The 56,403-nt window shown below is 59.7% G+C and carries 54 protein-coding genes and 1 riboswitch (2 of these 55 running past the window's edge); of the genes, 21 read left to right on the forward strand and 33 right to left on the reverse strand.

Annotated elements, in window-relative coordinates:
• On the reverse strand, positions 1-640 hold the 5' portion of the coding sequence (locus tag ACYVI2_RS24775; protein WP_415819768.1) for a 3-deoxy-D-arabino-heptulosonate 7-phosphate synthase. The gene continues 764 nt to the left of window position 1, outside the view; 640 of the gene's 1,404 nt are visible here — the first part of the coding sequence; its start codon is at positions 638-640; its stop codon lies beyond the left edge, outside the window.
• Positions 640-1,215: a GNAT family N-acetyltransferase gene (locus tag ACYVI2_RS24780; RefSeq protein WP_460490367.1), complete on the reverse strand. Its 576-nt coding sequence runs from the start codon at positions 1,213-1,215 to the stop codon at positions 640-642. The genes ACYVI2_RS24775 and ACYVI2_RS24780 overlap by 1 nt, the downstream gene beginning before the upstream one ends.
• 197 nt (positions 1,216-1,412) lie before the next feature.
• Here ACYVI2_RS24780 and ACYVI2_RS24785 point away from each other — a divergent pair, with 197 nt between their 5' ends.
• The 3 genes from ACYVI2_RS24785 to ACYVI2_RS24795 are packed head-to-tail and all read left to right on the forward strand — an operon-like array spanning position 1,413 to position 4,187.
• Positions 1,413-2,387: a TRAP transporter substrate-binding protein gene (locus tag ACYVI2_RS24785; protein ID WP_415819770.1), complete on the forward strand. Its 975-nt coding sequence runs from the start codon at positions 1,413-1,415 to the stop codon at positions 2,385-2,387.
• Between the two features lie 5 nt (positions 2,388-2,392).
• Positions 2,393-2,893: a TRAP transporter small permease gene (locus ACYVI2_RS24790; protein WP_415819771.1), complete on the forward strand. Its 501-nt coding sequence runs from the start codon at positions 2,393-2,395 to the stop codon at positions 2,891-2,893.
• Complete coding sequence (locus ACYVI2_RS24795; protein ID WP_415819772.1) at positions 2,886-4,187, forward strand: TRAP transporter large permease; 1,302 nt, start codon at positions 2,886-2,888, stop codon at positions 4,185-4,187. Before ACYVI2_RS24790 ends, ACYVI2_RS24795 begins: the two co-directional genes overlap by 8 nt.
• Here ACYVI2_RS24795 and ACYVI2_RS24800 read toward each other — a convergent pair.
• Both ACYVI2_RS24800 and ACYVI2_RS24805 read right to left on the reverse strand, forming a co-directional pair.
• Positions 4,156-6,495: an ATP-dependent DNA helicase gene (locus ACYVI2_RS24800; protein WP_415819773.1), complete on the reverse strand. Its 2,340-nt coding sequence runs from the start codon at positions 6,493-6,495 to the stop codon at positions 4,156-4,158. The two genes, ACYVI2_RS24795 and ACYVI2_RS24800, sit on opposite strands and share 32 nt — an antisense overlap.
• Before the next feature lie 67 nt (positions 6,496-6,562).
• Complete coding sequence (locus ACYVI2_RS24805) at positions 6,563-8,203, reverse strand: VRR-NUC domain-containing protein (protein WP_415819774.1); 1,641 nt, start codon at positions 8,201-8,203, stop codon at positions 6,563-6,565.
• Between the two features lie 127 nt (positions 8,204-8,330).
• Between ACYVI2_RS24805 and ACYVI2_RS24810 the strand changes: the two genes are divergently transcribed.
• The 6 genes from ACYVI2_RS24810 to ACYVI2_RS24835 all read left to right on the forward strand — a co-directional run bounded on the left by ACYVI2_RS24810 (position 8,331) and on the right by ACYVI2_RS24835 (position 13,743).
• Complete coding sequence (locus ACYVI2_RS24810; protein ID WP_415819775.1) at positions 8,331-8,723, forward strand: phage holin family protein; 393 nt, start codon at positions 8,331-8,333, stop codon at positions 8,721-8,723.
• Entirely contained in the window at positions 8,698-9,147 is a 450-nt protein-coding gene (locus ACYVI2_RS24815; RefSeq protein WP_415819776.1) for a hypothetical protein, read from the forward strand. Before ACYVI2_RS24810 ends, ACYVI2_RS24815 begins: the two co-directional genes overlap by 26 nt.
• Positions 9,148-9,270: 123 nt before the next feature.
• Positions 9,271-10,329, forward strand: a complete 1,059-nt coding sequence (locus ACYVI2_RS24820; RefSeq protein WP_415819777.1) for a porin — start codon at positions 9,271-9,273, stop codon at positions 10,327-10,329.
• Between the two features lie 268 nt (positions 10,330-10,597).
• Complete coding sequence (locus ACYVI2_RS24825; RefSeq protein ID WP_415819778.1) at positions 10,598-11,299, forward strand: GntR family transcriptional regulator; 702 nt, start codon at positions 10,598-10,600, stop codon at positions 11,297-11,299.
• A 42-nt stretch (positions 11,300-11,341) separates the two neighbouring features.
• Positions 11,342-12,325 (forward strand): Bug family tripartite tricarboxylate transporter substrate binding protein, encoded by a 984-nt coding sequence (locus ACYVI2_RS24830; protein ID WP_415819779.1) that lies wholly within the window; start codon positions 11,342-11,344, stop codon positions 12,323-12,325.
• A gap of 50 nt (positions 12,326-12,375) precedes the next feature.
• Positions 12,376-13,743, forward strand: coding sequence for an MmgE/PrpD family protein (locus ACYVI2_RS24835; RefSeq protein ID WP_415819780.1), 1,368 nt, complete (start codon positions 12,376-12,378; stop codon positions 13,741-13,743).
• Between the two features lie 84 nt (positions 13,744-13,827).
• Here ACYVI2_RS24835 and ACYVI2_RS24840 read toward each other — a convergent pair whose 3' ends face one another.
• The 6 genes from ACYVI2_RS24840 to ACYVI2_RS24865 all read right to left on the reverse strand — a co-directional run bounded on the left by ACYVI2_RS24840 (position 13,828) and on the right by ACYVI2_RS24865 (position 20,029).
• Positions 13,828-14,622, reverse strand: a complete 795-nt coding sequence (locus ACYVI2_RS24840; protein ID WP_415819781.1) for a putative hydro-lyase — start codon at positions 14,620-14,622, stop codon at positions 13,828-13,830.
• Positions 14,623-14,709: 87 nt separating this feature from the next.
• Positions 14,710-16,068 (reverse strand): amidase, encoded by a 1,359-nt coding sequence (locus ACYVI2_RS24845; RefSeq protein ID WP_415819816.1) that lies wholly within the window; start codon positions 16,066-16,068, stop codon positions 14,710-14,712.
• 56 nt (positions 16,069-16,124) lie between these two features.
• A complete protein-coding gene (locus ACYVI2_RS24850; RefSeq protein WP_415819782.1) occupies positions 16,125-16,814 on the reverse strand; it encodes a DUF2848 domain-containing protein in 690 nt (229 codons plus the stop codon).
• A gap of 90 nt (positions 16,815-16,904) precedes the next feature.
• Positions 16,905-18,188 carry a TRAP transporter large permease gene (locus ACYVI2_RS24855; protein WP_415819783.1) on the reverse strand — a complete coding sequence of 428 codons (1,284 nt, stop codon included), beginning with the start codon at positions 18,186-18,188 and terminating at the stop codon, positions 16,905-16,907.
• On the reverse strand, positions 18,185-18,805 hold the full coding sequence (locus ACYVI2_RS24860; protein ID WP_415819784.1) for a TRAP transporter small permease subunit: 621 nt from the start codon (positions 18,803-18,805) through the stop codon (positions 18,185-18,187). The genes ACYVI2_RS24855 and ACYVI2_RS24860 overlap by 4 nt, the downstream gene beginning before the upstream one ends.
• A gap of 177 nt (positions 18,806-18,982) precedes the next feature.
• Positions 18,983-20,029 carry a TRAP transporter substrate-binding protein gene (locus ACYVI2_RS24865; RefSeq protein WP_415819785.1) on the reverse strand — a complete coding sequence of 349 codons (1,047 nt, stop codon included), beginning with the start codon at positions 20,027-20,029 and terminating at the stop codon, positions 18,983-18,985.
• A 137-nt stretch (positions 20,030-20,166) separates the two neighbouring features.
• Here ACYVI2_RS24865 and ACYVI2_RS24870 point away from each other — a divergent pair, with 137 nt between their 5' ends.
• Complete coding sequence (locus ACYVI2_RS24870; protein ID WP_415819786.1) at positions 20,167-21,420, forward strand: RNA-guided endonuclease TnpB family protein; 1,254 nt, start codon at positions 20,167-20,169, stop codon at positions 21,418-21,420.
• Positions 21,421-21,779: 359 nt separating this feature from the next.
• Here ACYVI2_RS24870 and ACYVI2_RS24875 read toward each other — a convergent pair whose 3' ends face one another.
• Entirely contained in the window at positions 21,780-22,703 is a 924-nt protein-coding gene (locus ACYVI2_RS24875; protein ID WP_415819787.1) for a LysR family transcriptional regulator, read from the reverse strand.
• Positions 22,704-22,822: 119 nt separating this feature from the next.
• On the opposite strand from ACYVI2_RS24875, the gene ACYVI2_RS24880 reads away from it, so the two are divergent.
• Positions 22,823-23,794 (forward strand): DMT family transporter, encoded by a 972-nt coding sequence (locus ACYVI2_RS24880; RefSeq protein WP_415819788.1) that lies wholly within the window; start codon positions 22,823-22,825, stop codon positions 23,792-23,794.
• 16 nt (positions 23,795-23,810) lie between these two features.
• Here ACYVI2_RS24880 and ACYVI2_RS24885 read toward each other — a convergent pair whose 3' ends face one another.
• Entirely contained in the window at positions 23,811-24,485 is a 675-nt protein-coding gene (locus ACYVI2_RS24885; protein ID WP_415819789.1) for an ABC transporter ATP-binding protein, read from the reverse strand.
• Between ACYVI2_RS24885 and ACYVI2_RS24890 the strand changes: the two genes are divergently transcribed.
• The gene (locus ACYVI2_RS24890; protein ID WP_415819790.1) at positions 24,484-25,143 is read left to right on the forward strand and encodes an arylesterase; all 660 of its coding nucleotides are present in this window, start codon (positions 24,484-24,486) and stop codon (positions 25,141-25,143) included. The genes ACYVI2_RS24885 and ACYVI2_RS24890 overlap by 2 nt on opposite strands.
• 2 nt (positions 25,144-25,145) lie before the next feature.
• Here the strand turns inward: ACYVI2_RS24890 and ACYVI2_RS24895 are convergent, their stop codons facing one another.
• The 3 genes from ACYVI2_RS24895 to ACYVI2_RS24905 all read right to left on the reverse strand — a co-directional run bounded on the left by ACYVI2_RS24895 (position 25,146) and on the right by ACYVI2_RS24905 (position 28,896).
• The gene (locus ACYVI2_RS24895; RefSeq protein WP_415819791.1) at positions 25,146-27,119 is read right to left on the reverse strand and encodes a SurA N-terminal domain-containing protein; all 1,974 of its coding nucleotides are present in this window, start codon (positions 27,117-27,119) and stop codon (positions 25,146-25,148) included.
• A gap of 416 nt (positions 27,120-27,535) precedes the next feature.
• Entirely contained in the window at positions 27,536-28,624 is a 1,089-nt protein-coding gene (gene dmeF / locus ACYVI2_RS24900) for a CDF family Co(II)/Ni(II) efflux transporter DmeF (RefSeq protein ID WP_415819792.1), read from the reverse strand.
• A complete protein-coding gene (locus ACYVI2_RS24905) occupies positions 28,621-28,896 on the reverse strand; it encodes a metal/formaldehyde-sensitive transcriptional repressor (protein WP_415819793.1) in 276 nt (91 codons plus the stop codon). Before ACYVI2_RS24905 ends, dmeF begins: the two co-directional genes overlap by 4 nt.
• 47 nt (positions 28,897-28,943) lie before the next feature.
• Positions 28,944-29,117, forward strand: a riboswitch (yybP-ykoY riboswitch).
• 9 nt (positions 29,118-29,126) lie between these two features.
• Between ACYVI2_RS24905 and mntP the strand changes: the two genes are divergently transcribed.
• A complete protein-coding gene (gene mntP / locus ACYVI2_RS24910; protein WP_415819794.1) occupies positions 29,127-29,699 on the forward strand; it encodes a manganese efflux pump MntP in 573 nt (190 codons plus the stop codon).
• Between the two features lie 164 nt (positions 29,700-29,863).
• On the opposite strand, the gene ACYVI2_RS24915 is transcribed toward mntP, so the two are convergent.
• From ACYVI2_RS24915 to ACYVI2_RS24955, 9 genes are all read right to left on the reverse strand, one after another.
• Entirely contained in the window at positions 29,864-30,820 is a 957-nt protein-coding gene (locus tag ACYVI2_RS24915; RefSeq protein WP_415819795.1) for a Hint domain-containing protein, read from the reverse strand.
• 208 nt (positions 30,821-31,028) lie between these two features.
• Positions 31,029-31,508, reverse strand: a complete 480-nt coding sequence (locus ACYVI2_RS24920) for a VOC family protein (RefSeq protein WP_415819796.1) — start codon at positions 31,506-31,508, stop codon at positions 31,029-31,031.
• A 266-nt stretch (positions 31,509-31,774) separates the two neighbouring features.
• Complete coding sequence (locus tag ACYVI2_RS24925; protein ID WP_415819797.1) at positions 31,775-33,082, reverse strand: ABC transporter substrate-binding protein; 1,308 nt, start codon at positions 33,080-33,082, stop codon at positions 31,775-31,777.
• A 159-nt stretch (positions 33,083-33,241) separates the two neighbouring features.
• Positions 33,242-34,366, reverse strand: a complete 1,125-nt coding sequence (locus ACYVI2_RS24930) for a zinc-dependent alcohol dehydrogenase family protein (RefSeq protein ID WP_415819798.1) — start codon at positions 34,364-34,366, stop codon at positions 33,242-33,244.
• Positions 34,367-34,601: 235 nt separating this feature from the next.
• Positions 34,602-35,354, reverse strand: coding sequence for an SDR family oxidoreductase (locus tag ACYVI2_RS24935; protein ID WP_415819799.1), 753 nt, complete (start codon positions 35,352-35,354; stop codon positions 34,602-34,604).
• 127 nt (positions 35,355-35,481) lie between these two features.
• Entirely contained in the window at positions 35,482-36,138 is a 657-nt protein-coding gene (locus tag ACYVI2_RS24940) for an ABC transporter ATP-binding protein (RefSeq protein ID WP_415819800.1), read from the reverse strand.
• Positions 36,139-36,141: 3 nt separating this feature from the next.
• Positions 36,142-36,882, reverse strand: coding sequence for an ABC transporter ATP-binding protein (locus ACYVI2_RS24945; RefSeq protein ID WP_415819801.1), 741 nt, complete (start codon positions 36,880-36,882; stop codon positions 36,142-36,144).
• 2 nt (positions 36,883-36,884) lie between these two features.
• Complete coding sequence (locus ACYVI2_RS24950) at positions 36,885-37,829, reverse strand: branched-chain amino acid ABC transporter permease (protein ID WP_415819802.1); 945 nt, start codon at positions 37,827-37,829, stop codon at positions 36,885-36,887.
• On the reverse strand, positions 37,829-38,734 hold the full coding sequence (locus ACYVI2_RS24955; protein ID WP_415819803.1) for a branched-chain amino acid ABC transporter permease: 906 nt from the start codon (positions 38,732-38,734) through the stop codon (positions 37,829-37,831). The genes ACYVI2_RS24950 and ACYVI2_RS24955 overlap by 1 nt, the downstream gene beginning before the upstream one ends.
• A gap of 254 nt (positions 38,735-38,988) precedes the next feature.
• Between ACYVI2_RS24955 and ugpQ the strand changes: the two genes are divergently transcribed.
• The gene (gene ugpQ / locus ACYVI2_RS24960) at positions 38,989-39,735 is read left to right on the forward strand and encodes a glycerophosphodiester phosphodiesterase (RefSeq protein WP_415819804.1); all 747 of its coding nucleotides are present in this window, start codon (positions 38,989-38,991) and stop codon (positions 39,733-39,735) included.
• A gap of 15 nt (positions 39,736-39,750) precedes the next feature.
• A complete protein-coding gene (locus ACYVI2_RS24965; protein ID WP_415819805.1) occupies positions 39,751-40,608 on the forward strand; it encodes a 23S rRNA (adenine(2030)-N(6))-methyltransferase RlmJ in 858 nt (285 codons plus the stop codon).
• Between the two features lie 420 nt (positions 40,609-41,028).
• Here the strand turns inward: ACYVI2_RS24965 and ACYVI2_RS24970 are convergent, their stop codons facing one another.
• The 7 genes from ACYVI2_RS24970 to ACYVI2_RS25000 form a co-directional block, all read right to left on the reverse strand.
• Positions 41,029-41,493, reverse strand: a complete 465-nt coding sequence (locus ACYVI2_RS24970; protein WP_415819807.1) for a disulfide bond formation protein B — start codon at positions 41,491-41,493, stop codon at positions 41,029-41,031.
• An 87-nt stretch (positions 41,494-41,580) separates the two neighbouring features.
• On the reverse strand, positions 41,581-43,104 hold the full coding sequence (purF, locus tag ACYVI2_RS24975; RefSeq protein ID WP_415819808.1) for an amidophosphoribosyltransferase: 1,524 nt from the start codon (positions 43,102-43,104) through the stop codon (positions 41,581-41,583).
• A 23-nt stretch (positions 43,105-43,127) separates the two neighbouring features.
• Positions 43,128-43,616 carry a CvpA family protein gene (locus tag ACYVI2_RS24980; RefSeq protein WP_094820789.1) on the reverse strand — a complete coding sequence of 163 codons (489 nt, stop codon included), beginning with the start codon at positions 43,614-43,616 and terminating at the stop codon, positions 43,128-43,130.
• Complete coding sequence (locus tag ACYVI2_RS24985) at positions 43,613-44,437, reverse strand: SPOR domain-containing protein (RefSeq protein WP_415819809.1); 825 nt, start codon at positions 44,435-44,437, stop codon at positions 43,613-43,615. The genes ACYVI2_RS24980 and ACYVI2_RS24985 overlap by 4 nt, the downstream gene beginning before the upstream one ends.
• 53 nt (positions 44,438-44,490) lie before the next feature.
• On the reverse strand, positions 44,491-45,798 hold the full coding sequence (gene folC, locus ACYVI2_RS24990) for a bifunctional tetrahydrofolate synthase/dihydrofolate synthase (protein WP_415819810.1): 1,308 nt from the start codon (positions 45,796-45,798) through the stop codon (positions 44,491-44,493).
• A 176-nt stretch (positions 45,799-45,974) separates the two neighbouring features.
• Entirely contained in the window at positions 45,975-46,955 is a 981-nt protein-coding gene (locus ACYVI2_RS24995) for a Bug family tripartite tricarboxylate transporter substrate binding protein (protein WP_415819811.1), read from the reverse strand.
• A gap of 34 nt (positions 46,956-46,989) precedes the next feature.
• Complete coding sequence (locus ACYVI2_RS25000; RefSeq protein ID WP_415819812.1) at positions 46,990-47,829, reverse strand: alpha/beta hydrolase; 840 nt, start codon at positions 47,827-47,829, stop codon at positions 46,990-46,992.
• 69 nt (positions 47,830-47,898) lie between these two features.
• On the opposite strand from ACYVI2_RS25000, the gene ACYVI2_RS25005 reads away from it, so the two are divergent.
• Positions 47,899-48,789, forward strand: coding sequence for a LysR family transcriptional regulator (locus tag ACYVI2_RS25005; protein ID WP_415819813.1), 891 nt, complete (start codon positions 47,899-47,901; stop codon positions 48,787-48,789).
• Positions 48,790-48,875: 86 nt separating this feature from the next.
• Here ACYVI2_RS25005 and argC read toward each other — a convergent pair whose 3' ends face one another.
• On the reverse strand, positions 48,876-49,841 hold the full coding sequence (argC, locus tag ACYVI2_RS25010) for an N-acetyl-gamma-glutamyl-phosphate reductase (protein WP_415819814.1): 966 nt from the start codon (positions 49,839-49,841) through the stop codon (positions 48,876-48,878).
• A 110-nt stretch (positions 49,842-49,951) separates the two neighbouring features.
• On the opposite strand from argC, the gene ACYVI2_RS25015 reads away from it, so the two are divergent.
• From ACYVI2_RS25015 to ACYVI2_RS25035, 5 genes are all read left to right on the forward strand, one after another.
• The gene (locus tag ACYVI2_RS25015; RefSeq protein WP_415819815.1) at positions 49,952-50,836 is read left to right on the forward strand and encodes a LysR family transcriptional regulator; all 885 of its coding nucleotides are present in this window, start codon (positions 49,952-49,954) and stop codon (positions 50,834-50,836) included.
• Positions 50,837-51,381: 545 nt separating this feature from the next.
• Positions 51,382-51,801 (forward strand): cupin domain-containing protein, encoded by a 420-nt coding sequence (locus ACYVI2_RS25020; RefSeq protein ID WP_415822080.1) that lies wholly within the window; start codon positions 51,382-51,384, stop codon positions 51,799-51,801.
• Positions 51,802-51,884: 83 nt separating this feature from the next.
• Positions 51,885-52,856: a Bug family tripartite tricarboxylate transporter substrate binding protein gene (locus ACYVI2_RS25025; RefSeq protein ID WP_415822079.1), complete on the forward strand. Its 972-nt coding sequence runs from the start codon at positions 51,885-51,887 to the stop codon at positions 52,854-52,856.
• Between the two features lie 108 nt (positions 52,857-52,964).
• A complete protein-coding gene (locus ACYVI2_RS25030; RefSeq protein WP_415822078.1) occupies positions 52,965-54,239 on the forward strand; it encodes a CaiB/BaiF CoA transferase family protein in 1,275 nt (424 codons plus the stop codon).
• A 97-nt stretch (positions 54,240-54,336) separates the two neighbouring features.
• Positions 54,337-55,503, forward strand: a complete 1,167-nt coding sequence (locus ACYVI2_RS25035) for an acyl-CoA dehydrogenase family protein (protein ID WP_415822077.1) — start codon at positions 54,337-54,339, stop codon at positions 55,501-55,503.
• Positions 55,504-56,014: 511 nt separating this feature from the next.
• Here ACYVI2_RS25035 and ACYVI2_RS25040 read toward each other — a convergent pair.
• On the reverse strand, positions 56,015-56,403 hold the 3' portion of the coding sequence (locus tag ACYVI2_RS25040) for an IclR family transcriptional regulator (protein ID WP_460490368.1). 346 nt of this gene lie beyond the right edge of the window; 389 of the gene's 735 nt are visible here — the last part of the coding sequence; the start codon falls outside the window, past its right edge — the gene reads right to left on this strand; the stop codon is at positions 56,015-56,017.

Here is a 56,403-nt window from a genome sequence, read left to right on the forward strand (position 1 = left end):
GGTCCCATAGCGACCGGTAACGCTGCACCTGCTGGTCGGATACCAGCACCGCCAGGCGTTGTAACCGTCCTAGCGCCGGGCTGCCAAACAACCGGTCCGTGCCGCGCGCGACCGCCGAATCGGCTTCGGCCTGTGCCAGAGGCAGGACTTGTTCCGCACAGGCAGACAGCGCGTTCCAGTCCTCTGCGACCGCAAAGGCCTGTAACTGCGTTAGCGCCGCATGCAGCGCCCCTGAGGGCATGCGCTGCAGTTTTGCCGGATGAGCGATGGTATTGACCGCGGCATGGACTTCGCGGCGATCCTGATTGGCATGGGCAGCCAGCGAAGCATACTCACGCACGGCGGCGATTTGATAGCGCAAGACCATGGCCTGAAAAGCGGTGTCCCCCCGCGCTGGCTGCATCGCCTCCCGAATCAAACAATCGAGGGCATCGAAGAACCTGTATTTCAGGGCATCGTCCGGCGTTTCGCCGGCCTCTAGCGAGATTCGAATCTGCTCCAGCACGATTGCGAGCGTCGCCGATGGACTGTCATCTTGCGTGCGAGATGATGCCGTCGGCATCGCGGGCAGCCGATACCGGCGCCTCACCGTGCGCAGTGTGTCTTGCAGCAATAAGGGCGCAGGCTGCACGGGTTGCATTACGCTTGATGTTGAAACGGCGCTGGCGCAGGCACGGCATCCACGAGTCTCAAGAACATATGTTTGTCCGCGTAGAACTTGCCATCGATACACAGCGAATCGGGCTCTTCACCACATAGCTGAAAGCCCAGGCTTAAGTAGAGCTGAAACGCCACCGTATTGGACGCTGTCACGTTCAATGTGATCTGTCGAATTCCCGCCAATTCGCGGGTGTGGGCGATAGCCGCCGCCAGCAGCGCCCTGGCCGCCCCCTTTCCCCGCAAATCGGGGTGCACATATACGCCCCATATCGTGGCCTTGTGCGTGGCCTTTTTACCCCGATGCCGGAATACGCCCGCGCTGCCCTTGAGCTCGCCGGCGACAAACGCTCCGATGATCAAGGCGTCGTCAGTCGGGCCGACGCGGGCAGACCAATCCGCCTCTGACAGAACGGACTCGTCCTCGAGGCTGCTCATGAACGACTCGGGAGAGTCTGCGAGCATTTGCGCGCGCAGCACCCGAAACGCCGCGACGTCTGCATGATTCAGCAATCGGTATTCCGGCCTATGGGCCGGGGATCTCTGTTGGGCTGACATGAAAAGCTCGGACCTCCAAAATGTAAATTTTGACACAGCGCGACCCTAGGACTTTCCCCTATGTAGGGGTTTCCTGGGGCAATCGGCGTTCCTGGCCCCGTAGAATTGCAACGCTTATGGCACCGCAATGCTTGCTCGCAGTGTTTCTGTGATATGCCGGGCACATCGCCCTCTCTATGCGAAGAAGGATCACTCGAATGAAAAAGACCCTCCCCCTATTGGCCGGCAGTTTTGTGCTGGCTTTCAGCGCCGGCGCTATGGCTCAAACCAAGTGGGACCTGCCCAGCGCCTATCCTGCGAGCAATTTCCACGTCGAAAACCTGAATAACTTTGCCAAAGACGTCGAATCGCTGTCGGGCGGACAGCTCAAGATCACGATACACAATAATGCGTCGCTCTATAAAGCGCCCGAGATCAAGCGCGCGGTACAAGGCAACCAGGCACAGATCGGCGAGATCCTGCTGACCAACTACGCGAACGAAGATCCGATCTATGCCCTGGACGGCCTGCCCTTTCTGGCCACGGGCTACGACGCCTCATTCAAGCTTTATCAGACACAAAAACCGTATCTGGAAAAGAAGCTTGCCTCGCAAGGCATGACGCTGCTGTTTACCGTCGCCTGGCCTCCTCAAGGCATTTTTGCCAACCGCGACCTGAAAACCGTGGACGACCTGAAGGGACTGAAATGGCGCGCCTATAGCCCTGTCACCGCCAAAATCGCGGAGCTGGCTGGCGCCCAGCCCGTCACGGTCCAGGCTGCCGAGCTGTCTCAAGCCATGGCCACGGGCGTGATTGATTCGTACATGTCGTCGGCCTCGACTGGCTATGACACCAAGACCTACGAGTACATCAAGAAATGGTATGACACGCAGGCCTGGCTGCCCAAGAACGCGATCATTGTGAACAAGAAAGCCTTTGACGCGCTCGATCCGGCGACCCAGGAAGCCCTGAAAAAAGCGGGCGCCCAAGCGGAAGAGCGCGGCTGGAAGCTCGCCCAGGAGAAAGGCGAATGGTACAAGCAGGAGCTCACGAAAAACGGCATGGCCATCATTCAACCCACGCCTGAACTGAAGGCCGGTTTGAACAAGATCGGCGAGGTCATGATCAACGAATGGACCGAGCGCGCCGGCGATGACGGCAAGGCCATCATCGAAGCCTATCGCAAGATGTAATCCGCATGCGCCGCTTACTCGATACTCTGTACGGCGCGGCCGGCCTCCTGGCCGGCCTGTGCATGATAGGTGTGCTGATTTCAGTACTGATTTCCATCATTGGACGCCAGATCGATTGGCATGTCGCAGGGATGGATGCCTACGCCGGCTACTTCATGGCTGGTGCAGGCTTTCTGGCTCTGGCCAGTACATTCAAACACGGCGAACACATCCGCGTCACGCTGTTGCTGAATTCGCTGGCCGCGCGTGGCAGCAGGCGCCTGGATATTTTTGCGCTGTGTGCGGGTACCCTGCTCGCGGCGGCTTTTGCGTTTTTCAGTATCAAACTGATGCTGGACTCGCACACCTATAACGATGTTTCCACGTCTAACGACGCCACGCCATTGTGGATCCCCCAGATCAGCATGGCTGCCGGGACCGTGTTGTTCCTGGTGTCGCTGGTCGACGAATTGATCCGCCGCTTGCACGGTCTGCCTGCTCCTACGTCACACCAAACCCATGAATGAAGTCCTGGTCATTACCTTATTGGTCGTCTCGATTTTCGCTCTGCTGGGTTGCGGTGTCTGGGTTGGCTTGACGCTGGCGGGCACGGCGTGGATAGGCATGGAGATCTTCTCCAGCCGGCCTGCCGGAGACGCGATGGCGGTCACGATCTGGGGCGCCGCGTCAAGCTGGACGCTGACGGCGCTGCCACTGTTTTTGTGGATGGGCGAGATTCTGTTTCGCACGCGGTTATCAGAAGATCTGTTCAAGGGGCTCGCGCCCTGGTTGAATCGCCTGCCTGGCCGTCTGCTGCACACCAACGTGATTGGCTGCGCGATCTTTGCCGCGGTGTCGGGATCGTCGGCTGCGACCTGCGCGACGGTCGGCAAGATGACGATCCCTGAGTTGAAACGGCGGGGCTATCCCGAGAGCAAGGTGTTAGGCACGCTATCCGGTGCAGGGACACTGGGGCTGCTGATTCCGCCGTCGATCATCATGATCGTGTACGGCGTGGCGGCGGATGTCTCGATCGCTCGCCTGTTCATCGCAGGCATTGTGCCGGGAATCATGCTGGCCGCGCTGTTCATGGGCTATATCGCCTGGTGGGCCATACGCAATCCGAAAGAGGTGCCTGCCTCGGACGAGCACATGACGTTGCGGCAAAAGCTCTATCAATCCCGCCACTTGATTCCGGTGTTGCTGCTGATCGCGGCGGTGCTGGGATCGATTTACACGGGCATTGCGACGGCGACCGAGGCAGCAGCCATTGGCGTCGTGGGTGCGCTGATCCTCTCAGCGTTGCAAGGCTCGCTGAACAAGGATAGCTTTTGGCAATCGTTGATGGGTGCAACCCGGCTGTATTGCATGATCGCATTGATCCTGGCCGGCGCACAGTTTCTGACGCTCTCCATGGGCTATATCGGACTGCCGCGTGCGCTGGCTGAATGGATCGGCGGGCTGGGACTATCGCAGTTCGGATTGATCATGGCGCTGATGGTCTTTTTCGTGGTGCTGGGTTGTTTTCTGGATGGCATTTCCATCGTCGTGCTCACGATGGGGGTGCTGTTGCCAACGGTGCAGGCGGCCGGGATCGATCTGATCTGGTTTGGCATTTTTGTCGTGTTTGTCGTCGAGATGGCGCAGATTACGCCGCCGGTCGGGTTCAATCTTTTCGTGCTGTCGGGAATGACAGGAAGAGAGTTGCCCTATATCGCCAAGGCGTCGTTGCCGATGTTCTTTTTGATGATTCTGGCGGTGCTGTTGTTGTATGTGGTGCCGGGGATTGCTACCTGGTTGCCACAGCATATGACGCTGTAATGTCGAGCTGACGATCGACACACGTTGATTCCTCTGGCGCGGGTAGTTGCCACCATCCAGGCAATAATGCCCGCACCTTGGCCCTGCGGTAGCGATCGTCGATGAGATAAACCGTACCCGTATCATGCTCACCACGGATCACGCGACCAGCGGCCTGTACGACCTTTTGCAGTCCGGGGTACAAGTAGGTGTAGTCGTATCCCTGGCCGCTGCCATAGAGCCTTTCCATGGCGGCTTTCATCTGCTCGTTGACCGGATTGACCTGCGGTAAACCCAGCGTCGCGATAAAAGCACCAATCAGGCGTTTCCCAGGCAAATCGACCGCTTCGGAAAACGCGCCTCCCAACACGGCAAAGCCGACGCCGGCCCCAGTCTCGGTGAACCGGGCCAGAAATGCCTGCCGGCTGGCTTCGTTCATGGCAGGCGTTTGTTTCCAGAGCGGGACGTGCGGATGGCTCTGGCTCAACAGATCGGCCACCTGCTCCAGGTATTCGAAACTGCTCAAAAAGCTCAAATAGTTGCCTGGGCGTTTGGCATATTGCGTCGCTATCAAGTCCACGATAGGACGCAGTGATTGTTTGCGGTCACGATAGCGGGTAGACACATTACCCGCGACATGCACGGCCAATTGTTCCGCCTGAAAAGGCGCGGCCACCTCGATCCAGGCCGTATTGTCAGGCAACCCCAGCGTATCCCGGTAATACTGTTGCGGATTGAGCGTGGCAGAAAACAATATCGTGGCGTGCGCTGCGGCGTAGCGCGACGCCAAATGCGGCGCGGGCACGACATTGCGAACGCAGAGCGTGGATGGACTCGTCGGGCCGTCCAGATCATCAAGCCGATCTCGCGTGACATCAAACAGCGCGTGCGGGCCGAACTGCTCTGCCAATCGGGCAAAGCTCAGCATCTCGAAATAGAACAGCAACAGGGGATCATCCTGGGCCAAGGGCGCCTGTCCTACGTGTTCCGTCATGGCAATGATGGCCTTCTGTAAGGAGGCGAGCACGCCAGCAGGCACGGCGTCATAGGCTTGATACGCGGCGGCCTGTTTACGGTTCAATGCGTTCCATGCCCGATTCAAGCCATCCAGCGGTTTGCGCAGCGCCTTTGGCGCTGCCTGGCGCGCCCGCTTGAGCGCAGGCTGCGACAGGCTGCTGCTATACATATGGCGCGCACGATCCACCAGATTGTGCGCTTCGTCCACCAGCACTGCCACACGCCATTGATGAGCCTGCGCGAGCGCATACAGAATGGCATTGCTATCGAAGTAGTAGTTGTAGTCGCCGATCACCACATCGCTCCAGCGTGCGAGCTCTTGCGACAGGTAGTACGGGCATACACCGTGTTCCTCAGCAACGGTGCGCACGGTTGCCCCATCCAGCCGAGTATGCTCCAACGCGGCGGCACGAGCCTCAGGCAAACGATCATAAAAGCCCCGGGCCAACGGGCAAGACTCGCCATGGCATGACTTGTCGGGATAGACGCAGACTTTATCGCGCGCCTGCAGGTCAAGCACTCGCAATCCGGGTTGCGCGGGCGACTCATTGAGACGGTCCAACGCCTGTTGCGCCAGCGCCTTGCCTGCATTCTTGGCCGCGAGGAAAAATACCTTGTCGATACGCGTATCGGGTGCGGCTTTGAGCAATGGAAACAATGTCCCTAGCGTCTTGCCGATACCTGTGGATGCCTGCGCCAATAAACAGCGTCCGTCACGGGCGCTGCGATATACCGATACCGCCAACTCCCGTTGTCCCGCGCGAAACCGGCCCAATGGAAAATCCAATTGCGCCAACGCGAGGTCGCGCGCCTGGCGATGGGCGAGCTCGGTGGCCGCCCATGCCTGAAAACGCGTACATTGCTCTTCGAAAAAAGCCTGGAGTTCCACCGCGTCGTAGTCGCGGGAAAATAGAGTTTCTTCTTCAGTGACCACATTGAAATACACGACAGCCACACGCAGGCGCGTCATGCCTCGTGCTTGGCAAAACAAGTGCCCATACACGCATGCCTGTGCCCAATGCAGCGCACGATGATTGTCGCGCACACTGCTCAGTTCGCCTCGATAGGTCTTGATCTCCTCAAGCTGATTCGAGCCCGGATCGTAGCCGTCGGCACGGCCACGCACCAACAGGTCCTGGTATTGGCCCGACAATGCAATTTCAGACTCGTAGGTGGCGGCGCGCCGATCCACTACCGTAGCGTGCCCCGCCACGCCTTCGGGGCCAGTCGGTGCAGGCGTGAAACGCAGATCCAGGTCCCCTGCTCTAGCGGTGAATTCACACAGCGCGCGCACTGCGACCGAATAACTCATGCCTGGGCCTCATGCCGGCTGGCAACGTCGATGAATGCGTACCACGGACGCGTCACGATCGAATCGTTCATGCCTCATCCTCGCGCCATTGCACATGGCACACGTGCGCCGCAATTCCATGCTCGGCGCAATATTGCAGCCAGCGAATCTGGTTATCCTGCAACTTGTCGCCTGGCCCCTTGATTTCGATCAGTTCATAACGCTTTTCGCCGGGCATAAACCGGATCAGGTCGGGCAAGCCCGTGCGGTTTTGCGTGATGTCTTGCAGCATCCGCATGAAAAATAATCTCAGATGATTCGCGGGCAGGCATTCCAACGCCAACCCCAGCAACGGCTCGGATAACGCTCCCCAGAACACAAAAGGCGATTGCAGGCCCGCTTTTTCGGTGTAGTGACGCCATATCGTGTCACGGTAAGCGCCCGATTCCAGCTGCGACAGCGCTGCGGCGAACAGATCAGCACGACGTGAAACAAAGTCCGGCGCCGACAAGTCCGCAGGACCACGCTGAAAGGGATGAAAGAACGCCCCTGGCAATGGCGCGAAAACGGCTGACCAACACAGCAAGCCAAATAATGCGTTGATCAAGGTGTTTTCGACGTAATACACCGGCGCAGCGTCGCAATGCAGATGATCGCGCGCGACAAACTCGACAGATTGCGGCTCGACAGGACGCGACAATGCCAGATCGCGCCGCACAGGAGCGGCAATAGCCGCCCGGGCCAGCGCAGGCAGCCCGGCATTGCGTCGCAAGCGCGGCAGCATTCTGGATAGAGCTTGGCTTTCCGCCTCGCTTTCCGGGGCCTGCCGGGCCTGCAGGGCCAGTGCTAACGCATCGTCATGGCGTCCCATGCGCTCAAGCATTCGAATACGACGATGACGAGCCCCCGGATAAGCACATTGCTCATACACGCGATAAGCCCTGTCCCAATGCAGGCCGCGTTCACAGACGTGACCGATGCGCAAAAGCACCTTGGCGCGGCGTTGCTCCAGCCAGGCGTTCGTACTGGCACAGGACTGTACGACGTCCAACAGATCATCTATCTCAGGGTTCGCGTCCAACGCCTCGCGGCATGCGTGCAGCGCCAGGTATCTGTCGATATCGGCGCGTATCTGGAATGCACGCGACGCGCGGTCGAACGCGACGGATTCGTAGCGAAACACCCCCAGATCGGCCAGCACGAACTCCGACCAGTCCTGCCGCAGATTGCCGAAAAACATCAGCCGCAGCCGGTCGCAATGATCTCCCAGCATAAAGCGCCAGGCCGGCTCCGGCGACGCCGGGCACCACTGGTCGTAGGAGCGGGCGTCATCGTGCTGCTCGCGCAACATGGCCAGCCATTCCGATTTACGCAGCCCCGCCATGACAGATGCCGGAAACAAACCACGCAACTCGGGCAAGGTGCAGATATCGAATAGCTCGTCCAATGTCATCTGCGCCCTGGCGTCGAGCCAACCCAACGACACCAACGGCGCAACCGCCGCAAGCAGATCGGGAATTTCTTCATACGCCAGGCGGCTGGCACGAAACCACGGCCCCCGTCTCATCGCCATACGCACAAACAGCGCGCGCGACATCTGCGGCAAGCGGTCGAAATCGTCGAGAAAGGCGCGCTCGCCGTCATCGAGCAAATCGGCATAACGATCGGCCACGACCTCCAGCGCACGCTGGAAGTTATGCAGATAGTAGTAACGGTGCGGGGGAAGCATCTGGCCAAAACTGGATATTTATCCAGTAATCATATCAAATCCCGGCCGGGTAGCGCCCCACGCCTGGGACGCTGCCGGGCCAGGTATGCAACTTGCAGCGCAACATGCTCCAAACCTAGGGGATGCCATGATTTCAGAACGATTGAAGCGGATACGCCATCTGGCCGAGTTTGTCATGGAACGCAGCGGCGATTATCTGGAACTGGCTGGCATTGAACTGTCGCTGTACCGCTCGGCGTTGGTCACCACATTGATCAGCAGCGTGGCGCTGCTGTTTTGCGGACTCGGTACACTAGCCTTTGTATCGGTAGCCACCATCGTGAGTTTCTGGGACACAGATCATCGGCTGCTCGTGGCGTGGTTGGTGGCTGGCGCATGGCTCCTTATTACGCTCATCGCGTTGACCATTGCCGCCCGTAACGCGCCAAAAAATTCGCTTTTTTCCGAACTCAGCCACCAAGTGCGCCTGGATGCCGCCGCCGCCCGGAGTCATTATGCCCAAGACGACCACACAAGCTGAAAAAGACGCCTTGCTGGCGAAAATGGAGCGCGATAGAGACGAGCTGGCCGACGCCTTTGCGCGCGCTGCCACTCAGACGAAAACATCCAACGGATGGGCCTCCACCACGGCGCTGGCCGCCGGGGCCGTCATCGGGTGGCCCCGATTTCTAAAAAAGCCGCTGCGCGCGATGGCTGCCGTAGCGCTGCGCGACCGCGTAACCAACGTCCTCAAGCGCCGCCATCAAAGGCGCGCCAGCCCGCCGGCTGCCAACCCAGAAGTCGACCGCCTGGCCCAATTAGCAGCAGATTTGCGCCAAGCGATAGAACGCATAGCGCCCGCGGAAGAAATCGAGCGAATACGGCGGGAACTGGACGATCAAGTGGCGCGCATCCGTGAGCTAAAGGCGCTGAAGCAAGCCCCCGGGCAAACCCTCCCTCGCTAAAGGACAGGCCAACCGATTTTCGGTATAGACTTGCGACCTGATTTCTCGGCCTCCTCGCAGCTATCCGCTGTGAGGCGGCCATATTTAATTCCGACTACGAGTCGGATCTCAGGGAGTGAGACAATGAAGAAAGCCGCTATGGCGCTGCTGGCGCTGAGTGGATTGGCCGCAGGCACCGCCGCCGCCGAATCGAGCGTGACCTTGTACGGGATTGCAGATGTCAGTATTCGATATCTGAATCGCAGCAACCAAGTCGACGGCAGCCACATCGGGCTGGCCAACGGCGCCATCTCCAATAGCCGTTGGGGCCTGCGCGGGGTCGAGGACCTCGGCGACGGGAATAAAGCGTTTTTCCGGTTGGAGAATGGCTTCAATATCCAGAACGGGAATGGCTCCGATCCAAACAAGACGTTTAGCCGCCTGGCCTATGTCGGCCTGGACGGCGGCTCACTCGGTGTCCTGACGCTGGGCCTGCAGAACACGCCCATGTTCAACCTGCTGGCCGATCATTTCGATCCCCTGACCGTCGGCAACTACGATCAAAACGCCTGGCTGCCCGCAGCCATGTCGCGCGTGCGCACGAGCAATATGTTCACCTATGCCAACACGCTAGGCGACCTGGCGCTGGTGCTCTCCTACGCCAACGGCGAGGACTACGACGATCACAAAGTCGGCTCGCAATACGGCGCATCGCTGCGCTATACCTTTGGTCAATTCGCAGTGGGCGGCGCCTACCAGCAGACCTATTCCGAAACCAGCTCGGACTATCGCCAACGCGTCTGGAACCTGAACGCGTCATACCAATTCGAATCCGCCAAGGTCTTTGCCGGCTACTTCAACGGCCGCGACGAAACCGGATTCGTCAATGCCGTCATGGGCGGCAACCCCGTCGCAGGTCTGGACCGCAAGGACAACGGCTATTTCGCCGGCCTCACCTGGCAAGCCACTCCCCGCTGGGCCCTGACCGGCGCCGCCTACTATGACCGCAGCGAAAACGTCGTCGTCTCAGGCGACAAAGGCAAGCGCTACGCCCTGGTCGGCGTCGCCGAGTACGCCCTCTCCAAGCGCTCACAAGTCTACGTAACCGTCGACTACAACAAAGTCAAAGACGCCGCCAGCGACGAAATCGCCGGCAGCGGCAGCCAGTTAGGCGCCGCCGTAGGATTCCGCCACATCTTCTGATGCCCTGCTCTCGGGGCCAGCCCCTGCTGCGAGTCCGGGCCGTGTGCGTGGGGGCCGCGCCGGCCTTTTGAGCGACGGGCAGTCCGCGCAGCGGACCTCGGCGCCTGGTCTTGCGCCGAGCCGTTGCGATTAGGCCGGTGCGGCCCCCACGCACACGGCCCGGACGCCTAAACAGAAACACCCCAAGCCAGCAAAAATACCCACACACCAGCCACCTATCCACATCTCATATTTTCGTATACGATTCTACAAAACTACGAGATACAACATGACCTGGCCCACCCCCAACCTCACTCCCGAAGCCTTCACCCACCTAAAAAACACCTCACTAGGCAAACTAGTGAGAGACCACCTGCTAACTCAAATCATGGCCGGCACCCTGCAACCCGGCCAGCCGTTACGCGAGCCCGATCTCGTAGAACAACTGCAAGTCTCCCGCGTCCCCGTCCGCGAAGCCCTGCGCGAACTCGAAAGCATGGGCCTGGTCGTCTCGCGCAAACATTCCGGCGTCTACATCCGCGAACTCACCACCCAGGAAGTCCACGACCTGTACCAATTCCGCGCCCTGATGGATAGCCACGCAGGCCGCATCGTCACGCAACTGCCCCAAGCACAACAAACAGAACTGATCGACAAACTCCTGGCCTGCACCACCGCCATGGACGACGCCGTCGAGACCGGCAACACGCAGGTCTACTACAACGCCAACCTGCAATTCCATTGGTTGTTCATCGAATACGCAGGCAACCAGGAAATCGCCAAAAGCTATCGCGAAGTCATCCAGAAACTGCACCTGGCCCGCGTCAAAAATCTGTCCTCGAAAGATCACCGCATCCAATCAAACACAGAACATAAACAGATCGTCCGCGCCCTGATCGATTCCCACGCCTCGATCGGCGGTGCGGCGCGCTGTGCCGAGCTGCTGTCCCATCACGTCATCAATGCGCACGAACGCCTATCCGATATGTAGCGACTGACCTTACCCCCAAAAAAACCAGAGGAGACAAACAGCATGGACCGTCGATCGTTCCTGTGCGGCTTGAGTGCTGCCAGCGTTGCGGGCTTTCCCCTTGCATCCCGGGCTGCCGCCGGTTTTCCGCAACGACCTATCACCTTTATCGTGCCTGTCGCAGCCGGCGGCGGCAGCGATTACATTGCGCGTGCAGTCACCAGCGAATGGGGTAAATCGCTGAGCAACAATGCCTCGTTTGTCGTAGAAAACGTCAGTGGTGGAGGTGGCGTCATCGCCTGTCAACGCGCAGCGCGGTCGGACCCGGATGGCTATACCCTGATGCAGGGCTATGTCGCCACCCTGGGCACCAGCCCGGCCACGCGCAACGTCCCCTACGATCCTATCAAAGACTTCACCGCGGTGGGCATGATAGGCGGAACACCCAATGTGCTGATCGTCGATGCCAAGCTGCCGATCCACACATTGAAAGCGTTCGCGCAATACGCAAAAGCCCATCCCAACGCCAACTATGGATCGGCCGGCGCCGGCTCATTGACGCACCTGCTGATGGAGCTGCTAAAACAGCGCCTCGATATCCCGATCCAGCATATTGCCTACAAAGGCATCGCGCCGGCATTTCAAGACATCATAGGCGGCCGCACACAAGCCATGTTCCCCGGCCTGGCAGCAGCTGTCCCGCATCTCACCGCAAAAACCGTCAGGCCACTGGCCGTCACCGGCAAGGCGCGCAGCCCGCGCTTTCCCGATGTGCCGACGTTTACCGAGCTGGGCCTGGACGGCTTTGACGACATCCTGCAGTGGTACGGCGTCTCGGGACCCGCAGGCATGGACAGCGCCATCGTCAACACACTCAACGAAAGCCTGAACAAAACACTGCAGTCCTCCGAGGTCGACAAACGCCTGGAAATCGAGGCCGTTGTTCCCATGCCCATGACGCCCAAAGAATTTGCCGCCTACGTACGCAAAGACCTGGAGCGGTGGAAACGCGTCGCCCAAGAACAAAACATCCGGCTCGACGGATAAGCCCGCAGCCACTTCCCCTATTCCCTTTATCGCAACGAAACACGAGACCTATGGCCATCAACACGAAAGTCGAAGCTGATCACAACGCGCCTCCTGTCACCCGCATCCTGGCCGAGTTTGTCGCCACGCATCCCTCGCGCGGCTGGAATGACGAGATCGAACACGAGGCACATCGCACCATCATGAACTGGCTGGGCTGCGCCATCGGCGCGGCTCGCCACGAGGCTGCGGACGCAGCGCTGGGCGCCGTCCAGTTCCTGCAGCCAGCGCCCCAGGCCGCGATCTTTGGCCGCCACGAACGGGTGGACATCAGCAACGCAGCACTGATCAATGGCATCACCTCGCATACCTTCGACTTTGACGACACGCACCTCAAGACCATCATCCATCCGGCGGGCCCGGTGTGCTCGGCGGTATTTGCCCTGGCGGAACACACGGGTGCGAGTGGCCGCCAGATCGTTGATGCCGTCGTACTCGGCATCGACGTGTCGTGCCGCGTCGGCAACACGATTTATCCTCAACACTACGATCGAGGCTGGCACATCACCGGCTCGACTGGGACGCTCGGCGCCGCCGCCGCATGCGCTCGTCTGCTGGGACTCGACGTGGAGCAGACCGCCATGGCTCTCGGCATCGCGGCCTCTCAGCCCGTGGGCCTGCGCGACCAGTTCGGCACCATGACCAAGCCTTTTCATCCCGGCGGCGCCGCCAAGGCCGGATTGATGTCGGCCCTGCTGGCGCGCGAAGGCTTTACCGCCAGCCCCCGCGCCATCGAAGCGCCACGCGGATTTGCCCAAGTCACCTCGACGAAATACGACTGGAATGAGATCACCGGAGAACTCGGCCAACGATTCGAAATCGCCTACAACACGTACAAGCCTTTCGCCTGCGGCATCGTCATTCACCCCAGCATTGATGCCAGCGTGCAGTTGCGCAAGCAAGGCGTCACGCCCGATAACCTGGAACAACTGAAACTGCGCGTGCATTCGCTGGTGCTGGAACTGACCGGCAAAAAAGAACCCGCCGATGGACTGCAAGGCAAGTTCAGCGTCTATCACGGCTGCGCGGTCGGCCTGCTCTTTGGCCGCGCCAGTGAAAGCGAATACGCCGACGATATCGTGACCCGGGAAGACGTCGTGGCCACGCGCAGAAAAGTCCAGGCCGTCGTTGACGACACCATTGATGAGGCTGCCGTTCACGCCACGGCGATTCTCAAGGATGGCCGGCAGATTCAAGTCACCGTTGAACATGCGATCGGCTCGCTGCAGCGACCGATGACGGATCAGGACCTGGAGGCGAAATTCAGCAACATGAGCAATCCGTTGCTGGGCGAAACCCGCACACGCGCCCTGCTGGATGCATGCTGGAAATTAGCGTCTGCCCCCTCGCTCAAAGCGTTGGTGGCACTGACACACTAGTGTGGATAGTTCCTGCGTTTCAGCGCCTTCGGTATCCGGCACCGAAGGCGCGAGGAAACAAGACGCCCGAAGACGGCGCGGCATTCACAGCACTGCCATCCGGCTGTTCAATAGATCGGTAATCAGCATGTGCCCGGGCGCGTGCGTAATACAGAACTCCGGCTGTACCGCAGCGACGACCGATTGAGGGGTAACGCCGCAGGCCCAGAATACAGGTACTTCGCCGGGGCGGATCTCAACCGCGTCGCCATAGTCCGGGCGGTTGATGTCGGCAATGCCGATTTCCGCGGGATCGCCGAAGTGCACAGGTGCGCCATGCACAGAGGGGAATCGCGAGGTTACCTGGATGGCACGGATCGCGTCGGCGGCCTTGAGTGGGCGCATGGAGACGACGAGCTGTCCATGAAAAGGACCCGCAGGCTGCGTCGGAATCGAGGTGCGATACATCGGCACGTTGCAGCCCTGTTCGATGTGGCGGACAGGCAGGCCGTTGTCCAGCATGGCTTCTTCGAACGAGAACGAGCAGCCGATCAAAAAAGACACCAGATCATCGCGCCATATGTCCCGGACATCGGTAGGCTCGTCGACCAACTGCCCATTGCGCCAGAGGCGATAGCGCGGCACATCGCTGCGGATGTCGATGTCATGACCCAGGTCAGGCAAAGCTGCGCTGCCGGGCTCTGACATCGCCAGCAAAGGACACGGCTTGGGATTACGTTGGCAGAATCGCAGAAAATCCGCAGCCAGGTTCGATGGCAAAATCGCCAGGTTAGCTTGCACATAGCCCGGCGCGATATTGGCGGTGGGACCAGTCAGCAGGCCGTCACGCGCATCGAGACGCGCACGATAGGCAGGATGGGTATCAGCAGTGTAGGTCATGGTTCCATGCGGTGCTCCCTCGGTTGCGAAGGAACCGCCACGTCTCTAAAAATGCCGGCACCCAGATGATGCGGAGCCGGCGTTGCGTTAGGCGCGCAACAGGTCTTCAATCGCCATCCCGATGGACAGGACACGAGCGTCGGCGCCATTGGATCCTGCGATCATGAGCCCGACGGGCGCGGTGTCCGCAGGCTGGCACGGCACGGATACCGCACAACCATCGAGAAAGTTGATCAAGGTAGGATTACGCAGAATCAGTCCATTCGTGGCGTAATAAACCTCGTCGCTGGCGGTGACCTCTGCAATGGTCGGCGCTGTGATGGGCACGGTCGGCATCATCAAGGCATCGTAGCCCGCAATGCGGTGATCAACCGCAGCAACCCAGGCCTCGCGCGCGTCCAGCAAGTCCAGGTAATCAGCCGCGGACATGCCCTCGCCGCGACGCATGCGGGAAACCACGCGCGGATCGTAGCGGTCGCCCGCGGTGGCAATCAAATCGCGATGCCAGGCCCAAGCCTCGGCGGCAGTAAAACCGCCTTTGGCGTTGATAGCTGCCAACTGGGCGAACTCCGGAATCTCGATTTCATCGACCAGCGCGCCAGCAGCGGATAGCCGGCTGATGGCCGCAGAAAAAGCGGCTGTGACGCTGGCGTCCATGCCGTCCAAGGCCAACGTCGTCGGCACCGCCAGGCGCAGGCCACGCACAGCGGCGGGCTGCCAGGATGGACTCACGCTGTCGATATCGTCGCCGGCGAGGATCGCATCCAAAGTCGCGCAACAGCGGACAGTGGGCGCCAATGGGCCAATGGAATCGAGATTGGCGGACAAAGGCAACACGCCGGCCATGGACACTCGCCACGCGCTGGGCTTAAAGCCCGCCAGGCCACACAAGGCCGCTGGGATGCGTACTGAGCCGCCAGTATCGGAGCCGATCGCGCCCAGCGCCATCCCATCGGCGACGGATACGCCGGCCCCCGACGACGAGCCGCCCGGGATACGGCCACTGGCGCGGTCCCAGGGATTACGCGGCGTACCGTAATGCGGATTGATGCCTAGGCCAGAGTAGGCGAATTCGACCATATTCGTGCGGCCGATGATGACTGCCCCCGCAGCCAACAGGCGTTGAACCACGACCGCGTTTTCCTCGGCAGCGGGCGCCCCTTGCAGGGCAACAGAGCCCGCCAGCGTGGTTTCGCCGGCAACGTCAAACAGGTCTTTGATCGAAATCGGCAACCCATCTATCGGCGAGCGCGACAGGCCCGCGGCACGCAGGGTATCAGAGGCCTGCGCCGCTGCGCGGGCCTGTTCAGCGTAGACCCGCGTAAATACTCGAGCGCCCTCGCCTGCCGGATCGGCAGCACGCGCCAATGCGGCTTCGGTCAACTCGACGGCGCTCAAACGGCCTTGTTGCAGGGCCGTAGCAGTGTCATGCAATGTGGAAAGCATAAAGTCCTCGTAGCCGCTGGGCGGCGCATCCCTGATGATCTCGTACCGGGTCACACTCAAGCGACTTCCGGCAATACCTCTACATCATACCGATGGCGCAATGACCGCTGGCGACGCGGGTCGAACAGTTCCATGATGAAGGTCGTCGAGGCACGGATCCCACCAATAGCCCCCACGGTGCCGCAGGTCATGCCGGTGCCATCCGGCAACCCTGAGCCACCGGTATAGCCGGCGATCAGTTCCTGGGGCGTGCGCAACGCATCCAGCGTGCCTTCTTGGTACAAGATCTCTGCACCGTTTTCGATGATGAGAGAACGAATCACAAGTTCATCCCAGTACTCGGCGACATCAGAAAGACGCCATGCCGTCGTGCCGACCGGTTTCGCGCAGACCTGCTTGGACAACGCCACACTATGCGACTCGAGTTTGCGGTCGGTATGGTCCGAGGCAATACTGACGTAGAGCTCTCCACCTACGGCAAAAACAAAAGTCTCGACTTCGCCTGACGAGGCGTCGCCGACCGCCTGAATGCGATCAGTCTGTGTCAATTGATTATCTGCGATGCGGTAGTACAGCGGCACACTGCTGGGACGCGGTACGCCGATCGCGGCGAGCTCTTCGATATGGTGTTCGATGGCCGCGCGATCGCGCCCTGCCCAACCCGCGACGACCAGATTGCGAATGTCGGCTTCGATTGCGTTGACAGTATTATCAGTAGCGGATTCGACTTGGAATACAGCTTTCATTTGTTGCTCCGAGAGACCTCGGCATCCATGCCAGGAGGAAAAAGGATGCAGCCGCGAGGCTGCGAATAAGTTCAATACATCGACAGGGCGTCAGCCGAATACGCGTGGCAACCACAGTGCCAGGTCCGGGATAAAGGCCAGCAGCGCCAACAGGACAAACATGGCCACTACGAACGGCAACGCGCCGACGATGACTGCCGTCATGTTTCCGCTCTTGCGCAGGCTCTGCACCACGAACAGATTCAGCCCCACGGGCGGCGTAATCAGTGCAGCCTCGACGAGCACGATAATGACAATGCCCAACCAGATCGGGTCATAGCCCAACGCGATCATGATGGGCGCCACGATGGGGATGGTGGTGATCATCATGGACAGCGTTTCCATGAAGCAGCCAAGGACCAGGTAGAACAGAATCACGATCAGCAGCATCCAACCAGGCGACAAGCCAAGCCCGGTGATGGATTGGGTCAATGCATCGGTGATCCCCGTCGCCGCCAGAATGAAATTCAAGAAGCTGGCCGCAATCACGATCAACATGATCATCGCGGTGGAACGCATCGTGCCTTCGATGGCATCACGCAACATGGCAAACGTCAGCCGGCCATAGCACGCGGCGAGAACCAACGCGCCGAGTACACCCAAGGCGGCGGCCTCGGTAGGCGTGGCCAGGCCCGCGTAAATCGAGCCAACCACCAGCAAAAAAATCCCCAACGGTGGCGCCAGATGTGTCAAGCTGACAATGCGCTGGCCCCATGTCGCGTGGATCTTGTGCCCGCCCCACGCCGGTTTGATCACGCAGGCGATCACGACAGTCAGCATGAACAATGCTGCCAAGCCCAGACCCGGAAGGATCCCCGCCAAATACAGCTTGGGCACGGACGAATTCGTCAACACGCCATAGATGACCAGATTGATAGAGGGCGGAATCAAGATCCCCAGCGTGCCGCCCGCGGCGAGACTGCCCAAGAACAGCGGCTCGTTATAGCCGTACTTCTTGATCTGCGGCAATGCAACCGTGCCCACCGTGGCAGCCGTGGCCACGCTGGACCCCGAGGTCGCGGAAAACAAGGTCGACGCGCCGATGTTGGCATGCATCAATCCCCCCGGCAACCACGACAGCCAAAGGCTCATCGCGCTATACATGCGCTCGGCAAATCCGGAACGCAACAGGATTTCGCCCAACATGATGAACAAGGGGATCGCGACGAGCAGGAATTCGTTATTCGTGCTCCAGGAGACTTCGCCCATGGCCCGCGTGAGCGGCAGCATCGAATACAGCGGGTCCAGGATCAGACCCAGCACGCCCAGCGCCGCACCGACCGGAATCGAAATGCCGATGAGCACCAACAGCAGTGTCAAAGCAGTCGTGATCATGCTGCATCCCCTTTCACCATACGCTCACCGGCGGCGGCTTCTTCCTCGGCTTCTTCTTGCGTGGAGCGCACGCCGCAGATGGCTTTGACCAAGGCGATGTCGCCCGTCACCAGCGCCAGCGAAGCACGCACCAGCATCAGGGCTACGGTGATGCACATCCACACCAGTCCGAGCCACCACAATCCCTGAGGAATCCAAAGCGGCGTCGCTAACGGCGTGTTCGCAGCGGAATGGCTAGTCCATGAGGTCTGCACAATCTCGAGGGCGTAATACGTCAGATACGCCATGAAAATGCCCAACGCAACCAATGCAATCCAGTCAAGCAAGGCCGATACGCGTACAGGAAAGAACTGATACAGCACGTCCACACGCACGTTGGCGCGTTGCAAGGTGGCAAACGCCAAGGCCCACGTCGTGCTGATCGCAAACGCATAGCTGGACAACTCGTCTGCGCCGCCCGTGGTAAAGCCAAAGAGCTTACGCGCCACAACGTCGAACGAGATCAACAGCACGCTGGCCAGAATGAGCGCGCCCCCAGCCCAGACGGCCGCGCGCGAAAAGGACTCTGCGCAGCGCAATAGCTTGCCCAGTGTTCGAAAATGTTCGGATGAGGTCATAAATATCTGCCTTCGTTGCCGCGCATCCATACACACATCACCTCACGTGAAGTGCACGGCGTGAACTGCGATGAGGACATGCATGGTCCGCACGCCCTCTGGACGATGCGTCACTATCGTTCGATGACATGACTACCCACCGCGCAACGCGCCCTGAGGGTAGTCATGTATCGGTCATTACTTCTTGGCCACGACGCCCAGCTCTTTGCCTATGGTCGCGTTGAAGTCCTCGACGCATTGCGCCGAGCAGCGTGCCGCCCATTTCGGCAGCACGGCTTCAGCCAGGACTTTCTTCAGCAGTTCGCGATCAGCGTCCGTGGGTTGAACCAGCACCATCTTGCCCTTGACGGGGTACGGGCATGCGGCAGCGCCTGTGTTGCAGTCATAGCCTTCTTGCGTCTGACGGGCAGCGGCGTCCCAGATGTCGTCCACCAGTTTGTCGATGTTGGTCTGCAGGAACGTCTGGACCTTGGGATCGAGCTTGTCCCAGGCTTTTTGGTTTACCGCATGAATCTGCTGATTCCAGTTGATGGGCAAAGCGTACAGGTGCGTGGACACCTCGTACCATTTCGCGGAATAGCCGGACAGCGAGCCGGTGATCGCGCAATCGACCACCTTGTTTTGCAGCGCGGGGACGACTTCGCCAAACGCCATGGTGACGCTGGAGCCGCCTAGCGCCTGCACAAATTCCGCCGTCGTGCGGCTGCTGGTGCGAACCTTTTTGCCCTTGATATCGGCCAGACTCTTGATGTCGGCATTGCAGAACAGCACTTGACCGGGATAGGTCGAGATGCCCAGCAGTTTGACGTTGGCGCCCTCGCCGTAGACCTTGGCGTAGACCGGCTCAAAGGCATTCGTCACCGCGCGTACGGTTTTGACATCAGGGGCCAAGCCGGCCAGATCGATGGCCTCGTTGATCGGATTGTCGCTGGCAAAGTAGGACAGCGTCGCAGTGCCGAACTCGATCACGCCCTGTGACATCAGGCGCAGCAGCTCAGGGCCTTTCAAGCCCATTTCGTTAAAGCCTTTGATATCCGCCGTCACCTGGCCTTTGGAAAGCTCGGGAATGGTCTTGGTCCAGAACGGCTTTTCATAGTCGTTATAAGCAGTCAGGTTGCTCAGGCCACCGACGACTTTCAAATGTGTCTTGGGCAAATCCTGAGCATGTGCGGCAGTGGCCAACAACGCTACGGCGATGGCGGCTGTAATCAGTGGCTTTTTCATCCATTGCTCCGAGAAACCTCGGCATTCATGCCGAGGAGGTAAGGGGCGCAGCCGCAAGGCTGCACGATTAGTCTGATTTGAATTGATAGCTGGGTAAATACCCAGTTTTTCGGTCTGGCGTGGTTAGTATCGCGGGCATGCAAACCAAACGTGCCTACCGATTCCGGTTCTATCCGACGCCCGAGCAAGCGATCACGCTGACTCGCACGTTTGGTTGTGTTCGTGTGGTCTACAACCACATGCTTAGTCTGCGTGCGACCGCCTGGGCCGATCGGCAAGAGCGCCTGGGATATCACGCGACGTCTGCTGCGCTGACGACGCTGAAAAAGCTGCCGAACTACGTCTGGCTGAACGAGGTCAGCAGTGTTCCGTTGCAGCAAACACTGCGCCATCTGCAAACGGCGTTTACCGGGTTCTTTGCCAAGCGAACGGGATATCCTCGCTTCAAACGCAAGGACGGCCCGCAATCGGCGGAATACACCGCCAGTGCCTTTAAATGGGATGGCCGCTCGCTCAAGCTCGCGAAGATGGCTGAGGCACTTCCCATCCGTTGGTCCCGTCAGATTCCTAAAGCCGCCAAGGTCACTACCGTCACGGTCAGCAAAGACGCAGCGGGCCGATACTTTGTCAGTCTGCTGTGCGACGACGTTGTGGCGCAGAAAGCGCCTACGTCGAGCTGTGTCGGGATTGATCTGGGCCTGTCTCATTTTGCGATTCTCTCAACAGGAGAAAAAGTCGATGCACCACAGGTCTTTCGTAAGCATGAAGTTAAGTTGGCCAAGCTACAGCGCCGCTTGGCCAGGAAACAAAAGGGATCGGCTCGTCGCGCCAAGGCGAAGCTGAAAGTCGCCAAGCTGCATGCAAAGATCTCAGACACCCGCAGGGATTTCCTACACCAGCTTTCTACCCGGTTGATCCACGAGAACCAAGTGATCGCCGTAGAAAGCTTGTCTGTGTCCAACATGCAGAAAAACCGCTGTCTTGCCAAGTCCATCGGCGATGCCGGATGGGCAGAATTTGTGAGACAGCTCGAATACAAGGCCCGTTGGTACGGACGTGAGTTCGTGCGGGTCGATCGCTGGTACCCGTCGAGCAAGCGCTGCCACGTTTGCGGATATGTCTTACCCAAGCTGCCGTTGAGCGTGCGACATTGGTCCTGTCCGCAATGCAACACGGACCACGACCGCGACGTCAACGCGGCGCATAACGTATTAGCCGCCGGGCTGGCGGTGTTAGCCCATGGAGAAACGGTAAGACCTGAGTGCATGAGTGAGGATGTACGACGGCTCGGTTCTGTGAAGTGGGAATCCCTTTCCTTTAGGGAAGGGAGCAGTCAAGGAGGCTCTCCTTGCAGGCGGTATTCGTACGCGCCAGGCCCCGTTACCCGATGACGCGCTGCGATCAGCAAAACGACCGCCGCAGATTGTCTGCAGCCGGCCTTGCTCTCGCACGCATTCCACCGGCTGGACGTAACCCTGTCCAATCGTAAGTTGCGATGCTGAGATATAAATATTTTTTATGTCTGTATGCAGCACAGAAGGCCGACGGGCGCAAAGCCAATAACGGCGCGGGTTTGCCGCCAGGTGGCAATAAAGCGCATCAGCACGCAGGGTGCGGCTGAGCACCAGATCCATCGCAAGGCATCAGGGAAAGTCCTAGCCCGCTTGGAATCCAATTCGGACCCTGCTGCCGCGCTGAATGATGCTCCGACAGGTACGTTATCCCGATGCGATTGCATCGATGCGGCAAGCTACGAGCCCACTATCCCGCTCTGCGGCAAGGGCTGCAGTTTGCCTTCGGCCGCTTGCTGCGCCAGCAACGCAATCGTGCGAGCCACATGGCTGTCCGGTCCTTGTACCCACGTCGCGGTAAAGGCCAGATCGGGCAAGGAGTCCGCCTGAACATTCAGAATGCGCAACTCGCCATTGGCAAGCTCTTTGTCCAGAAACACAGGTGCAATGACGCTGGTACCGATGCAATCCAGCGTCATGCGCACCACCATCGACAGCGAAGCGCTGCCGTACATGCGCGGGGCTTGCACACCGGCGCGCGTCAGCATGTCACGCACCATTTGATACGGCCGACTACTCGACGGATACGTAATCAGCGGCAGCTTGCCTATGCGCTCCAGCGTCAGCGGCTCTGGCCCCAGCGCCAGACGCGGGCTGGCCACCCATGCCAAGGGATACGCGCACAGCGGCAGATTTTCGAACCGCGGCTCCAGGATCGGCCCCATCAAGAAAGCCAGGTCAATCTGGCGCGCTGTCAAATGGCTATGCAAGACCGATGTCGTATCGACCTCGATCTGCAGCACCAGCGCCGGATAGGCGGCATGCACGTGCTCGATCAGCAACGGCAACCAGGTCTGGACGATGGTCTCGGCCACCCCCAAACGCAGCGGCCCGCGCATCACGTTCTGTTCGCGCGCCGCCCGCAACATATCGCTGCGCAACTGCAACATGCGCTCAGCGTGCGATAACAGCTCTTGCCCCTTGCCAGTCAGCGTCACACCCCGCGCGTCACGTTCAAACAGCCGAACCCCCAGGTCGCCTTCCAGCGAAGCGATCCGCTGAGAAATAGCGGGTTGCGTGGTGTTGAGTTTCTCCGCCGCCGCCCGAAAACTGCCCAGCGTGGACACCCAAAAGAAAGTTTCAATGTTGCGTAGATCGATCATGGTCTGCTCATCATAGCCGCCGCATCCGTTTCCAAGGGATAGGCGTATTATGTTGCGTTTTACCGAGCCGGCCTTGCGCCGGCTTGTGTTTGCCCTGCACTAGAACCAAGGAGACTCGCATGCACCGGGCCGCCGCCGGATCCAGACCGGCAGCTTCGCCATTGCCCTCTGCGCCGCGCGCCCCGTCAGCGCGCCCCGTATTGGGCATTGTCCTGTTGATTTTGTCGGCCTGGACGCTCACGTGCCTGGATGCCAGCGGCAAATGGGTGATGGAGGCAGGTGTGCCCTTGTGGTTTCTGTGCTGGGTACGCTATATGGTGCATCTGGTGCTGGTGCTGGGACTGGTATTGCCCAAACGGGGGCTGGGAATTTTGCGCAGCACGCGCCCGCGCGAGCAGCTCATCCGCGGCGGCGCGATGCTGTGCGCGACCGCAGCTTTCTTTACCGCGCTGAGCTATATGCCGCAGGCCGAGGCCACGGCCATCAATTTTCTGGCGCCGTTGCTTGTCTTGGCGCTGGCGCCCTGGGTGCTGAAAGAACCTGCGCGCATGTCGCGTTGGGTAGCGGCCGCAGTGGCATTCTGTGGCGTGCTGATCATCATCCGCCCGGGTGGCGGTTTGCATCCCCTAGGCGTGCTCTTCGGCCTCTTGACGGCCTGCTGCTTTACCGCGCAATACATCGCCACGCGCCGTATTGCCGGTGACGACCCGTACACCTCCCTGATCTGGAGCGGCGCCGTGGGCGCGGTCTGTCTGACCCTGATGTTGCCGTTGATCCTGCCGGCTGCGCTTCCGGTATTAAGCAATCTGAGTCCCGGTAATTGGATGCTGCTGATTTCCACGGGGTTCTCGGGTGCCTTGGGCCATTTGCTGCAAATCGGCGCCTATCGCAATGCGGCGGCGTCAACGCTGGCGCCATTCGTCTACCTGCAGATCGTCAGCGCCACGACGGTGGGTTGGCTGGCCTGGGGGCACTTTCCCGATGCGCTGACGTGGCTCGGGATTGCGATCATCTGCGCCAGCGGTATCGTGACGGGGCTGATCGAATGGCGACGGGGTCAGGCCACTGCACGGCGGATACGGCAGGCTTGACAGGCCCTTTGGGCCATCAAGCGTCGACTACGCGCCCCGCCGATAGCACCAGTTGCTGGCCGCACCGCGAGGCCAGTTGCGGATCATGAGTGACCAGGATCAGCGTCGTCCCCTGCTCGCGATGCAAATCGAACATGAGGTCTATCACCGTCTCTCCCGTCGCGGCATCGAGACTGCCGGTGGGCTCGTCGGCAAATAACAGATCGGGTTGCACCACAAACGCGCGCGCCAGTGACACGCGCTGCTGTTCACCGCCGGACAATGTGCGGGGATAATGATGCAGGCGCTCGCCCAGGCCGACGCGTTGCAACATGCTCTGGGCCGCCTCTCGCGCCGGCTGGCCGGCGAGCTCGAGCGGCAGCATGACGTTTTCCAGGGCAGTCAGATTGGGCAGCAACTGGAAAGACTGGAACACAAACCCCACGTGCCGGGCACGCAACTGCGCACGGCCATCCTCATCCAGGGAGAACAGGTCTTGTCCCGCCAGACGGACCGTACCTGACGAGGGAACATCCAACCCCGCCATCAGTCCCAATAAGGTAGATTTACCGGAGCCGGAACTGCCAGTGATCGCCAAAGCGCTGCCGGCAGCCACCGTAAAATCGATATTTTGCAGGATCGACAAGGTACCACCGGCATCGGAAACCTGTTTGCCCAGCCCTGAGACTTCAATCGAGACCTTACTATCCATGCGTATGCTTTTCCGTTGTTTTGCCATAGGCGCGTTGGCCATTTCCGCGACAGCCTTCGCTCAGACTCCCAATCCTGCCGCGGGTTCCGCAACGCACACCTTACTCGTCGTCGGTGACAGCTTGTCGGCCGAGTATGGTCTGACGCGCGGATCCGGTTGGGTGGATTTGCTGGCCAAGCGAATGTCAGAACAATACCCTAACTATCAGGTCATGAATGCCAGCATCAGCGGCGACACGACCAGCGGCGGGCTAGCCCGCCTGCCAGCCCTGCTGCAACGCCATCACCCAGAGATTGTCGTGATCGAGCTGGGCTCGAATGATGCGCTGCGCGGCCTATCACTGCAAATGACCGAGCAGAACCTGCGCACCATGACACAGAGCGCGCAAAAAGCCGGCGCCCAAGTGCTATTGGTGGGCATGCAGATCCCGCCCAACTATGGCCGGGATTACACCCAGCGCTTTGCCAATGTCTTTCCGGCGGTCGCCAAATCCGAGCAAGCCCATCTGGCGCCCTTTCTCATGGAAGGCATCGCCACAGACCGCACGCAATTTCAGGCCGACGGCATTCATCCCAACGAACAAGCCCAGCCTGCCCTGCTCAAAAACGTATGGGCCGCATTGCGGCCCATACTGGAAACAAGCAAAACGGCTAAATAGCCCTAGCCTGCGGCCGATTCGGGGTCACCCGACCCCTTAATCGCATTCGCTGCCTCGGGCAGGATCTTGACCTGATACTGCTCGCGCAGCATTTTCATGATGGCAGCGGACTCTGCATCGCCCCACGCAGCACCGAGTTGGCGGCTAAAGAGCTCGGAGTCAGCCGCCTCGACCTTGCCCGCCTCGACCTTGTCCAGGCGCACCACCACGTAGTCATTGCCGTCGACCGCTCCTGCATACGCAGGCAAAGGCTGCGAGGGCAAACGCATCGCGGCCTGTAGGATAGGCGCAGTCAGCTGTTGCGGCTGCTCGCGCGTCACGGTAATGCTGGCGCCAAAGCCCTCGGGCAAGCTGGCAGCATCGGCTGACCAGGTTTTCAGGGCTTCGTCGCCCGCCTTGCGGGCAGCCTCGGCGGCGCGCTCATTGGTGAGACGATCTCGGATGGAATCGGTGACTTTGTCCAGCGGCGATACGTGCTGCGGCTGAACCTCTGCCGCGCGCACGACCAGCAAGGTGTCAGAGGACAGCTCGATCACACCAGAATTCAACTTTTCACGCAGCGTATCGTTCGAGAACAGGGATTCGCGCACGCGCGGATTGTCCAGCAAGGCGGCATCGCTGCTGGCAGATGCCGGATTCGCACCGACGGTTTTATCCGCGGGCAGCAAGCCTTGGCGGGTGATACCGCTGACGCTGCGAATCTTCAGCCCCAGCGCATCGGCGGCAGGCTGCAGGCTATCGCGCTGGTCATAGACAATCTCGGTCAGTTTGGTGGCCATCTCGGCAAATCGCGTCGCCGCGATCTGTTTGCGGATCTCGGCCGTGATCTCGTCACGGACTTCGGCCAGGGGCTTGGCGCTCGCTGGCTGAATATCTGTCACCTGGATCACGTGGAAACCCGATGGGCTCTCGACGACACCAGATACCTGGTCCTTGTTCAGGCTGAAAATGGTCTTGTTCAGGTCGCCGGTCAGCATACCGGACGCCATCCATCCCAGATCACCGCCCTTTTGGGCCGAGCCTGCATCCTGTGAGTTGGCCTTGGCCAGATCGGCAAAGCCGGCCGGGTTTGCACTAGCCTGCTGGGCCAGCGACTCGGCCTTGGCACGAGCGGCCTGGCGATCTGCATCCGAGGCGCCAGCGGCCACCTGGATCATGATGTGGCTGGCGCGGCGGCGCTCTGGCTGACCAAAACGGTTCTTGTTCTGTTCGTAATAGCTGGTGACGTCCTCGTCTTTGACTTGGATGTCTTGCGAGGCGGCCGCCTCGTCCAGCACCAGGTATTGTGCGGTGACTTGCTCGGGCACGGTCAGCTGTTGCTGATTGGCGTCGTACCAGGCCTTGATGTCCTCGGGCGACACGGAGACTTGCGTCCGGTAATCGGCGGCGGCAAAGCGGCGCAATTGCACAGTGCGTTCCTGGGTCAGGGCCGACTCCAGCGACGCCGTCACAGCGGTAGGCGCAGTAGCGGATTCCGCCACGGGTTGCAGCACGCGTCCGATCGCCAGATCGCTGCGCAGGCCTGCCTCATACATCGTAGGCGTCATTCCCTGGCCGGCCAACACCTGGCGATAGCGCTCAGGCGAGAAACGGCCGTTATCCTGAACCTGGGGAATGGAAGCGATGGTATTGCGCAGCGTGCTATCAGAGACGGAAAAACGGTTGTCCTGAGCCACCTGGGCCAACAAGCGCTGGTCGATCAATTGATTCAACAGCTGCTCACGCATGGCTGGCGTATCCACCAGAGCGGGGTCGTAACGGCTGCCCAGGCGTTGACGGAAATTCTCGAGCTGATTGCGGTGCGCGTTGTCGAACTCGCCGCGCGTAATGGGTTGCCCGGCGACCGTGGCCAACTCTGGTTCACGGCTGATGAAGCTGTCATAGCCCTGGATACCGACCAGGAAAAACGACGGCACGATCAAAATCAGCAGAATGAACTGCATCCAGCGACGGTGATTGCGTATTAGTTCGAACATGGAATCCTTGTTTGCCCTACGCGACGCCCGGCAAAAACGGGCCTCGCGCCGCAAAAAAACGCATCAAAACAGACCGCAACGCCAATCTCATGAATGGCATTATCTCGAACCACATGTTTTGGTTCGAGATGGCCCGGCACAAATAAATACGCCACGCTTGCCACGGCGCGGCGGCGCTGCCCAAAAGGGGCTCCCTAAAAGGGCCTCCCGTAAGGGAAGACTTTCCTATTAGCGGCCGATGGCACATCCCCCCACGCCACCGGCTGAACACCCCCGATGGGGCATTTTTTGCCTTGAGGCAGCTGGGGCAAAAAAGGGCGAACCGATTCGCCCTTGCCACTGCTATAACCGCACTAGGTTAGCCGCCGGAGTTTACCATTGTCAGCGGGATATCAGACAAGCGGTTTGGCAGCGTATCACCCAGGAGCGACCTCGACCGTCAGGTGGCGAATTTCGTCGATCACGGCAAGTCTGGACCGGATCTCGCTCGCGGTAATGCCGGCGGCTGCCTTGACACTGACGATGACCGCCCGGGCCTGCGGGCCGATCTGCCAGACATGCAGGTCGATAATGGTCGTGCCGGCGCAGGATTTGAGGGCATTCCGGATTTCCTGGGCGACATGGTCATCAGTGGCGTCCAGCAGGACGCTGCTGGTATCGCGCATCAACGTCCAGGCCCAGCGCGCGATGACGACCGCGCCGACAATGCCCATAACGGGGTCCAGCCATACCCAACCCAGGTAACGCCCCGCCAGCAAGGCCAGTATCGCCAATACCGAGGTCAAGGCGTCGGCCATCACATGCAAATAGGCTGATCGCAGGTTGTTATCCTGGCCGTGTGCCGCATCGCGATGCCGTTGAGTACTGTGTTCGTGGGCAACCTGTTCGTGACGGGACTGTTCTTGGCCCTGATGTTCGTGACTGTGGGAATCGTAACCGCCACCCTCTTGAGGGACATGCCGGTGGCCGCCTTGTGTACCGTGATCATGCGCGTGATGACCGGGCGAATGATGATGGTGCCCGTGGTGATGCCCTCCATGGGAATGCCCGCCCGACAACAACATCGCGCTCACGATATTGACGAGTAACCCGATGATCGCAATAACAGTGGCCTCGCCGAACGCGACCGAGGTCGGGTTGACCAATCGGAGCGCTGATTCCACGCCGATGATCAACGCCACGACGCCCAAGATCAAGGCAGAGGCAAAACCTGCCAATTCCCCGACCTTGCCCGTCCCGAAGCTGAACGCACGGTCATCGGCATGACGTTTGGCGTATCCGTAGGCGGCAGCCGCAATACCTAGTGCCCCAGCGTGAGTGGCCATGTGAAAGCCATCGGCCAGCAAGGCCATAGAGCCCGTGATATAGCCCGCGATGACCTCCCCCACCATCATGGCGAAAGTCAGAGCGACGACCCAAGTTGTCCGTCTTGCGTTGGCATCGTGGTCGCGGCCAAGAAACGAATGTCCATGCTGGTCCGCTGACAGGTTGTCGATCGTATTCATTTGGAATACCGCCGGATGGCCATGACCAAGGCCTCGACCCCCTGCTGCCGTTCGTCTTCGCTCAAATCCGGATGAGCAACGTGCTCTCGGGCATGGGCCTCCAGCAACTCATCCAACAAGCCATTCAGCGCGCCTCGGGTGGCCGCGACCAGATGCAGGATCTTGTCGCAGTCGGCTTCGGTTTCCAGAGAACGCTGGACGGCCTGGACCTGCCCCGCGATCCGTTGGACGCGCTTGAGCAGTTCATCTTTGTGAGTCGACAAATGAGACATAGGATACCTCCCTAAGGTATAAGCAGCTTAACATGAACTCTGCTAAACTCGCGGTTCTCTCTGGGGAGTAGCTTCCTTTCAGGATTGTCTGAAAGAGGCTTGCGTCAACACTCTTGGCCCGTCGGCCATGGCGCAAGCGGCCTTTGCGGCTTGGCGAGACCATAGATCCATCACATCCTGCCGGGCGTGTGATTGGTCTATGTTGTCCATGCCCGGTTGATCAGATCACAATGAACGCACTTTCCACGCTCGTGCTCGCTTTGGCGATGTCCACGGACGCTTTCGCCGCCGCTGTCAGCAAAGGCACTGCCCTACACAAACCCAGATTCCCCGAAGCCCTGCGCACGGGTGTCATCTTCGGCATCATCGAAGCAATCACGCCACTCATAGGCTGGGCACTAGGGTCTGTCGCCGCAAAGTACGTCCAGGAATGGGACCACTGGATCGCGTTCATCATGCTCTGTATTCTGGGGCTGATGATGATCCGCAATGCGTTCAAAGAAGAGGATCAGGAATCAGCCCCGGTAAGCCGTCATTCATTCTGGCTGCTGGCGGCCACGGGTTTTGCCACCAGCATTGACGCCATGGCAGTCGGCGTCAGTCTGGCCTTCATCGACAACAATATTGTCGTCACCGCCATCGCGATTGGTCTGGCAACCACGCTGATGGTCACAATAGGCGTCATGGTGGGCCGCGCTCTGGGCAGTATTGCCGGTAAACGCGCTGAAATCCTGGGCGGAATCGCGTTGATCGGCATCGGCTCCACGATTCTTTACGAGCATCTCACGGCAGCAGGACTCTGAACCGTTTCCAGGCCGCATGCATGGCCGCATAGCCGTTGCACAATTGAACCGGCCCCATAGTTGGATATCAATCCAGTCGTCGGGGTCTGTTCAAAATTCAAGCCGACCTTGCGCTTTGCGGGCGCAACACGCAGCCTGCTGCAACTGCATCAAAACTGCGTAGGTCAAGCGGCATTCAACCAACACCGCGCCGAGGTCAACGTACCCGCTCGTTGCGCGATACGGCCGTGGATCGCCGCGATTTCGTGAGCCTGACGCAGCGCCTTGAAACCAGGGCGATCCGCCATGCGGCGTTGCTTATCCTCAGGGCGCAGTGCGGTGACATCGACGTTCTGAAAGAAATCGCGATTGCCGCCGTCGGCCCATGACTCGGAATAGACGCCATGAGCCAGCACCACGTCAAATTGATCCAACTCCACGTGGTAATACGACACGCTCGTCACATGGGTTTCTTGTGTGATCGTGATGCCGTTGATCAGATCGTGCGCACGCACCAGCACGCCGTCGACGTACAGATGATGCCAAGGTGAGACGAGTAGGTCCTGTGCCGGTTGACTCTCACCTAACGCATCCTTGCGAATACGTACCGGGGCGCAGCGAGCCTTTTGTTCGGCAGTACGCAATCCAAACGCGCCATAGTGGCGCCAGCCTATCCATTTGGCCGTACGCCACCCCGTACTGCCGAGAACTTGGTTACCCGGGACAAGATCTTCAATAGCTACCGGCCCCGAGGGCGTCTCAATCAATGTGCCACGCACAAAGCACACCGGAAATACCTCCGTAGTCGAGTACGGAAATGGGGCTCCCAGCTCATAAGACTCATTCAGGTCGGTCGTGAAATAGGTTGCACCGAGACTGTTCTCGAGCTGCAAGAGGATTCCTGTACCTGTCACCCCCCCTATCGTCCCGGAACCGATATACACGCCGTCCTCATAGAGATCAACAGCGTCGCCGACGCTAAAAGCGCCGTCGTCGGAGTCTTGCGTCACGGTATAGGTGTGAGTCTCCGTCATCGGAGTTTTACCAACCACCTTATCGGTGTATTGGCTGAACTCGGTGCCGGTATAGACCGCGTACCCAAAACTGCCGGGCGTTAGGGTGAATGCAAATGACTGGCTCATACGATTCCTCAAACCGCGCGGCAAGGATGGCAATCGCCAGCGCAACCAGATACAAAAAGACAATAAAAATGCGGCCGAAGCCGCAAATTATCACATTAATTGTCCAAATGTAATATAAATCAGGCGCAACAGGCGATAACAATCCACGCCTCGGGATGTCGTCTTACCGAATAACCAGAACGCCGAACGGCCCGACCTGCCCTAGGTTTCAACCGCGTCGCGCGGCTTCAATGGTCGCGATGTCGATTTTTTGCATTGTCATCATGGCATCGAAGGCGCGCTTCGCAGCAGCAGGATCGGGATCGGTGATGGCCTCGAGCAGGACTCGGGGCGTGATTTGCCAGGACAGACCCCAACGATCCCTACACCAACCGCAGTCACTCTCTTGGCCACCATTGCCGACGACGGCATTCCATAGACGGTCGGTTTCCGCCTGGTCGTCCGTGGCGATCTGAAACGAAAACGCCTCGTTGTGCTTGAACACCGGGCCACCGTTCAGGCCGACGCACGGGATTCCAGCGACGGTGAACTGCACGGTCAAGACGTCTCCTTGCTTGCCGTCGGGATAGTCGCCCGGGGCGCGGAGAATGTCTCCCACGGAGCTATTAGGAAAAGTTTCGGCATAGAACGTCGCGGCATCCAACGCATCGCGGTCATACCACAAACAGATCGTGTTCTTGCTGATCATTGCGCGTCTCCTGAAGGGTAGGCATGGTCATCTGCCGTCCTCAAAATAACGCAGATCGCCTTCATTGCGAATCCCGTATCGTCCGCTTGGTACCAATGCTCACAAACGCAGCGCCCGCCCTTTAGCCAACAACTACCAAAAGGACGGGCATAAAAACCGGGAATCCACACCGGCCAGGCCAGCCTGTCCGACCTGGCCCGCCGCTACATAAAAGACTCGGCGCCCGGAAAATTGCGGGCGCCGAGCCTCGCTCTCATGCAGAACAATCAGTCCTTATAGACCTTGATCTGATCACTCTTTAGCACGTCCGCATTCAAGCTCTTTTCGATCCATCCCATCGACGTCTCCTCAACGCCCGGGGTAACCAGTTCAGCCGGCACGATGGTGATATCCGACAGCACTTTGAACGGATACTTGTCGCTCTTTTTGGTCACGCCAAAGAGCTGTGCCTCCAGGCTCTGTCCATCGACGCGATTGAGCGTCAGCTCACGTCCAAAGCCTTTGAACTTGATGTCATGCATTGCCGCGGCCACCTGCTCGGGCGTGGGCCATGCTCCGCCGTTATCCTTGATGGCCTTTTCGTAGCCCGCTTTCAGGCCATTCAGGGCTTGCACCATGTGATACACCGAGTAAATCGGATAGGCGCCCGTTTTGTCATGGAATTTCTTGATGAATGCCTGGTGTGCAGGATCATCCTTGGTTTCCGGGTGCAGGAAATAATGATCGCCGCGTGCCCCGATGTAGACGCCTTCGGGCAGGGAGTTGCCGAGGCGCTCCAGCGAACTCTCGGCCAACGACAGGACAAAGGTCGAGTTCTTGAACAGATTGCGCTGCGAGGCCTGGCGCACGAAATTATCCAGATCGCCGCCCCATGAGGTCGACAGAATCACGTCTGGACGCAGCGCCTGCAAACGGCTGATCTCCGTGGAAAAGTCCGCCGCGCCGAATTTCGGGAACATTTCGGCAACGACTTTCACGTCGGGTTTGAATTTCTTCAGCGCTGCCAGGAAGATGTCGCGCGAATCACGGCCCCACGCGTAATCCTGGTTGACGATGGCCAAGGTCTTGAAGTCCGGTTTCACCTTCATCAGGTACAGTACCTGGGCCACCATTTCGGTGGTGGCGTTAGCCTGGGTACGGACCACGTATTTGTATTTCTTGCCCTCCAGGGCCTTTTCCGTGCCGCAGTCCCACAACACGTTCAGGACTTTCAGGTCCTCGGCAACCGGCGCCACGATGTTGCAGTGGCCGCTGGAAATCGCCGACAGCATGACCCGCGTGCCGCCCTCGGCCAAACGGCGATACTCCGTCAGGAGCTTTTCGCCACCGCCACCCTCGTCGATATAGCTGGGCACGATTTTCACGCCGTCGATGCCGCCATTGGCGTTGATGTCCTGAATCAAGATCTCGGCGGCATCGCGGGCGGGAATCCCGAATACCGAGGCCGATCCCGACAGGTAGGTCGAGATACCGACATTCAGCTCTTTGGGTTTATCGGCAGCATGGGCAAATGCGGCAACGCCCGAGAGCAGCATGGCGCCCAGCAAAGGGGTCAACCTGGAAAGTTTCTTCATTGTGTTATCTCCTGGTCCAACGGTTCATAAGATTTATCGATTGACCTCGCAGGCCGCAGGCCCACGGGTCGGAGTGGTGTCAAGTCCGTTGATTCGCCTGAGGTTTTGGACAAGACACCCCACGATCCCCATCAGTGCATTCAGCCTGAAATCTGGCCGTTAAAACACAATCGCGTCGCGCAGGTTGCTGCCTGTGGCCAGCTCGTCAAAGCCTTCGTTGATCTGATCCAGCGTAAAGGACTTGCCCATCATTTTGTCTACCGGCAAACGGCCGCCTTTGTACAGATCGATGTAGCGTCCAATATCGATGGCAGGCACGCCCGAGCCTAGATAGCTGCCGCGGATTTCACGCTCCTCGCCCACCATCTGCGACAGTGACAGCGAAAAACTCAGTTTGGGATTCGGCAGGCCCGAGGTGATGGTCGCACCGCCTCGGCGGGTGAGTTTGTAGGCCGTTTCAAACGCGGGCACCGCACCCGCCATATCCAGCCCATAATGCACGCGGCCACCGGACAGGTCATAGAGATCATCATCGCTCTTGACCTGTTTGGGGTTCACCGTATGCGTCGCGCCCAGGTCACGCGCCAACGCCAGTTTGTCGTCGGAAAGATCCACCGCCACCACCCGGCGCGCGCCGGCCGCGACGGCAGCGAGCAAGGCGCTGAGGCCCACGCCGCCTAAACCGACAATCGCCACGTCGTCGCCTGCTTTGACGCGGGCTCGGTTCAACACCGCCCCCGCCCCGGTCAAGACCGCACAACCGAATAGTGCCGCCTCGCGATGGGATAGCTCGACGTTGACCTTGACGCATGAACGGCGTGACACGACGGCGTATTCGGCAAAACACGACACACCGGTGTGGTGATTCAGATACTCGTCACCGACATGCAAGCGCCGCGCACCGCTCAACAATGTCCCTTGCGTATTCGCAGCCGCCCCCGGCTCACACAGTGCCGGCCTGCCCTCCAGGCACGGATGGCAGCATCCGCAGCTAGGGACAAACACCATGGCGACATGATCCCCGGCCTGCAGATCCGTGACGCCGGCGCCGACCTCGACGACCTCGCCCGATGATTCATGGCCGAGCACCATAGGCAGGCCGCGTGGGCGGTCACCATTGATGACGGATAGATCTGAATGGCAAAGGCCCGCGGCACGGATACGCACCAAGACTTCGCCGAAACCCGGGGGGTCCAGTTCGACTTCGGTGATTTGCAGGGGACGGCTATCTGCATAAGGCGCGGCCAGGCCCATATTGCGTAAAACGGCGGCTTTGATTTTCATCGACAACTCCGAAAAATCCGAACGCATGGCTGCTGCGAACCCGCTGCAGCAAAGACACATCTATGTAAAACGTCAGGCACCCAGCTACACGACAGTACCTGCCAATACGAATCGCTAAACACTGGACTGCATGACTACATCCTCCGATCGCGCCACACTGGACTGCATGATTACGTCCTCCGATCGCGCCACACAGGATCGCATGACTACGCCAGTCAAAGCACGCCGCTGCGCATCAAATCGTGCGGCCACCGTCCACCGGGAACTCGACGCCAGTGATGAACTCTGCGGCATCGCTGGCCAGATAGAGCGCAGCTGCCGCCACGTCCGACGGTTGGCAGAAACGGCCCAACGGAATCGTGGCAGAAAACTTCGCGCGGTTCTCCGGCGTATCCGGCAATCCCATGAACAGCTCAAACATTCCCGTCACACCCATCACTGGGCAGATGGCGTTGACACGGATATTGTCGGGCCCCAGTTCAACCGCCATGGATTTGGACAAGACATTCACCGCGCCTTTGGAGGCGTTGTACCAACTCAGTCCAGGACGCGGACGAATCCCTGCAGTGGAGCCAATGTTCAGGATCACACCGCGCTTTTGTTGCCGCATGTGCGGGATGACAGCCTGCGACATGTGATAGATGGATTTCACATTGATCGCGAACATACGATCGAACATTTCCTCATCCACGTCCAGCATCGGCTGGTTTTTATGTGTGATGGCCGCGTTGTTCACGACGATATCCAGTCCACCGAATGCTTCCAGGGTGTGCGTGACCATCGCGTCGATATCCGCGCGGCTGGAGACATCCGTCTGCAGTGATAGCGCAACACTGCCGATCTCGCCGGCCACACGATCAGCGGCTTTTTTATTGATATCGGCGATCACGACCTGAGCGCCCTCTTTGGCGAAAAGCTTGGCGATGCCTTCGCCAAAACCACTGCCTGCGCCCGTAACGATGGCGACCTTACCTTGCAATTGACCCATCTCTCTCTCCGTCTTCTGCCTGGGGTTACTTACCGTGTTGCCAAATGGCCTTCAGTATCGAGAACACACTGTTCACTGAGGGCCACCCGTATCGTGTTGACATGCGACCGTGTGAGGAAGGCTCACCTCAATTCAGCGAGATCGCGCCGCGTTCGATGGTCCAGATCTGATCCGGGATATCGCCGAGCAGTTTGACGTTGGACTCGGTGATCACCACGCACAGATCAGGCTGCAAGTCTTTCAACCGCGCGAGCGCCTCGGTGTAGTCACGCGCGAGCTTGGGCGCCAGCCCCTGAAAGGGCTCGTCCAGCATCAAGAGGCGCGTGCCCACCATCACCGCTCGCGCCAGCGCCACCATCTTGCCCTGCCCGCCCGACAGCGCCGCACCGGACCGCGCCAACATGGGCTCCAGCTGAGGCACGACCTTGAGCACCGTGTCGATACGCTGGCGGATCGCTTCACTCGATTGTCCTTGGACCTCGCAAGGCAAACGCAGATTTTGCTCCACCGTCATGGTGGGGAAAATCACGCGGTCTTCGGGGGAATAGCCGATCTGGTGTGCCGCCCGCAGATGGCCCGGCAACGCCGAAAGCTCGATGCCGTCGAATTCGATGCGCCCGGATTTCAGGCGAGTCAGGCCCATGATGGTACGCAATAGCGTAGTCTTGCCTGCGCCGTTGCGCCCGACAATGCCGATCGTTTTTGTCGCCTCAAACCGCGCAGTCACATCACGCAGAATGCGGTTGCCAGCGAGGTCCACGTTAATGGCCGATAGATTCAACATGGCTCATACCCCCAGGACTTCGCTCTTGATTTGCGGATGGTTCAGCACGTGCTCGGGCGAACCGTCGGCAGCCACTTTGCCCGCGATCCACGCCGCCACGCGCGTGGCGTAGCGCGACACGATGTCCACGTCATGTTCCACGAACCAGCTTGTCACGCGACGCTCATCCAGCGCATGCATGACGGTCTCCATCAAACCATGCTTATCCTCCGAGGCGACACCGCTGGTAGGCTCGTCCATGATCAAGAGTTTGGGTTGCAGAGCCAACGCCATTGCCACATCCAACAGTTTGCGTTTGCCCTCCGGCAGCTCAATGCATAGCGCATCGGCGTCCGGCAACAATCCCACCAGATCCAATGTCGCGTCGACTTCGCGGCCATCTATGGTGTGCTCCAGTGCACGAAACCAGCTCAGGTCCTTGTTGCGCCGCGCGGCAGCAATTTGCACGCATTGGCGCACCGTGTGCTCCGTGAACAACTGCGGCAGTTGAAACGAGCGTCCCAGGCCGAGGCGCACGATCTTGCGCGGCGCCATGCCGGTGACGTCTTTGCCGTTGAAGTAAACCTTGCCCTTTGACGGTTTCAGATATCCGGTGCAGATGTTGATGAACGTGGTCTTGCCCGCACCGTTCTGCCCGATCACGGCGAGGCGCTCGCCCTCGTGCAGCTCAAAATCAATATTGTCTGCAGCCACCACGCCGCCAAAGGCGAGCGTGAGGCCGGTCGTCTTCACTAACGGTTCCATGCTCAGTTCCTTGCCGGTTTGGGGGTGGCGATGCGCTTCATGATCTGGCCGACAAAGCCGGTCGGAAAAATAAAGATCACCAGAATCAACGTCAGCCCCAACAGGAACTGCCACAGGCCGGGGAAATAGGCTGCCGAGGCCAGCTTGACGAATTCGAATGCGGCGGCCCCCAGGAAAGCGCCAGCAGCGTGGCCCGCACCACCCAGGATGGTGATAAAGACAAACTCTCCAGACCGCAGCCACGAACCCAACTCAGGCGTGACCAGCCCCTGCATCAAGGCGAGCAACGCGCCCGATACGCCAACTACCACAGCCGACAACAGATACCCTTTCCACATGATCAGATATGCGGAAAATCCCAGGTACTCGATGCGAGTCTCATTCGTCTTGATGGCCGACAATGCCTGTCCGCTGCCCGACCGGAAATAACGCTGTACCCACCACGCCAGCAGCAGCGACAACACCAAGGTCAGCACCAGCAGACCGCGCTCGAAAGCCGCGCGTTCCATGACCAGGCCGAACAAGGTGGGACGCACAATACGCAGCCCATCCGAACCGCCCGTCAGGTGATAGAGCTTGCCCAGCAGCGCAAACAGCACCATGCTGAGCGCGAGGTTCAACATCCCGAAGAAAATCCCCCTGTAACGCACGACAAACGAGCCGACGACCAACGCGGCAGCAAAACTCGCGACCACGCCTGCCAGGATCAACAGCAACGCATCTGCACCAGGCATGGCCCGTGCCAGAAACGCGACCGTGTACGCAGAGATGCAGGCATACATGGCATGACCGAACGACACTTGGCCAGCCCGCGCCATGATCGAGACCCCCAGGGCCGCGATCGCGTACGTCAACCCGATCACAATCGGTGTGATGGTCCAGGAAAAGCTATAGCCCACGATGAGCGTGATGATCGCGGCCAATACGCTGAGGATAGGAACGTTCATCAGATCCTCCTCGCTTGAGCCACGGTGAACAAGCCATGTGGCCGGATGATGAGCACCAGCACCATGATGATGTACGGAACTGCGACCTCCAGTTCAGGCGCGGTGTAGACCGTCATGGCGCGGATGATGCCAATCAGCAGCGAAGCGATCAGCGCACCCGTGATTTGCCCCAGGCCCGCTGTCGCCACCACGGCAAAGGACAACACCGTCATATCCGTCCCGGCGCCTGGCACGAGCGAGGTCGTGGGGGCCGCCAGCGCACCGCCCAATGCCCCCAGAATCGTCGCGATCACAAAAGTCACCAGGCCGATTTTCTTTGCATTGATGCCCAGTGACGTGGCGACCTCACGATGGTGAGTCATGGCCACGGTCTGCTTGCCGAGCTTGGTGTGCTTCAGGAAAAACTCCAGGAATACATAAGCCAGCACAGCGGTCACCGGCACGATGATCAACTGATACGTGGTGTAGGTAATCTCGCCCAGCTCGATATTGCCCAGCCGGTTTACCACCTCGCTGGCGCTATAGGGCTGCGCGCCCCAGATCATGCGCTGGATGTCCTCCAGCATCAGAAACGCGCCAAAGGTCAGCAACAATTTGAGAATGGGATCGTAGTTCTGCGCACGGCGAATCAGCAGAAACTCCATCACGCCGCCCAACACCAGCCCCACGACAATCGCGGCCGCGAACAGGGCCGCAAACAACAAAATGGGGGATTCGCTATGTGGCGCGAGCGCCATGACAAACGTGGCAGCGGCATAGCCGCCATAAGCATAAAACGCGCCGTGGGCAACGTTCAGTATTCCCATGACGCCAAACACCAGCGTCAGGCCCATCGAGACCAAAAATAGCAGGCTGGCATAAGCCACACCGTCTACCAAGGCCAAAGGCAGTAGATCCCAGGTCAAACCTTGTCTCCTTCTTTTATGGAATATCGCTGGAACGTGGGACCTTGTCCTGCAGGTAATCAAGGTCGTGCACGCACAGCGATAGGGGGTTACCCGGATGTGTGTCACACCCTTCTCTGTTGTGGTGACAAAGTATAGGTATGCCCCTCGCTCAGGACCTATTAAATTTTCTGGAAACCCAGCTTAATGAACCTTGAAGGGTTATTCTTGCAACCTCGACCGTTATTCGGTCTTGTTTCCACTATCTCACCATCATGTCTATGTCCGCTTCCTGGCCATATCCCACCCATATTGCCCATCGCGGCGGCGGCCGCCTGGCCCCCGAAAACACATTGGCTGCGATGCGCGTAGGCGCTGAGCATGGTTTTCGCATGGTCGAATTCGACGTCAAACTCAGTCGAGATGACATCGCTTTTCTGTTGCACGACGATGACCTGGACCGTACGACAGATGGCCGTGGCCCTGCGGGTGCTCTCCCCTACACCGAGCTCGTGTTATTGGACGCGGGCGGCTGGCATTCACCGGCCTACGCCGGCGAACCTGTAGCCAGTTTTCAGGCCGTGGCCCGCTACGCGATCGCCAACCACATTGCCTGCAACGTCGAAATCAAACCCAGTCCTGGCCGCGAAGCCGAAACCGGCACCGCAGTAGCGTTAGCAGCACGCGCACTTTGGCAGGGCGCCACCGTCGCGCCCTTACTGTCCTCATTTTCCGAAGCCTCGCTGGCCTCGGCCCAGACCGCCGCACCGGAATTGCCCAGGGCCCTGCTGGTCGAACAGGTGCCCGCCGATTGGCGCGAACGTTTGGCCAAGTATGATTGCGTCGCCCTCAACATCAACCAGCGCGACGCCACGCCCGAACTGATCGCAGACGTACACGCAGCGGGCTACCGCATCGCCGCCTGGACCGTCAACGACCCGGCGCGCGCGCAACTGCTGCTATCCTGGGGCATGGATGCCATTTTCACCGACGAGCTGGCCAGTATTCCCCCTATTGCCTGACGACAGGAAATTATTTTGTTTAGTTATCGACACGCTTTCCATGCCGGCAATCATGCCGACGTGTTAAAGCACGCGCTGCTGGTTCAAATGCTGGATTATCTGAACCGCAAGGACAATCCCTATTGGGTCATCGACACCCACGCCGGCGCAGGTTTGTATGCGCTCGATGGCGAATGGGCAAATAAGAACGCGGAGTTTGCCGACGGCATCGGCCGCCTGTGGGACCTGAAGGACCTGCCGCCCCTGTTGGCCGAGTACGTCGCCCAGGTCCGGCGCTATAACCCCAATGGCCGCTTGCGTCACTACCCAGGCTCGCCCTGGCTGACATTAGACGCATTGCGTGACCGCGACCGGCTGCGTTTATTTGAAATGCATCCGACCGAATCTGGCATCTTGGCCAGCAACCTGGAAAAGCTCGACCGCGTAGCGCTGCGTCAAACCACGATTTTCGCGGCAGACGGCTTTGAAGGCATGAAATCGCTGCTGCCCCCGCCCACGCGGCGCGGAATGGTGCTGATCGATCCCTCGTACGAGGACAAGCAGGACTACAAACGCACCCTGAACGCCGTCAAAGAAGGCCTCAAGCGCTTTGCCACCGGCACCTACGCCGTATGGTATCCGCTGGTTCAACGACGCGAGGCCACCGAAATGCCCCGCCATCTCGAGAACCTGCCGATCAAGAACTGGCTGCACGTATCGTTGACGGTAAAACGACCCGCAGCCGATGGGTTCGGCCTGCATGGCAGCGGCATGTTCATCGTGAATCCGCCCTGGACTTTGCATGCCGCGTTGAAAGACACGATGCCAGTCCTGACAAAATTGCTGGCCCAAGACGACCGCGCCACCTACAGTCTGCAGCATCGCACAGACTGATAACCCGCTGGCAATCTAGTGCCGGCCTATGAGAAATCGTTGCTCGAGAGATCTCCTGTTTGCCACCAACGCCAAAGCCCTCGCATGCAGATCACGAACGCTATTCATGGCCGCGCCCGTAGGCGGCCATGAATAGCCGCCCTGCAAGATCTTCGTCCTTGCAGAAATCATCGCCTACGAAGCCTACGTAGACCGCTCGTGCCAGCGACGAGGGAATCAGAGATTTTGCGAGTCGAAGCGGGGCAGTGACCGTGTTGGCGCGCCTCGGAGTCGAGCGAGGGAAACCGAAGGAGCGTAGCGACGAGGTTGACGAAGCGGTGTCGGCCGCGCAGGCGGCCGACCGACTCCGTGAAGCGCCAACACGGTCACTGCCCCGCTTCGACGTCCAATAGCACTCGCTCCCCGTCCCGCCTGATCACCTCACCGCCGCAACATCCCCCGTAAACTCCCCAACAACAACAAAACAAACAAACTCAAACTCCAGAGCGCATACTCCACCCCGAACACTTCCACCATAGCATCCATGCAACTAGCATAAATCCCAAACAGCCAAGGCACCGCCCCATCCAACCCCGACGCGCTCATGAACTGATCCGCGAACGTCTGATCGCAAGAAAACATATGCGCCGCCACATCATATTGATACCAGGCCGCAGCAATCCCGCCCACACTCAATATGGCCGCCAGCCCCGCGCATAACCTAGCCAGCACCGCCACATTGGCGCCAATCAAAGCAATCACGCCAATAGTGAGATAGATCAAGCGCTGCAACACGCACCACGCGCAAGGCGGCATGTCATACACATGCTGCGACACCAGGGCAACGCCCAACGCACCAAAGCAGAAAATGGCGATCAGCCATAACAGGCGACGAGAAGATTGCATGTAATTAGACCGAGGTAAAAAACATGATGCCGGGCCATACCACTGCCCGGCATCGTTACAGAAAGGACAGGCCGATCATGCGCCGCATCAGGCGTCGCTCGACGAGAATCCCATGTTGAACTGCAGCCCGCCGGTGGACTCATCGCCGCCCGGGTCTCCACGCGATTGGCCCAGGCGCTCGAGGTATTCCGCCGTAATATCGCCGGTCACATACTGACCGTCAAAGCAGGACGACTCAAAACGCGTCAAAGCCGGATTGATATCCGTGACAGCTTGCTGCATATCGCTGAGGTCTTGATAGATCAACCCGTCAGCGCCGATCGTGCGCGCGATTTCCTCGTCTGTACGACCCGTGGCGATCAACTCGCTCTGCGTAGGCATATCGATGCCGTACACGTTCGGGAAGCGCACTGGAGGCGCAGCCGAGGCGAAGTAGACCTTGTTCGCGCCAGCCGCACGCGCCATATCGACGATTTCGCGGCTGGTCGTGCCGCGAACGATGGAATCATCGACCAGCAGCACGTTTTTGCCCTTGAACTCGCTGCCGATCGCATTGAGTTTCTGGCGAACGGATTTACGGCGCACCGCCTGGCCCGGCATGATGAACGTACGGCCCACGTATCGGTTCTTGATCAGGCCTTCGCGATAGTCCAGGCCCAGACGTGCCGCCAACTGCATCGCGGCGGGACGCGACGAATCCGGAATCGGCATCACCACATCGATATCGCCCAGACGCATATTGCGCGCCACCTTGTCGGCCAGGTATTCACCCATACGCAGACGGGCGTCATACACCGACACACCATTGATCATCGAATCGGGACGTGCGAAATACACGTACTCGAAAATACAAGGAACGAGTTGCGGATTGTCAGCGCACTGGCGGCTGACCATGCGGCCGTCCAGATCGACAAAAATCGCCTCGCCCGGCTCGACGTCGCGCACAAACGCAAAACCGCTACCCTCGAGGGCGACGGATTCCGAAGCGACCATCCATTCGGCGCCCTCATCGGTTTCCTGGCGGCCGATACACAGCGGACGAATGCCATGCGGATCGCGGAACGCCAACATGCCATAGCCAGAAATCTGGGCCACGACAGCATAAGCGCCACGCACTCGTTTGTGCACGGCCGATACCGCACGGAACAACGTGTCGTCGTTGAGCGATACGCCGGTAGCGGCCGACTGCAGCTCGTGCGCCAGCACGTTGAGCAGCACCTCGGAATCAGAATTCGTATTGATATGGCGGCGGTCATCGCGATACAGCGACTCGCGCAGCTCGCGCCAGTTGGTCAGATTGCCGTTATGGGCAAAAGTGATGCCGAACGGCGCGTTCACGTAGAACGGTTGGGCTTCTTCTTCGCTGGCGCTGGAGCCCGCCGTGGGGTAGCGCACATGACCGATACCGCTGGTACCGGGCAGCGACCGCATGTTGCGGGTGCGAAAAACATCCCGCACCAGGCCGTGGGCCTTGAACATGTTGAAGTGGCTGCCTTGGGACGACGTCGCAATACCTGCCGCGTCCTGGCCACGATGCTGCAGCAGCAGCAAACCGTCATAGAGCAGCTGGTTGACCGGCCCGCGCCCAATGACCCCGATGATTCCACACATGGTGATTTCCCGTTAAACGAAACTTAGTAGGGCAGCCACGTCGCCAACGACGGGGGCAACCACAACTTGATATGCCTGACGGCCTCGGTGGCCGAATGCGAAAACATGGCGTTTTGCCACCAGGGCTCTTGCGGCAACGGCGTATAGCCGCCCAACGCCACCAATATCAACACAAACAACAAGCCTCGCGCCAAGCCGAACACAGCACCCAGGCCATGATCTGCCGGAGACAAGCCAGTCGTACGGATCAGGGCAGCCAACGTCATATTGAGCAGCCCTACCCCTAGCAATACCAAAATAAACACCGCCGCATACGCAATACCCATACGCAGCATCGGAGTCTCTATATAGGGTTCAATCCAGCCATATACAGAGGGCCCCCACCAGATCGCTGCCACGAAGGCCAATAGAAATGCCATCAAGGACAGGATTTCTTTCAGCAGGCCGCGTACCAACCCCAGCAGACCGGAGGCTGCCAGGATGGCCAACACGACGAAATCGAAACCGGTCACTGGCTGGCAATGAAGCCGTTGTCATAACCCAGCGTGCGCAAGCGTGCCTGAGCGGCCTGGGCCGCCTCACGCGACGGGAATGGCCCCACGCGCAGGCGATACGACTGTTTACCTCCAACGGAAGCTTGTTCGACAAAAGCGTTGGTGACGCCAGCCTGGTGCAATTTGGTACGCCGCGATTGGGCATCGGCCTGGGCGCCATATGAAGCGATCTGCAGGACGAAATTGCCTTTGGCGGCGGGCTTGGGTGCAGCCGGTACGGGGGTATCAGACGGGGAACGCCCCTCCAGCAGGGCCAGGGCCCGAGCACCGTCCTCGTCGCGCGACTGCTGAGGTTTGGGCGGCGTAGCTGGTGGCTTGGTCGCTGGCGGCTTGGGCGGAGTCACCGCGGCAGGCGGCGTCTCGGGCCGCTGGGCGGTGGAAGCAGGCGGCGTCGCAGGCTGCGTGGACACGTCAGGCGGCGTAGGGACAGCCGGCGGCTCTACGGGCGGCGTCGCAGGCGGCGCGACCGCAGTACCCTCCGGCGTGGTACCCGTGGCAGCATTACCCGCGTCGGCCACGGCCGGCGGCGAGACCTGCGGTTGGTACGGCGTATTGCGATCCGGCAAGCGGATAGGAATATCGTCCGCGACGGGTACGGGCTCAGAGTCCAGTACCATCGGCAGCACGATGACAGCTGCGAGCACCAGCGCGACGGCGCCGGCTAACCGCCGGCGAGCACGCCCACGGAGTTCTGCCGCCTGGGCTTCGCTGGATACCGACGGACGCGGTCTAGAGGGCGATGCCTGAGAGGCGGAGTCTTTGCGAGTGAAAAATCCCATGGGCAGGAATTCCTTGCGACCTGACCGGAGCCTGCGCCCCGACTGCCGAAACCTTAAATTTTGCGACCCAGTGCCTGCAAAACCGCGGCAACGGTGAGAAACGAGCCAAACACCACGATTCTATCACCCTCGCCTGCCCGCTCGCGGGCTGCGGCGAATGCGGCAGCGGGGTCTGCGTAGGCCTGCACGGTGGGCGCGTCGGAATCAGCCGGAGCCGCCTCGAGTGCGGACGAGACGTGCTTGGCCAAGTCGTCTCCGCTGCCGCCTCGCGGCCCGGGCAGGCCTGCACAGTACCAGTGATCGATACGCCCCAGCATCTTGGCCAGGACGCCGTCGACGTCCTTGTCATTGAGCATGCCCACGACCGCATGGGTGTAGGGATGAAAACCCATGTTATCCAGATTCTGAGCCAGCACCGCTGCGGCGTGCGGATTATGCGCCACATCCAGGATGATGACGGGCTGCCCAGGCAAAATCTGGAACCGGCCCGGCACCGATGCCTGCAGCAGACCGATACGGACGGCTTGCTGCGGCACAGGCAGGCGGTCACGCACCGACTCCAGCGCAGCCAGCGCGGCCGACGCATTCAGCAATTGGTTTGCGCCCCGCAATGCAGGATAGGCCAGGGCATTGCGGCGCTGGCCTCGGCCGCCATAGGCCCATTGCTGGCGATCCCCGGAATAGTTGAAGTCTTTACCGAACAACCACAGCTCGGCGCCGATCTCTGCGGCGTAGTCCAGCAACGACTGCGGCGGCTGGGGGTCACTGCATATGGCCGGCCGGCCGCTGCGGTAGATATGGGCCTTTTCCCAGCCGATTTTCTCGCGGGTATCGCCCAGCCAGTCGGTATGATCCAGATCGACGCTGGTGACGATGGAGCAATCGGCGTCAATGATATTGACAGCATCCAGGCGCCCCCCGAGGCCGACTTCCAGCACGATGGCATCGAGATTCGACTGTGTAAACAAGCGCAAGATCGCCAGCGTGGTGAACTCGAAATACGTCAGCGTGATCTCGCCACGGGCCGCTTCGACCGCGGCGAACTGCTCGGTCAGCGCGCTGTCGCTGGCGATCTCGCCGTTGACCCGGGCGCGCTCATTGAAATCGATCAGATGCGGCGAGGTGTACAAGCCCACGCGGTAACCGGCGGCCAGCAAAATGGCCTCGAGCATGGCACAGGTCGAGCCCTTGCCGTTGGTGCCGCCGACGACGAATTTGACGCCGTTCAGCTGCAACGCCAGGCGATCCGCCACCTGCTTGACCCGGTCCAACCCCAGATCGATAGCCTTGCTGTGAATGGACTCAAGGTATTGCAGCCACTGAGGCAACGGCGTGGCAGCGTCTAAACGGGGGGCAGACATGAAAATATTCGAAAAAGGCGAAGACGCGGCAGTGTAACAGCCGCGTCGATTGACAGGGGGCATAGCCCCTGTTGGCATTGATGGATTCAGAGCCGGAATGACCGCCGTCGAATGGCGCTCATATTTGCAATGCGGGCCGAGATTTCAGGAGCTCGGCGTAGCGGGCTGCCCTTCCCTCATTGGGCTTTGATTTGTGCCGTTTCCACCCATTTTGCCCATCGCTGAATATCGCCGTCGATATATTTGCCGAATTCGGCCACCCCCATGGCCTGAGGTTGCAGCCCGAGATCGCTCAGCTGTTTGACCATCTCCGGATCAACGAGCGCATGTTTCAGATAGGTACTCATTTTTTCCACCACCGCCTGCGGTGTGCCCGCCGGTGCGGAGATCCCCATCCAACCTTCGACAATAAAGCCGGGATACACACTGGTGGTCGTTTCGATATTCGGCAAATGAGGATTGCGCTCTGTGCCCGTCACCGCGATGGGTTTCAGATTACCGCCTTCGATTTGGCCCTTGGCAGTCAAATAATCAACGAAGGCAAACTGAATCAACCCGCTGCGTAAATCCGTCAAAATCTGCGTCACGTTTTTGTATGCAGCACCCGCAATATCGATCTTTGCATACTGCTTGAGCAAATTCGGTGGCACCTGCGACGACGAACTGTAATAGCCAAAAAACACTTTGCCGGGCTCGCTGCGGGCCTGCTCAACCAATTCCCGCAATGTGTTGATCTTGCTGTCCGGTGAGACAACAGCCACGGTCTGGAATGTGCCTATCATCCCGACATTCACGAAATCCTTGTCGGCATCGTATGGCAGCGTTTTGTAGAGATACCGATTGGCGGATTGAGTGGAATTCGTCGAGAGTAGAAAGGTATACCCGTCTGGCGCCGCATTCTTGACCGCGGCCGTTCCTATCACGCCCCCTGCACCCGGTTTGTCCTGCACGACGACATTATCTACGCCCGCCTTCTGACTGAGATACCTGGCGACCGTACGAGCCGTCAGATCCGCCGCCCCGCCTGCCGCAGACGGCACAATAATGTTGACGGGTTTGCTGCCAGGCCAATCGCTGGCTAGCGCGGACACGGACACACTAGCCAGCATGCATACCGCCGCCAAAGCGGTCAAACTACGTCGATGTACTTTACTCATTGCCTTCTCCTTGTTATGTCGACGTCTACGGTGATCAGCAATGCCCGACACCGAAACAGCGCTGATACCAAACTAGAATCGCCTCTGCACTCTCCTGCCAGTCGGCGCCATACATCATGCAATGCGGTTGGGCCTCGAGCAGCTCGTAATCGATGCCCAGGAACCGGGCAATAGCCAAATCCTGTCCTGCGGGGTGGCGCTCCAGATCGTCCCGGCCCGCCTCCAGGCAGATACCTGGACACACGATACGGTCGGGGTCGACTTGCATACGCAATGTGTAGCGGTCATTCAACACCCGCGGGCTCTCGGCACGCATTCGTGCCATGACGTTTTCCACTCTGAGCTCGTCGGTTGCCCCGAGAAAGCGCCATCGAACCTCGTCTGGATCGGGCACCGCGCGCAACGTATCCTCCGGCAACGCCGGCAATGCCCGGGCACCGGGAAGATTGCCCGGCGGCGATGGCGCCAATAACACCAACCCTTGCGGATTCACGATCATGGCAGCCAGCATGGCCGGGATAGCCCCGACGCTATGCCCCACCAGCACGACCGGCCGGCCCAACGCCTCAATGCAGGCGATGAGTCGATCCGCCAGGAATTCCAGCCCAATATCAGGTGTCATCTCGTCAGCGAGCGAACCATGCCCCGGCAGATCCACCGCATAGCACCCAATGTGACGCTGTGAGAAATAGTCCAAGTAATGGCTGAAACACCACGCACCGTGATAGCCACCAGGCACGAATACCAACGCCGGGCGGTCTGGCAGACCTTCGCATCCCGTATATACCCGGCATCCCGCGAGGTTCGTCGCCGGGCGCGTGTCAAACCCGCTGAAGTCCAGATGATGTGCAAACTGCTGTGTCGAATGATCCATGGCGAGATGGTAGATATCGCCCAAAAATAAGTAAAATTAATTAATATTATTAATCAATAAAATAAACAAATGGCAGACAACGCATTCTCGATTAATCACTACCGCTACTTTCTGTGGGTCGCCGAAACGGGCAGTTTCAGGCTGGCAGCGGAACGTGCGCACCGCTCACAACCGGCGATTTCGCTGGCCATACGAGAAATGGAAGAACGGCTCGGCCAAAAACTGTTTGTGCGGGGCAGCCCGGTCGTGCCGACCGCGTTCGGGATATCTTGCTTAACGCTGGCCCAGCAACTGGTGGATCATGCCGACCAAGTCTCCTCGACGATGGGGAGCATCGCACGCAACGACAGCGGCTTTCTCAGCATGGCTTGTGTGATGTCGGCGGCGACACATTGGATGCCGGGTCTGGTTCGGTCCTATCGCCAGCGCTATCCCAATGTCATGTTGAACATTCGCGATGACAATTCCGAGGGAGTCGAACAGATGCTGTTACGAGGCCAAGCGGAACTGGGCATCTGCAGCACGGTCAGCGACAACTCGGCACTGAGCTTTCAGCCTTTGTTCAAGGATGAATTCGGGCTGGTATGCCATCGCGACCATCCTTTGGCCACGGCCGGTCGGCTGACCTGGAAGGACATCGCCCATCTGCCCCACATCGGAACAGTGGCTCACAGACAACTGGCGAGCTGCCCTCAAGCCGCGTTCTTATCCGAATGCCGGTTGTATATCGCAAACATGCTGACGCTCATCGCCATGCTCAGGCAGCAGATGGGCGTAACTGTGCTGGCTCGTTTGGGGCTGCCGCCAGACCAGAATGAATTGACGTTCGTGCCGCTCGATTCGCCCGGCGTAGAGCGCACCCTGGGGCTACGCATGCGCGCGGATCGCACACTATCGCCCGCAGCCGAATACATGAGGCAATTAGTGTTAGCCGAAATAGGTCATTCGCAGACAGGCTGAGCTCTGCTGGCTGGGGGAAAAGGCCTATTCCGGCAACACTGAACAAGGCGAAGACGGCGATCCAACAATGCAAACACATGCACCGCCTACTTGAGTGCCCCCAGCATCAGGTCGAGGTTTTGCACCGCCGCGCCCGAGGCCCCCTTACCCAGGTTATCGAACACTGCTGTCAACAGAATCTGACCCTGATCAGCATTCGCAAAAACAGCGAGCTCCATGTTGTTGCTGTCATTCAGACGCTCGGGATCCAACCCCTGCGACGCCGAGGATTCGGCCAATGACAATACCCGCACGTATTGCGCGCCCGCGTAATGATCGGCAAGACAAGCGTGCACCGTGTCCGCATTCGCGCCGGCTGGCAACAGGCGCTGCTGTAACGCAATGGTGAGCACGATCCCCTGGCGATAAGCCCCGTACGCCGGCACAAAAACCGGTGGCAATGCCAAACCGGCATAGCGCTGAATCTCCGGGACATGCTTGTGTTGAAGGGACAAGCCATAGACCTGGAATGCGGGCAGATTGCGGGATGGTTGACTGACGGTCTGCCCCTCCCCCTGCGAATCCCCGCCCTCGTACCGCTCGACAGCAGCACGCCCACCGCCGGAATACCCCGATACAGCGTGAATAGCCAACGGATAATCAGGCGGCAGCAATCCGGCCCTCGCCAAGGGCGACAGCAGGCCGATCGCACCCGTAGGGTAACAACCCGGATTCGTGACGCGTTTGGACTGTGCAATCAGCCGCGATTGATCGGCGCTCAATTCCGGAAAACCATAAGTCCAGCCATCCTGTACCCGATGGGCAGAGCTAGCGTCGATAACGCGCACGTCGGGATTTTGCACCAGCGCCACCGCCTCGCGCGCTGCCGCGTCGGGCAGGCACAAAATGGCAATATCGCAGGCATTCAGCGCCTCAGCGCGACGTTGCGGGTCCTTGCGATAAGCCGCCGGCAAGGTGTCAATGACAATATCGTCGCGCCCCTGCAAGCGCGCATGGATCTGCAGGCCCGTTGTGCCCTGGTCGCCGTCAATAAAAACATGAGGGGTGGTCATCGCGATGATTCCGGTGAATAGTCGATGGCGTTATCGTGACTCGGGCCATAAAATTAGAAAAGTTGAATTTAATAATCTTTCTATTCAGAAATTCTGATCAACGAGGCGCCATGCGGGAAATCAACCTGGATCAACTGCGCACGCTCATCACGATTACGGACCAGGGCTCGTTCGCCAAGGCGGCGGCACTGCTGCATCTGGCGCCGCCCACGGTCAGCCTGCACATCAGCGAATTAGAACAGCGCGTGGGCGCGCAATTGCTGTCTCGAACCAAGGGTCATGTACGTCCCACGGCTATCGGCGAGAGCCTGATCGACCATGCACGAAAGCTGTTGGCCGACGTAACGCATGCCCTGGATGACGTGTCACGTCAGGCCCAAGGTCTGGCGGGCCGCGTCCGGCTAGGCGCATCCACCGGGGTCATCGCTCATTTGCTGCCGCGCGCCCTGGCAGCATTGGCGCAATCGCATCCGGCAATAGACGTACAAATCGCAGTCCTGACCTCGCAACAAACCCTCGCACAGTTGAGCGATGGATCGCTCGACATTGGCATCGTCGCCCTGCCTCAAGCCAAGGTTGCCGGCCTGACAATCCAACCGTGGCGGCGTGATCCCGTCGTGGCCTTCCTGCCTGCGGCCTGGCGCGCGCCTGCCCGTATCACCCCTCGTTGGATGGCCGAACGGCCGCTCATCCTGAACGACCCCGGCACGCATCTGTCCAGATTGACCACACAGTGGTTCGCCGACGTCGGCCTGCGCCCTGTTCCCCGCATCGCGTTGAACTACAACGACGCCATCAAAAGCCTGGTCGGCGCAGGCTATGGCGGCACATTATTGCCTCACGAGGCGGGCGCACCATCACCCGATGAACGCATTCTCATGCGGCCCTTGCGGCCAGCCTTGTGGCGGCAATTAGGAGTCGCTTATCGCGAGCAACTGAGCGAGCCTGCTACACGCCATATGTTGGCGGCTTTGTGGGATTTGCAGCTGCAGTGAAATCGAGCTGTTTTGTCAGGTAGTGGCCGCAGACCCGTTGGGCTAGCGAGTCCTCAGACGCAAGCCCCCAAAACGCAGCCAAGCAGATCCTCCAACTAACTCAACGCCACCCCGCCGCATGCCCGGCCCGATCGCTTGAGGTGGGCGCGCAGGGCGGCCGCCGAAAGCAGCACCGCAAGATCTTTCTCTTTACCAATGCGGCGACGAAAAAACGCCAAGCAAGAAGATCGTGCCAGCGGTGCAGAGAATTCTAGTTGCTGCCAGTCGAGCCGAGGCAATCGGCCCGGCCGGGCGCCTCAAAGTCGAGCGAGCAGCCACCGAAGGGAGCGCGAAGGCGCGGACGAGGTGAGCGACGCGATGTCCGGCGCCCGCGCGCCGGACCGACTTTGTGAAGCCCGGCCGGGCCGATTGCCTCGGCTCGACGACCAACAGAACCCCCTCTCCACGCAGACAAACACGCCCCTTCCGGGAAAACCCCCTTGCCCAACATTTCACATCCATGAAATAATTTTCACACTTATAAAATTTACCAGCAACCCAAAATCATGCCCCAAACCCCCACCTGGCTAGTCCGCGAATCCCAAGTCCCCGGCTACCACCCCGCCAACCACACCGGCACCCTCAACCGCCGCCTGATCGGCCCAGAAACCGTCGGATCAAAACACGTCGAAGTCCTATTAGGCGTAATAGAAAAGGGCCAAGGCGCCCTACCCCACGCACACCCCGGCATCGAGCAAGTCTGTTATCTGCTCGAAGGCACCGCCCGCGCACAAGTCGGCGACGAATCCGCCGACATGGTCGCCGGCGACTGCTGCTATTTCCCCCCGGACATCCCTCACGTTTTCACCGTCACCAGCGACACCCCCGTGCGCTTGCTGGTCATCTACTCGCCGCCTTACGAAGAGTCCCCAGATCGCGTAATACGCGGTTTTGCAGCCCCCACGACGGAAAAAGCGCCCACGTAATACCTGCCACCCGGCCCAGCGGCCACCGCGAGCAACACCGCCATCACAGAGCCGCCGCCCATCCACCAACCGGAGAGACCCCCATGTTGTTACGCATCCTACGCGCCGCGGCGCTATGCAGCACCGCGCTTGCATCCGTACTCACGTCCCCCGCCCAAGCCGCCTACCCCGAAAAACCGATCACGTTGATCGTGCCCTTTCCCGCAGGATCCGGCACCGACGCGGTAGGCCGGATTTTTGCCGCCGAGTTGGGCCAGATACTGGGACAACAAGTGATCGTGGAAAACAAACCCGGCGCCAACGCCACCATCGCCGCGCAGTACGTCGCACGCGCCAAGCCCGATGGCTACACCTTGTTCGTCACCACGAACACCTCGCACTCCGCTGCGCCGTTCCTGATGAAGAACGTCCCCTACGATCCGGTCAAGGACTTCACGCCGATTGCGCGCGGCGGCAACTTGCCCTTTCTGCTGGTCGCCAATCCCAAGCAGCCCTACACCACCGTAAAAGAACTCGTCGACTACGCTCGCAAAAATCCCGGCAAAGTCACCTATGCCAGCGGCAATAGCACTGGCATCGTGGCAGGCGGCACACTGGCACATCGCGCCGGCATCGACATTCTGCATGTGCCTTACAAAGGAACGCCCCAGGCCCTGACCGATCTCGTCGGCGGCCAAGTCAACATCATGTTCACGGATTTGGCCTCGGGCCTGCCTTTTGTGCAATCCGGCCAACTGCGCGCATTAGCCGTGTCTACGGCAGAACGCAGCACGATCGTGCCTGACCTGCCTTCGATGCGCGAGGCCGGTGTGAGCGATTTTGATTTGAACTCATGGAATGGCTATTTCGGCCCGGCAGGATTGCCACCAGAGATCGTGACCAAACTCAACGCCGCTATCAATCAGATCGTCAACAAACCCGACGTGCGCAAACGCTTGGCAGATCTTGGGTTCGACGCGTTTAGCGGCACACCCGAGAGTTTTGCCGCATTCGTCAGCGAGCAGCGCGACCTCTGGGGGAAACTGATTAAAGACGCAGGAATCCAGGCGCAATGATCGTGCTGCTTTTTCAGAGATGTGCTGATTGCGCCTCGCCCTCTGCCCCCGCATTCATGTGCGTTAACGAAGTGTGCGGCGCCAGCAAACCACAGAGATTCGAACACTATGCAGCATCATGACGCACCTGCCCGCAAAGGGCCGACACCTGACACTGACACAGGCTCACCTCTTGTGAACACCGGTCCGCTGTCCGGCGTACGCATCCTGGATTTGAGCTCAGTCGTGATGGGCCCGTATGCCACGCAGGTGTTGGGCGATCTGGGTGCAGACGTGATCAAAGTCGAATCCCCTGCCGGCGACAACATGCGGGCCGTCGGCCCGATGCGCAACGCCGGCATGGGCCATTTGTACCTGCATTTGAATCGCAATAAGCGATCCATCGTGCTGGACCTGAAAACCGAGGCGGGCCGCGAAGCGTGTCTAAAACTGGCAGAGAACTGCGATGCGTTGCTCTACAACATCCGGCCGCAGGCCATGGCGAGGCTAGGCCTATCGTACGAGGCTGTGTCCGCGCGCAATCCTCGCCTGGTCTACATTGGCGCCTATGGTTTCAGCGAGGCCGGTCCCTACGCGGGCCGACCTGCTTATGATGATTTGATCCAGGGACAAACAGGCATTGCGGATCTGTTTCGCCAACAGAGTGGCGACGTCCCACGCTATGCGCCATTGACGCTGGCAGATCGCGCCGTCGGCCTGCATGTGGCCATCGCACTCGTGTCTGCCGTCCTGGATGCCCGCGCACGAGGCTCAGGTCAATCGGTTGAAATTCCCATGTTCGAAGGCATGGCCCATATGGTGCTGGGCGATCACCTCGGCGGCGCGACGTTCGAGCCACCGCTGGGCTCGACCGGCTATGCCCGCCTGCTGGCCGCGCATCGGCGTCCCTATGCAACGGCAGACGGTTATCTGTGCCTGCTGATTTACAACGACAAACACTGGCGAAATTTCTTTGCGCTGATCGGCCGGCCCGAGTTGGAACAGGACCCGCGATTTAGCAGCCACACCGCTCGCGCTCGTCACATTGACGAGGCGTATGCCTTTGTGGCCGAAATCATGCGTACGCGCAGCAGCGATGAATGGCTTGCGGCGCTGACACAAGCGGACATCCCTGCGGCGCACCTCTATTCAGTAGACGATCTGATTCACGACACACATCTGCAGAGCACCGGTTTTATTCACGAACTAGATCATCCGACCGAGGGAAAATTGCGTACGACCGCGCCGCTGGGGCGCTACGAACGCACCCCGACCACCATACGCCGGCCTGCTCCCCGCCTGGGAGAACACAGCCGGGAGATACTGCGCGAAGCCGGCTGCACCGATACCGAGATCGACGCACTGATTGCCGCTCGCGCCACGCAGGAAGTCAGAAGTACGTGAGGGTCATCGAAAGCCCCCCTTCGGAAAACGTGGCACCCAAAAGACATACACCGCGACGCCATATTCGGCCGTCGCGGGCCGACAAAGGAACTTCGTCATGGACTTTGAATTTTCATCCGACCAACTGGCGTTGCGCGATGCAATTGAACGCGTCTGCGAGCGCTATCCCAATGAGTACTGGCTCGAGCGCGATCGTGATGGCGGTTTTCCTCATGATTTTCATGCCGACCTGGCGCGCGATGGCTGGCTGGGTATTGCCATGCCGCAAGCGTATGGAGGCGCTGGATTGGGCATGACAGAAGCCGCGCTGATGATGCAAACCATCGCCGCCTCAGGCGCGGGTTTCGCCGGCGCATCAGCCGTGCATATGAATATCTTTGGTTTAAATCCTGTCGTCGTATTTGGCACCGACGAGCAGCGCCAGCGCTGGCTCGAACCGCTGATCGCAGGGCGCGAAAAGGCCTGCTTTGCCGTCACCGAGCCCGATGCAGGCCTGGACACCACCAAACTTTCCACGCGAGCAGAACGTCATGGTGACGAGTACATCGTCCATGGCCGCAAAATCTGGATCTCGACCGCACAAGTCGCTCACAAGATGTTGCTGCTGGCGCGCACCACTCCGCTCGCCGACGTCGCCAAACCCACTCAGGGCCTCTCGTTGTTCTACACCGATCTGGACCGCAGCAAAATCGAAGTCCGCGAAATCGACAAAATGGGCCGCAAAGCCGTCGACTCCAACATGCTATTCATCGACGGCCTGCGCATCCCAGTCGCGGACCGCATCGGTGAAGAAGGCCGAGGTTTTGAATACATCCTGCACGGCCTGAACCCCGAGCGCATCCTCATCGCCGCCGAAGCCGTCGGCATAGGCCGCGCCGCCCTCGATCGTGCCGTGCAGTACGCCGGTGAACGCACCGTATTCGGACGCCCCATCGGACAGAACCAGGGTATTCAACATCCCTTGGCCCAGGCATGGATGCAATTAGAAGCGGCCAACCTAATGGTCTTCAAAGCCGCCAGCATGTACGACGCGGGCTTGCCCTGCGGCCCCTATGCCAATACGGCCAAGTATCTCGCCGCAGAGGCGGGCCATAACGCTTGCCAGACAGCCGTACTCACCTTGGGGGGCATGGGCTATGCCAAGGAATATCACGTCGAACGTTTATTGCGGGAGAGCTATATACCCCGCATTGCCCCCGTCAGTCCGCAGTTGATCATGTGCTTCATTGCGGAGAAAGTGCTGGGTTTGCCCAAGTCTTATTGAATCGGCGTGGTGAGGGCTGGTGCTGGGAATTAGGGAGTACTTATAGGCGTCATGCGGCGCGCAGCATACAACAGACGAGTCCCCAAAGAGCCCCCTCTACGCATCATCGTCGCAAGCCTCAAACGCAGCCAAGCAGATCTTCCAACCAGGCACCGCGCCACCCCGCCGTATGCCCGGACCGATCGCTTGAGGGGGACGCGCAGGGCGTCCTCCGAAAGCAGCACTGCAAGATCTTTCTCTTTACCACCATGGCTGCGGAAAAACGCCAAGCAAGAAAGCCGTGCCAGCGATGCAGAGAATTCTAGTTGCTGCCAGTCGAGCCGAGGCAATCGGCCCGGCCGGGCGCCTCAAAGTCGAGCGAGCAGCCACCGGAGGGAGCGCGAAGGCGCGGACGAGGTGAGCGACGCGGCGTCCGGCGCGCAGGGCGCCGGACCGACTTTGTGAAGCCCGGCCGGGCCGATTGCCTCGGCTCGACGACCAACAGAAAATCTCACTCCACGAAAACCCCAGCCTACCCCTGCTCCAACCCCGTACAAGCCGCCCTCAATATCCGAGCACACTCCTCCTGCCGAGGCTCCAGCCGATAAACCGGCCCCCCGACAGAAATCGCATACGTCTCCCCCGACAACGTCACCGGCCAGGCCAGCGCACACACATCGGAAATCGACTCACCGAGGTTCATGAACCACCCCCGCTGCCGCGACAACTCCAGATCCCCATCAACCGCATCAATAGACGTCAACGTACGCTCGTTATAGCGAGTCAGAGAATAGCTATTCAGCAGCGCATGCCGAGCCTTCGTATCCAGGACAGACAACAACGCCTTGCCCAACGAATTCGCGTGCACCTCGCGAAACTCGCCCGCGACTGGGGCATAGCGAATGGTGTGCGGAGAATCCA

The organism is Bordetella tumbae, assembly GCF_054780995.1.

What these genes read in the sequence shown, in the direction of transcription:
- ACYVI2_RS24780 (WP_460490367.1), bottom strand. Translation starts at nt 1,215, where the DNA reads ATGTCAGCCCAACAGAGATCCCCGGCCCATAGGCCGGAATACCGATTG.
- ACYVI2_RS24785 (WP_415819770.1), top strand. Translation starts at nt 1,413, where the DNA reads ATGAAAAAGACCCTCCCCCTATTGGCCGGCAGTTTTGTGCTGGCTTTC.
- ACYVI2_RS24790 (WP_415819771.1), top strand. Translation starts at nt 2,393, where the DNA reads ATGCGCCGCTTACTCGATACTCTGTACGGCGCGGCCGGCCTCCTGGCC.
- ACYVI2_RS24795 (WP_415819772.1), top strand. Translation starts at nt 2,886, where the DNA reads ATGAATGAAGTCCTGGTCATTACCTTATTGGTCGTCTCGATTTTCGCT.
- ACYVI2_RS24800 (WP_415819773.1), bottom strand. Translation starts at nt 6,495, where the DNA reads ATGAGTTATTCGGTCGCAGTGCGCGCGCTGTGTGAATTCACCGCTAGA.
- ACYVI2_RS24805 (WP_415819774.1), bottom strand. Translation starts at nt 8,203, where the DNA reads ATGCTTCCCCCGCACCGTTACTACTATCTGCATAACTTCCAGCGTGCG.
- ACYVI2_RS24810 (WP_415819775.1), top strand. Translation starts at nt 8,331, where the DNA reads ATGATTTCAGAACGATTGAAGCGGATACGCCATCTGGCCGAGTTTGTC.
- ACYVI2_RS24815 (WP_415819776.1), top strand. Translation starts at nt 8,698, where the DNA reads ATGCCCAAGACGACCACACAAGCTGAAAAAGACGCCTTGCTGGCGAAA.
- ACYVI2_RS24820 (WP_415819777.1), top strand. Translation starts at nt 9,271, where the DNA reads ATGAAGAAAGCCGCTATGGCGCTGCTGGCGCTGAGTGGATTGGCCGCA.
- ACYVI2_RS24825 (WP_415819778.1), top strand. Translation starts at nt 10,598, where the DNA reads ATGACCTGGCCCACCCCCAACCTCACTCCCGAAGCCTTCACCCACCTA.
- ACYVI2_RS24830 (WP_415819779.1), top strand. Translation starts at nt 11,342, where the DNA reads ATGGACCGTCGATCGTTCCTGTGCGGCTTGAGTGCTGCCAGCGTTGCG.
- ACYVI2_RS24835 (WP_415819780.1), top strand. Translation starts at nt 12,376, where the DNA reads ATGGCCATCAACACGAAAGTCGAAGCTGATCACAACGCGCCTCCTGTC.
- ACYVI2_RS24840 (WP_415819781.1), bottom strand. Translation starts at nt 14,622, where the DNA reads ATGACCTACACTGCTGATACCCATCCTGCCTATCGTGCGCGTCTCGAT.
- ACYVI2_RS24845 (WP_415819816.1), bottom strand. Translation starts at nt 16,068, where the DNA reads ATGCTTTCCACATTGCATGACACTGCTACGGCCCTGCAACAAGGCCGT.
- ACYVI2_RS24850 (WP_415819782.1), bottom strand. Translation starts at nt 16,814, where the DNA reads ATGAAAGCTGTATTCCAAGTCGAATCCGCTACTGATAATACTGTCAAC.
- ACYVI2_RS24855 (WP_415819783.1), bottom strand. Translation starts at nt 18,188, where the DNA reads ATGATCACGACTGCTTTGACACTGCTGTTGGTGCTCATCGGCATTTCG.
- ACYVI2_RS24860 (WP_415819784.1), bottom strand. Translation starts at nt 18,805, where the DNA reads ATGACCTCATCCGAACATTTTCGAACACTGGGCAAGCTATTGCGCTGC.
- ACYVI2_RS24865 (WP_415819785.1), bottom strand. Translation starts at nt 20,029, where the DNA reads ATGAAAAAGCCACTGATTACAGCCGCCATCGCCGTAGCGTTGTTGGCC.
- ACYVI2_RS24870 (WP_415819786.1), top strand. Translation starts at nt 20,167, where the DNA reads ATGCAAACCAAACGTGCCTACCGATTCCGGTTCTATCCGACGCCCGAG.
- ACYVI2_RS24875 (WP_415819787.1), bottom strand. Translation starts at nt 22,703, where the DNA reads ATGATCGATCTACGCAACATTGAAACTTTCTTTTGGGTGTCCACGCTG.
- ACYVI2_RS24880 (WP_415819788.1), top strand. Translation starts at nt 22,823, where the DNA reads ATGCACCGGGCCGCCGCCGGATCCAGACCGGCAGCTTCGCCATTGCCC.
- ACYVI2_RS24890 (WP_415819790.1), top strand. Translation starts at nt 24,484, where the DNA reads ATGCGTATGCTTTTCCGTTGTTTTGCCATAGGCGCGTTGGCCATTTCC.
- ACYVI2_RS24885 (WP_415819789.1), bottom strand. Translation starts at nt 24,485, where the DNA reads ATGGATAGTAAGGTCTCGATTGAAGTCTCAGGGCTGGGCAAACAGGTT.
- ACYVI2_RS24895 (WP_415819791.1), bottom strand. Translation starts at nt 27,119, where the DNA reads ATGTTCGAACTAATACGCAATCACCGTCGCTGGATGCAGTTCATTCTG.
- dmeF (WP_415819792.1), bottom strand. Translation starts at nt 28,624, where the DNA reads ATGAATACGATCGACAACCTGTCAGCGGACCAGCATGGACATTCGTTT.
- ACYVI2_RS24905 (WP_415819793.1), bottom strand. Translation starts at nt 28,896, where the DNA reads ATGTCTCATTTGTCGACTCACAAAGATGAACTGCTCAAGCGCGTCCAA.
- mntP (WP_415819794.1), top strand. Translation starts at nt 29,127, where the DNA reads ATGAACGCACTTTCCACGCTCGTGCTCGCTTTGGCGATGTCCACGGAC.
- ACYVI2_RS24915 (WP_415819795.1), bottom strand. Translation starts at nt 30,820, where the DNA reads ATGAGCCAGTCATTTGCATTCACCCTAACGCCCGGCAGTTTTGGGTAC.
- ACYVI2_RS24920 (WP_415819796.1), bottom strand. Translation starts at nt 31,508, where the DNA reads ATGATCAGCAAGAACACGATCTGTTTGTGGTATGACCGCGATGCGTTG.
- ACYVI2_RS24925 (WP_415819797.1), bottom strand. Translation starts at nt 33,082, where the DNA reads ATGAAGAAACTTTCCAGGTTGACCCCTTTGCTGGGCGCCATGCTGCTC.
- ACYVI2_RS24930 (WP_415819798.1), bottom strand. Translation starts at nt 34,366, where the DNA reads ATGAAAATCAAAGCCGCCGTTTTACGCAATATGGGCCTGGCCGCGCCT.
- ACYVI2_RS24935 (WP_415819799.1), bottom strand. Translation starts at nt 35,354, where the DNA reads ATGGGTCAATTGCAAGGTAAGGTCGCCATCGTTACGGGCGCAGGCAGT.
- ACYVI2_RS24940 (WP_415819800.1), bottom strand. Translation starts at nt 36,138, where the DNA reads ATGTTGAATCTATCGGCCATTAACGTGGACCTCGCTGGCAACCGCATT.
- ACYVI2_RS24945 (WP_415819801.1), bottom strand. Translation starts at nt 36,882, where the DNA reads ATGGAACCGTTAGTGAAGACGACCGGCCTCACGCTCGCCTTTGGCGGC.
- ACYVI2_RS24950 (WP_415819802.1), bottom strand. Translation starts at nt 37,829, where the DNA reads ATGAACGTTCCTATCCTCAGCGTATTGGCCGCGATCATCACGCTCATC.
- ugpQ (WP_415819804.1), top strand. Translation starts at nt 38,989, where the DNA reads ATGTCTATGTCCGCTTCCTGGCCATATCCCACCCATATTGCCCATCGC.
- ACYVI2_RS24970 (WP_415819807.1), bottom strand. Translation starts at nt 41,493, where the DNA reads ATGCAATCTTCTCGTCGCCTGTTATGGCTGATCGCCATTTTCTGCTTT.
- purF (WP_415819808.1), bottom strand. Translation starts at nt 43,104, where the DNA reads ATGTGTGGAATCATCGGGGTCATTGGGCGCGGGCCGGTCAACCAGCTG.
- ACYVI2_RS24985 (WP_415819809.1), bottom strand. Translation starts at nt 44,437, where the DNA reads ATGGGATTTTTCACTCGCAAAGACTCCGCCTCTCAGGCATCGCCCTCT.
- folC (WP_415819810.1), bottom strand. Translation starts at nt 45,798, where the DNA reads ATGTCTGCCCCCCGTTTAGACGCTGCCACGCCGTTGCCTCAGTGGCTG.
- ACYVI2_RS24995 (WP_415819811.1), bottom strand. Translation starts at nt 46,955, where the DNA reads ATGAGTAAAGTACATCGACGTAGTTTGACCGCTTTGGCGGCGGTATGC.
- ACYVI2_RS25000 (WP_415819812.1), bottom strand. Translation starts at nt 47,829, where the DNA reads ATGGATCATTCGACACAGCAGTTTGCACATCATCTGGACTTCAGCGGG.
- ACYVI2_RS25005 (WP_415819813.1), top strand. Translation starts at nt 47,899, where the DNA reads ATGGCAGACAACGCATTCTCGATTAATCACTACCGCTACTTTCTGTGG.
- argC (WP_415819814.1), bottom strand. Translation starts at nt 49,841, where the DNA reads ATGACCACCCCTCATGTTTTTATTGACGGCGACCAGGGCACAACGGGC.
- ACYVI2_RS25015 (WP_415819815.1), top strand. Translation starts at nt 49,952, where the DNA reads ATGCGGGAAATCAACCTGGATCAACTGCGCACGCTCATCACGATTACG.
- ACYVI2_RS25020 (WP_415822080.1), top strand. Translation starts at nt 51,382, where the DNA reads ATGCCCCAAACCCCCACCTGGCTAGTCCGCGAATCCCAAGTCCCCGGC.
- ACYVI2_RS25025 (WP_415822079.1), top strand. Translation starts at nt 51,885, where the DNA reads ATGTTGTTACGCATCCTACGCGCCGCGGCGCTATGCAGCACCGCGCTT.
- ACYVI2_RS25030 (WP_415822078.1), top strand. Translation starts at nt 52,965, where the DNA reads ATGCAGCATCATGACGCACCTGCCCGCAAAGGGCCGACACCTGACACT.
- ACYVI2_RS25035 (WP_415822077.1), top strand. Translation starts at nt 54,337, where the DNA reads ATGGACTTTGAATTTTCATCCGACCAACTGGCGTTGCGCGATGCAATT.